Below are 52,417 nucleotides of genomic sequence, written 5' to 3'. Positions count from 1 at the left end.
AATACAGCTCAGCTAAGGTAAGGCTAATACAGCTAAGGACTCCACTGAACCCCACCGATTAAATCGCACCTTCCTTAGTGCGTTGACTGGGCCAGCGGCGGGTTTCATCTGTTTGGCCGTGTCGATGCAAAATTTTATGCTGAGATATTTTTCTGGCGCATCAAATTGCGCCGAAAAAATGCATGAATTACTGAGCAGGGAGTAATTCGAATGACGAATTGTCATCGTCTTTGCTTATTACAGACAATTTCACCAATTCCCGCCTGTTAACCTCATTTTTCCTCTTTTGGGGTGAGATGAGGTGAATCGTTTGCTAATTGCCTGCCAGATTTTCAGCGGTTATGGTAACTGCCATTCATAATCAGAATGCAGGGACTTCCTGTACTGAACAGAGCGACAAGACGGAAATGCGTTCCGTCGTCAGTCGCCAAACCCAAGCCTGGAGGCAAACCATGGAGATGTTGTCTGGAGCCGAGATGGTCGTCCGATCGCTTATCGATCAGGGCGTGAAGCAAGTATTCGGTTATCCTGGGGGCGCGGTCCTCGATATTTACGATGCGCTACATACAGTAGGTGGAATCGATCATGTCCTGGTGCGCCACGAACAGGCAGCGGTGCATATGGCTGATGGGCTGGCAAGAGCGACCGGGGAAGTCGGTGTTGTACTCGTCACCTCCGGGCCTGGGGCCACGAATGCCATTACCGGGATTGCGACGGCGTATATGGACTCGATTCCGCTGGTTGTCCTTTCCGGTCAGGTGGCGACGTCACTCATCGGTTATGACGCCTTCCAGGAGTGCGACATGGTGGGGATCTCCCGCCCGGTGGTCAAACACAGCTTCCTGGTCAAACAAACCGAAGACATCCCAGGGGTGCTGAAAAAAGCATTCTGGCTGGCTTCCAGCGGTCGTCCTGGACCGGTGGTTGTCGATTTGCCGAAAGACATTCTCAATCCTGCGAATAAACTGCCTTATGTCTGGCCGGATTCGGTGAGCATGCGTTCCTATAATCCGACAACGCATGGACATAAAGGACAAATCAAACGCGCGCTGCAAACGCTGGTGGCGGCGAAACATCCGGTTGTGTATGTGGGTGGCGGTGCGATCACCTCTGCCTGTGAACCGCAATTGAAAACGCTGGCAGAGAAACTGAATCTCCCGGTGGTCTCGTCGCTGATGGGGCTGGGGGCGTTTCCGGCATCGCATCGTCAGGCGCTGGGCATGCTCGGTATGCACGGCACCTATGAAGCCAACATGACGATGCATCATTCGGATGTGATCTTTGCCGTTGGGGTGCGCTTTGATGATCGCACAACCAACAATCTGGCAAAGTACTGCCCGAATGCTACCGTCCTGCATATTGATATTGACCCGACATCGATTTCGAAGACGGTGCAGGCCGATGTGCCGATCGTTGGGGATGCCCGTCTGGTGCTCGAGCAGATGCTGGAGCTGCTGGGACAAGAAGAGTTCCAGCAGCCGCTGGACGACATTCGCGACTGGTGGTTGCAGATCGATCAGTGGCGCGCTCGTGAATGCCTGAAATACGATACGCAAAGCGAGAAGATCAAACCGCAGGCGGTGATCGAAACGATCTGGCGCTTGACGAAAGGGGACGCGTACGTCACCTCTGACGTGGGTCAGCACCAGATGTTCGCCGCGCTCTATTATCCTTTTGATAAACCGCGTCGTTGGATCAACTCTGGTGGCTTGGGCACGATGGGCTTTGGCCTGCCAGCCGCGCTGGGCGTGAAAATGGCGCTCCCGGATGAAACGGTTATTTGTGTCACGGGTGATGGCAGTATCCAGATGAACATTCAGGAACTGTCTACCGCGATGCAGTATGAGCTACCGGTGCTGGTGTTGAACCTGAACAACCGCTATCTGGGCATGGTGAAGCAGTGGCAGGATATGATCTACTCTGGTCGCCATTCACAATCCTATATGCAGTCATTACCTGACTTTGCACGCGTTGCCGAAGCTTATGGCCATGTAGGGATCCAGATCACCTGTCCGGACGAGCTGGAAGCGAAGCTGAATGAAGCGCTCGCGCAGGTGAAGAATAACCGCCTGGTCTTTGTCGATGTGACCGTCGACGGTAGTGAACATGTTTATCCGATGCAGATCCGTGGCGGCGGCATGGATGAAATGTGGTTGAGCAAAACGGAGAGAACCTGATTATGCGCCGGATATTATCTGTTTTACTGGAAAATGAATCGGGCGCGTTATCGCGCGTGATCGGTCTTTTTGCCCAGCGTGGCTACAACATTGAAAGTCTGACGGTGGCACCGACGGATGATCCTACGCTTTCGCGTATGACGATTCAGACGGTTGGTGATGCCAAAGTGCTGGAGCAAATTGAAAAACAACTGCATAAGCTGGTGGACGTTTTGCGCGTCAACGAGCTTGGGCAAGGCGCGTATGTTGAGCGTGAGATCATGCTGGTGAAGGTCCAGGCCAGCGGGTATGGACGTGAAGAGGTCAAACGCAACGCGGAGATCTTCCGTGGGCAGATCATTGATGTCACGCCTTCTATTTATACGGTTCAGCTTGCAGGCACCAGCGATAAGCTCGACGCTTTCCTGGCGACCATTCGCGATGTCGCTAAAATCGTTGAGGTGGCGCGCTCGGGTGTTGTCGGTTTATCACGCGGCGACAAAATCATGCGTTAAGTGTTATGCGTACGTCATTTTCCTGGCCTGGCGTTATCTGCTGGGCTTTTTTTTTGCGAAATCCGCTGGAAGCGAACACAAAAGCTGTTGCCGCAGTGTCTATTCTGCGCTTAGATGTTATGGAATTTAACCTATATCCCTAAAAAGGTTATGGAGTATCTTTTATTTTTTGAGGGGCAATTGTGAAACTGGATGAAATCGCCCGGCTAGCCGGCGTCTCACGTACCACGGCAAGCTATGTCATTAATGGAAAGGCAAAGCAGTATCGTGTCAGCGACAAAACCGTCGAGAAAGTGATGGCGGTCGTACGTGAGCATAATTACCACCCGAATGCGGTGGCGGCTGGGTTGCGAGCGGGACGTACTCGCTCCATTGGGCTGGTTATTCCGGATTTGGAGAATACCAGTTATACGCGTATCGCGAATTATCTGGAACGGCAGGCGCGTCAACGCGGCTACCAGCTGCTGATCGCCTGTTCAGAAGATCAACCTGATAACGAAATGCGCTGTATTGAGCATCTGCTTCAGCGCCAGGTTGACGCCATTATCGTTTCAACATCATTGCCACCGGAGCATCCCTTCTATCAACGTTGGGCTAATGACGCGTTCCCGATTGTCGCACTTGACCGTGCGCTGGATCGTGAACACTTCACCAGTGTTGTCGGTGCCGATCAGGACGACTCGGAAATGCTGGCAGCGGAATTACGCACATTCCCGGCGGAAAAAGTGCTGTATCTGGGGGCTCTGCCCGAGCTTTCCGTGAGTTTTCTGCGTGAGCAAGGTTTCCGTACGGCCTGGAAAGACGATCCACGCGAAGTGGAATACCTTTATGCAAACAGCTATGAGCGCGAAGCTGCTGCACAGTTGTTTGAGAAATGGCTGGAAACACACACCATGCCGCAGGCGCTGTTCACCACCTCTTTTGCGCTGCTGCAAGGCGTGCTGGATGTTACGCTGCGTCGCGATGGTAAGCTGCCGTCTGACCTGGCCATTGCAACTTTCGGCGATCATGAGCTGTTGGATTTCTTACAGTGTCCGGTGCTGGCGGTGGCGCAGCGCCATCGTGATGTCGCCGAACGGGTGCTGGAAATCGTGCTGGCAAGCCTCGACGAACCACGTAAGCCCAAAGCCGGTTTGAGCCGTATTCGTCGCAATCTCTATCGTCGTGGTGTATTAAGCCGCGTTTAACTGTTCAATAAAAGGCAGTCATCACTGCCTTTTTGTTGCGAATGAAAGGCGTTAATTAATTTTATTGCCAATTCAGATAAATCCTTATTTTTAAGGCCGTTAATTTATTTAATTTGCCTTATTTCTCCAAAGACACAATTTAAGGTAATTAAGACGTAACCGAACGTGTCTTCCGTATTACTTTGTTACATCTCCCGAAGTAATCGTTGAAATAACAACCATTTTTCTATTATGGGATTAATGCTTGGGGTTTTTCTGATAGCGCCTGTGGCGCGCAGGCGCTATCTGGCACTGTTATCTGAGTGCAATATGTCTTAAAATGCCGCCCGCGTCGCAAACTGACACTTTATATTTGGTACGCAAAAAAATAAGTGGTTTTTAACGCCCCAATGCATATTCAGTTTTTTTCTTACAAATATTCATGACGTTAATTTGCCTCATTAGTTGAGCGGTATTTCACCAAAGTGGAATGTTACCGCGAATAAGGGATCTTTTGTCCTGGTTAGTCTTTGCACTAGCTTGACAAGCTTTTCCTCCGCTCCGTAAACTCCTTTGGTGGGGATTTGTGGGGTAAAGTGGTGAAATAGGTCACTCAGGGGTGGGGCTGGTATGTTCCGTGGGGCTACATTAGTCAATCTCGACAGCAAAGGCCGGTTAGCCGTGCCGACCCGTTATCGGGATTTGCTGCAGGAGAAAGCTTCCGGTCAGATGGTTTGTACCATCGACATCCGTCACACCTGCCTGCTGCTTTACCCCTTACCCGAATGGGAAATTATTGAGCAAAAATTGTCGCGTCTGTCGAGCATGGATCCGCAGGAGCGCCGAGTACAGCGCCTCTTGTTGGGGCATGCCAGCGAATGTCAGATGGATAACGCAGGGCGCTTATTAATTGCGCCAGTATTGCGGCAACACGCCGGGCTGACCAAAGAAGTGATGCTGGTCGGACAGTTCAATAAATTTGAGCTGTGGGACGAAACGACCTGGTATCAACAGGTCAAGGAAGATATCGACGCTGAGCAAACGGGTACTGAGATCCTTTCAGACCGGTTGCAGGATTTGTCTCTGTAATGATGATGGAAAATTTTAAACACACAACGGTGCTACTGGATGAGGCCGTTAATGGCTTGAACATTCGTCCGGATGGCATATACATTGATGGCACTTTTGGCCGCGGTGGTCACTCACGCCTGATCCTCTCCCACCTGGGAGCGGAAGGACGTCTGCTGGCTATTGACCGTGACCCGGAAGCGATTGCCGTCGCAAAAACCATTGATGATCCCCGCATTTCCATCGTACATGGTCCTTTTTCCGCGTTGGCTGAATACGTTAGCGAGCGCGGCCTTACCGGCAAGATCGACGGGATTCTGCTCGATCTTGGGGTCTCCTCTCCGCAACTTGATGATGCTGAACGCGGTTTTTCCTTTATGCGTGACGGCCCGCTCGACATGCGTATGGATCCGACACGCGGTCAATCTGCTGCGCAGTGGCTACAAACTGCCGATGAAGCTGATATCGCATGGGTCATCAAAACCTTTGGCGAAGAGCGCTTTGGTAAACGTATTGCTCGGGCCATCGTTGAGCGTAACCGCGAAGAACCGATGACCCGCACCAAAGAGCTGGCGTCGGTGGTGGCGGCAGCGATGCCGGTGAAAGACAAATTCAAACATCCCGCGACCCGTACATTCCAGGCGGTGCGCATCTGGGTGAACAGTGAACTGGAGGAGATAGAGCAGGCGCTAAAAAGCTCGATCGACGTGTTGGCCCCGGGAGGGCGGCTGTCGGTAATCAGTTTCCACTCGCTGGAAGACCGCATTGTAAAACGCTTTATGCGTGAGCAAAGTCGTGGTCCGCAGGTTCCGGCAGGGTTACCGATGACCGAAGAGCAACTCAGGAAACTGGGTGGCCGTCAGTTACGAGCACTAGGCAAGTTAATGCCGGGTGAACAAGAAGTGGCTGAGAATCCACGTGCCCGTAGTTCAGTTCTGCGCATTGCAGAGAGGACGAACGCATGATCGGCAGAGTGTCAGAGACCCTAAGCAAAGTTAAAGAGTCGTTAGGAAGCAACGAGCGCCATGCCTTGCCTGGCGTGATCGGCGACGACATCTTGCGATTTGGGAAACTGCCACTCTGTCTGTTCATTTGCATCATCATGACGGCGGTGACGGTTGTCACCACCTCGCATCACACCCGTCTTTTGACGGCCCAGCGTGAACAGCTTGTGCTGGAACGTGATGCACTGGATATCGAATGGCGCAACTTGATCCTTGAAGAAAACGCGCTCGGCGATCATAGCCGGGTTGAGCGGATCGCGACCGAGAAGCTGCAAATGCAGCATGTCGATCCGTCCCAGGAAAACATTGTTGTACAGAAATAAGGAACCACGCGACGCATGAAAGCCGCTGCGGTGAAGACGCCAAAACCGAAACGCCAGGAAGAACAGGCCAGCTTTGTGAGCTGGCGTTTTGCCTTGCTTTGCGGCTGCATTTTGCTGGCGCTGGGCTTTTTGCTGGGTCGCGTTGCGTACTTGCAAATCGTTAACCCCGACATGCTGGTGCGTGAAGGGGATATGCGTTCGCTGCGCGTTCAGGAAGTTGCGACCTCGCGCGGCATGATTACCGATCGTTCTGGTCGTCCACTGGCGGTGAGCGTGCCGGTTAAAGCCATCTGGGCCGATCCCAAAGAGGTGCAGGATGCCGGTGGCGTAACGCTGGACAATCGCTGGAAAGCGTTATCTGACGCGCTAACTATTCCGCTCGATCAGCTTTCATCGCGCATTAATGCCAACCCGAAAGGGCGTTTTATCTATCTGGCGCGCCAGGTAAACCCTGATCTTGGCGAGTACATTAAAAAGCTGAAGCTTCCAGGCATACACCTTCGTGAGGAGTCCCGCCGTTATTATCCTTCCGGCGAAGTAACTGCTCACCTCATCGGTTTTACTAACGTCGACAGCGAAGGTATTGAAGGCGTCGAAAAAAGCTTTGATAAGTGGCTCACCGGCCAGCCAGGTGAACGTGTAGTGCGTAAAGACCGCTATGGCCGTGTGATCGAGGATATCTCCTCCACTGACAGCCAGGCGGCGCATAACCTTGCGCTGAGCATCGACGAGCGTCTGCAGGCGCTGGTCTATCGCGAGCTGAACAATGCGGTGGCGTTCAACAAAGCCGAATCCGGCAGCGCCGTGCTGGTGGATGTGAGCACCGGCGAAGTGCTGGCGATGGCGAACAGCCCCTCATACAACCCGAACAACTTCACCGGTACAGCGAAAGACGCCATGCGTAACCGTGCGATTACCGACGTCTTCGAACCGGGTTCGACGGTGAAACCGATGGTGGTGATGACAGCGCTCCAGCGTGGGGTCGTGACGCCGAACACCGTATTGAACACAATCCCTTACCGAATCAACGGCCACGAGATTAAAGACGTGGCGCGCTACAGCGAATTGACCCTGACCGGGGTACTACAGAAGTCGAGTAACGTTGGTGTTTCTAAACTGGCGTTAGCGATGCCGTCCTCAGCGTTAGTAGATACTTACTCACGTTTTGGGCTAGGAAAGGCGACCAATTTGGGGTTGGTCGGAGAACGCAGTGGCTTATTTCCTCAAAAACAACGGTGGTCTGACATAGAGAGGGCCACCTTCTCTTTCGGCTACGGGCTAATGGTAACGCCGTTACAGTTAGCGCGAGTCTATGCAACCATCGGCAGCTACGGTGTTTACCGTCCGCTGTCGATAACCAAAGTTGATCCACCTGTTCCGGGCGAACGCATCTTCAATGAATCTATCGTACGCAACGTCGTACACATGATGGAGAGCGTGGCGCTGCCGGGCGGCGGCGGTGTGAAAGCGGCGATTAAAGGCTATCGCATCGCGATTAAGACGGGTACGGCGAAAAAGGTGGGGCCGGATGGCCACTACATCAACAAATACATTGCTTATACCGCGGGTGTTGCGCCCGCCAGTAATCCACGCTTTGCGCTGGTGGTCGTGATTAACGATCCACAAGCAGGTAAATACTACGGTGGCGCCGTTTCCGCGCCGGTCTTTGGTGCCATCATGGGCGGCGTTTTACGCACCATGAACATCGAACCGGATGCGCTGACAACGGGCGATAAGAATGAATTCGTAATTAATCAAGGCGAGGGGACAGGTGGCAGATCGTAATTTGCGCGACCTTCTCGCTCCGTGGGTGCCAGGTGCGCCGGAGCGAGCACTGCGAGAAATGACACTCGACAGCCGGGTAGCGGCGTCGGGCGATCTTTTTGTGGCAGTCGTAGGTCATCAGGCGGACGGGCGTCGATATATCCCGCAGGCGATTGCGCAAGGTGTGGCTGCTATTGTTGCCGAGGCGAAAGATGAAGCTTCCGACAGCGAAATTCGCGAGATGCACGGCGTGCCGGTTATCTATCTGAGCCAGTTAAATGAGCGTCTGTCTGCGCTGGCGGGGCGTTTTTATAACGAACCCTCTGAGCAATTGCGCCTGATCAGCGTGACCGGTACGAACGGTAAAACCACCACCACGCAGCTACTGGCGCAATGGAGCCAACTGCTCGGCGAAACCAGCGCGGTGATGGGTACGGTAGGAAATGGCCTGCTGGGTAAAGTTATCCCGTCAGAAAACACCACCGGTTCTGCCGTTGACGTACAGCATGTGATTGCCAGCCTGGCGCAGCAAGGGGCAACCTTCGCCGCGATGGAAGTGTCCTCTCATGGGCTGGTTCAGCACCGCGTGGCGGCGTTGAAATTCGCCGCGTCTGTCTTTACCAACCTGAGCCGCGATCATCTGGATTATCACGGTGACATGGCCAATTATGAAGCGGCCAAATGGCTGCTGTTCTCTGCTCACCATTTCGGTCAGGCCATCGTCAATGCGGACGATGAAGTTGGACGTCGCTGGTTAGCAAAACTTCCGGACGCGGTTGCCGTGTCGATAGAAGACCATATCAATCCGAATTGCCATGGCCGCTGGTTGAAAGCGACCGAGGTGGTGTACCACGACAGCGGTGCCACTGTTCGCTTCACCTCCTCCTGGGGCGAAGGCGAAATTGAAAGCCGCCTGATGGGCGCCTTTAATGTCAGCAACCTGCTGCTGGCGCTGGCGACGCTGCTGGCGCTGGGTTATCCGCTGGCCGATTTGCTCAATACTGCCGCACGTCTGCAGCCGGTTTGTGGGCGTATGGAAGTGTTCAGCGCGCCGGGCAAGCCGACCGTTGTGGTGGATTATGCTCACACCCCGGATGCGCTGGAAAAAGCGCTGCAGGCGGCGCGCCTGCACTGCACCGGCAAACTGTGGTGTGTGTTTGGCTGCGGCGGCGATCGCGACAAAGGCAAACGTCCGCTGATGGGGGCCATTGCCGAGCAGTTTGCGGATATTCCGGTCGTGACTGACGACAACCCGCGTACCGAAGAGCCTCGCGCCATTATCGACGATATTCTGGCGGGGATGCTTGATGCGGGCCGTGCGCATGTGGTTGAAGGCCGCGCAGAAGCGGTGACTAACACCATCATGCAGGCGAGAGAAAATGACGTTGTCCTGTTGGCAGGCAAAGGTCACGAGGACTACCAGATTGTCGGTAGCCACCGCCTGGATTATTCCGACCGCGTCACCGCGGCGCGTCTGCTGGGGGGGATCGCATGATTAGCGTAACGCTTAGCCAGCTCAGCGGCATTTTACAGGGTGAACTGCATGGCGCAGAAGCGACCATTGATGCAGTCACTTCCGACACGCGCAAACTGACTTCAGGTTGCCTGTTTGTGGCGCTGAAAGGTGAACGTTTCGATGCCCACGATTTTGCCGACAAAGCGAAAGAGGGCGGCGCCGGTGCGCTGCTGGTCAGCCGTAAACTGGATATCGATCTGCCGCAACTGGTGGTGAAGGATACCCGTCTCGCGTTTGGTGAACTGGCAGCCTGGGTTCGCCAGCAGGTTACTGCTCGCGTCGTGGCGTTGACTGGATCTTCCGGCAAAACTTCGGTGAAAGAGATGACCGCCGCCATTCTCAGTGAATGTGGCAATACGCTTTATACCGCCGGGAACCTAAATAATGACATCGGCGTGCCGATGACTCTGCTGCGCCTGACGAATGAACATCAGTTTGCGGTGATTGAGCTCGGTGCTAACCATCAGGGCGAAATCGCCTGGACCGTAGGGCTGACCCGTCCGGAAGCGGCGCTGGTTAACAACCTTGCAGCTGCGCACCTTGAAGGTTTTGGTTCTCTTGCCGGAGTCGCGAAGGCCAAAGGCGAGATCTATACCGGTCTGCCGGTTAATGGCATTGCCATCATGAATGCCGATAACAATGACTGGCTGAACTGGCAGAGCACGATTGGTAACCGCAAAGTCTGGCGCTTCTCACCGAATGCCGCTAACAGCGATTTTACCGCGACCAATATTCATGTGACCTCTCATGGCACTGAATTTAGGCTGCAAACGCCGACGGGCGGTATCGATGTCACGCTGCCGCTGCCGGGGCGTCACAATATTGCCAATGCGCTGGCTGCGACCGCGCTGGCAATGGCGGTGGGCGCGACGCATGACGCGGTGAAAAAAGGGCTGGCAAACCTGAAAGCGGTACCGGGGCGTCTGTTCCCGGTGCAACTGGGGGAGAACCAGTTGCTGCTGGATGACAGCTATAACGCGAACGTCGGTTCGATGACGGCGGCGGCGTATGTGTTATCGGAAATGCCGGGCTATCGGGTAATGGTTGTTGGCGACATGGCGGAACTGGGGGATGAGAGCGAGGCGTGCCACATTCAGGTGGGGGAGACGGCGAAAGCCGCGGGTATCGACCGTGTGTTAAGCGTCGGCAAACTCAGTAAAGCCATCAGCGATGCCAGTGGCGTCGGCGAGCATTTTGATGATAAGGCGGCAATGGTTGCGCGTTTAGAGGCGCTGATTGCCGAGAAGCAAATTATTACCATTTTGGTGAAAGGTTCACGTAGTGCCGCCATGGAAGAGGTTGCACGCGCATTACAGGAGAAAAGGGCATGTTAGTTTGGCTGGCCGAACATTTGGTCAAATATTATTCCGGCTTTAACGTCTTCTCCTATTTGACGTTTCGCGCCATCGTCAGCCTGCTGACTGCGCTCTTCATCTCGTTATGGATGGGGCCGCGCATGATTGCCCGTCTGCAAAAACTCTCTTTTGGCCAGGTCGTGCGTAACGACGGTCCGGAGTCGCATTTCAGTAAACGCGGTACGCCGACGATGGGCGGCATCATGATTCTGACGGCGATCGTGGTTTCCGTGCTGCTGTGGGCATATCCGTCCAACCCGTACGTCTGGTGTGTTCTTACCGTACTGGTCGGCTACGGCATCATCGGCTTCGTCGATGACTATCGCAAAGTGGTGCGTAAAGACACGAAAGGCCTGATCGCACGCTGGAAATATTTCTGGATGTCGGTTATCGCGCTGGGCGTCGCCTTTGCGCTGTACCTTGCGGGTAACGATACGCCAGCCACGCAGCTGGTTGTGCCGTTCTTTAAAGATGTCATGCCGCAACTGGGCATTTTCTACATCTTGCTGGCTTACTTCGTGATTGTGGGCACGGGCAATGCGGTCAACCTGACTGATGGCCTTGATGGCTTGGCGATTATGCCAACTGTGTTCGTGGCGGGGGGCTTTGCGCTGGTGGCGTGGGCGACCGGTAACATGAACTTTGCCAGTTACCTGCATATTCCTTATCTGCGCCACGCGGGTGAGCTGGTTATCGTCTGTACGGCGATTGTCGGCGCAGGGCTGGGCTTCCTGTGGTTCAACACCTATCCGGCGCAGGTCTTTATGGGCGACGTCGGTTCGCTGGCGCTCGGCGGCGCGTTAGGCATTATCGCCGTGCTGCTGCGTCAGGAGTTCCTGCTGGTCATTATGGGCGGCGTTTTCGTCGTCGAAACCCTGTCGGTCATTTTGCAGGTTGGGTCGTTTAAATTGCGTGGTCAGCGCATTTTCCGTATGGCGCCGATTCACCATCACTATGAACTGAAAGGCTGGCCGGAACCGCGCGTCATCGTGCGCTTCTGGATTATTTCGCTGATGCTGGTCCTGATTGGCCTGGCAACGCTCAAGGTACGTTAATCATGGCAGATTACCAGGGTAAAACAGTCGTCATTATTGGTCTTGGTCTGACGGGACTCTCGTGCGTGGAGTTTTTCCGCGCGCGCGGCGTTACGCCAAAAGTGATGGATACCCGCGTTTCACCACCGGGGCTGGATAAGCTGCCGGAAGAGGTGGAGCGCTATCTTGGTGGTCTGAATGATGACTGGCTGCTGGCGGCCGATCTGATCGTCGCAAGCCCAGGGATCGCGCTGGCGCACCCTTCACTGAGCGCGGCTGCAGATGCGGGCGTGGAGATCGTCGGCGATATTGAGCTGTTCTGCCGCGAAGCGCAGGCACCGATCGTGGCGATCACCGGATCAAACGGCAAAAGTACGGTCACCACACTGGTGGGCGAAATGGCGAAATCCGCCGGTAAGAGCGTTGGCGTTGGCGGCAATATCGGCCTGCCCGCGCTGATGCTGCTGGAGTCCGCCTGCGATCTCTATGTACTGGAGCTTTCCAGCTTCCAGCTCGAAACCACATCCAGTCTGCAGGCTGCCGCGGCGACGATCCTGAACGTCACCGAAGATCATATGGACCGCTATCCGTTTGGTCTCCAGCAGTACCGCGCAGCGAAACTGCGTGTTTATGAAAACGCGAAAGTGTGTGTGGTGAATGCGGATGATGCCTTGACCATGCCGGTACGCGGTGCGGATGAGCGCTGCGTCAGCTTTGGCGTGGATGTCGGTGATTACCACCTGAATCGCCAGCAGGGCGAAACCTGGCTGCGTGTGCAAGGTGAAAAGGTGCTGAACGTTAAAGAGATGAAGCTTAGCGGTCAGCACAACTATACCAACGCCCTGGCGGCACTGGCCCTGGCAGATGCCGTAGGCTTACCGCGCGCCAGCAGTCTGAAAGCGCTGACCACCTTTACTGGCCTGGCACACCGCTTCCAGCTGGCGCTGGAGCACAACGGCGTGCTCTGGATTAACGATTCCAAAGCCACCAACGTCGGCAGTACCGAAGCGGCGCTGAATGGTCTGCATGTAGACGGCACGCTGCACCTGCTGCTCGGCGGTGACGGCAAATCGGCGGACTTCGCGCCGCTGAAACGCTATCTGGAAGGCAGCAATGTTCGTCTCTATTGCTTTGGCCGTGACGGCGCTGAACTGGCAGCGCTGCGCCCGGAGATTGCCGATCAAACACAGGATATGGAACAGGCGATGCGCCTGATCGCGACGCGCGTGCGGTCGGGCGACATGGTGTTGTTATCGCCTGCTTGCGCCAGTCTCGATCAGTTTAAGAACTTTGAACAGCGTGGTGATGTCTTTACCCGCCTGGCGCAGGAGTTAGGTTGATGCGTTTAAGTCTCCCCCGCCCGAGAATGCCGCGCCTGCCAGGATCTGGGATCCTGAACTGGCTGTTTGGCGCATTAAAAGGCTGGGTGATGGGCTCACGTCAGAAAGACAACGACAGCCTGGTCATGTACGACCGTACGCTGTTCTGGCTGACACTGGGTCTGGCAGCGATCGGTTTCATCATGGTGACATCAGCGTCCATGCCGGTGGGCCAGCGTCTGACCAACGATCCGTTTTTCTTTGCCAAGCGTCATGCGCTCTATCTGTTCCTGGCGTTCTGTTTTGCGATGGTCACGCTCCGTTTGCCGATGGAGTTCTGGCAGCGCTGGAGCTCGGCAATGCTGGTTGCTGCGATTGTCATGCTGTTGGTTGTACTGGTGGTGGGGAGCTCAATCAACGGGGCATCGCGCTGGATTGATCTCGGGGTGATGCGTTTCCAGCCTGCGGAATTTACCAAGCTGTCGCTGTTCTGTTATCTGGCGAACTACCTGGTACGTAAGGTTGATGAGGTGCGCAATAACCTGCGTGGGTTCCTTAAGCCGATGGGCGTCATCATGGTGCTCGCCGTGCTGCTGCTGGCGCAGCCTGACCTTGGTACCGTGGTCGTGCTCTTTATTACGACGCTGGCGATGCTGTTCCTGGCCGGGGCAAAACTGTGGCAGTTCATCGCCATTATCGGTTCCGGTATCGCGGCGGTGATTTTGCTGATTCTGGCCGAGCCATACCGTATTCGTCGTGTGACATCGTTCTGGAATCCCTGGGATGATCCGTTCGGTAGCGGATACCAGTTAACACAGTCGCTGATGGCGTTTGGCCGCGGTGAGCTGTGGGGGCAAGGACTTGGGAACTCGGTGCAAAAGCTGGAATATCTGCCCGAAGCACATACCGACTTCATCTTCGCCATCATCGGCGAAGAACTGGGTTATATCGGTGTGGTACTGGCACTTTTAATGGTATTCTTCGTCGCTTTCCGCGCCATGTCCATCGGACGCAAAGCGCTGGAAATCGATCAGCGGTTCTCTGGTTTCCTGGCCTGCTCTATCGGCATCTGGTTCAGCTTCCAGGCATTGGTTAACGTTGGCGCTGCCGCAGGTATGCTGCCGACCAAAGGGCTGACGCTGCCACTCATCAGTTATGGCGGCTCCAGCTTATTGATTATGTCGACGGCCATCATGCTGTTGTTACGTATTGATTATGAAACGCGTCTGGAAAAAGCCCAGGCGTTTACACGAGGTTCACGATGAGCGGTCAACCGAAGCGGTTAATGGTGATGGCAGGCGGTACCGGCGGGCATGTTTTCCCCGGGCTGGCGGTTGCGCACCATTTAATGGATGAGGGCTGGCAAGTGCGCTGGCTCGGAACCGCCGATCGCATGGAAGCCGACCTGGTACCGAAACACGGTATCGAGATCGATTTCATCCGTATTTCCGGCCTGCGCGGTAAAGGGGTCAAAGCCCTGCTGCTCGCGCCGTTGCGAATTTTTAACGCCTGGCGTCAGGCGCGCGCCATTATGCAGCGATTCAAGCCAGATGTGGTGCTGGGCATGGGCGGTTATGTCTCTGGTCCTGGCGGTTTAGCCGCGTGGTCGCTGGGCATTCCGGTGGTGCTGCATGAGCAAAACGGTATCGCAGGGTTGACCAACAAATGGCTGGCGAAGATCGCTACCAAAGTGATGCAGGCCTTCCCGGGCGCATTCCCGAAAGCGGAAGTGGTGGGAAACCCGGTGCGTGTGGATGTGCTGGCACTGCCGTTACCGCAAGAACGTCTGCCAGGCCGTGAAGGGCCGGTACGGGTTCTGGTGGTTGGCGGTTCGCAGGGCGCGCGCGTACTGAACCAGACCATGCCGCAGGTCGCAGCAAAACTGGGTAGCGCGGTGACCATCTGGCATCAGAGTGGAAAGGGCGCTCAGCAAACGGTTGAGCAGGCCTACGCCGATGCAGGTCAGTCTCAGCATAAAGTGACCGAGTTTATTGATGACATGGCGCAGGCTTATGCCTGGGCGGATGTTGTGGTTTGCCGTTCCGGCGCACTGACGGTGAGCGAAATTGCCGCCGCAGGCCTGCCGGCTCTGTTCGTGCCGTTCCAGCATAAGGATCGGCAGCAGTACTGGAATGCGTTGCCGCTGGAGAAAGCGGGGGCCGCGAAGATTCTGGAACAGCCGCAATTTACGGTCGATGCCGTGGTGGAAACGCTGGCGGGCTGGGATCGTGAAGCATTACTGGAGATGGCCGAGCGCGCACGCGGCGCTGCCATTCCCGATGCCACTGAACGAGTGGCGAACAAAGTGAGTCTTGCAGCACAGGCTTAATACTGGCGACGCCTTTTGCGTCGCGCGAATTTGAAGTGGTAGATGGCGTTTAGAAAATGAATACACAACAACTGGCGAAACTGCGTTCAATCGTGCCCGAGATGCGTCGCGTCCGGCACATTCACTTTGTCGGCATTGGCGGTGCTGGCATGGGGGGTATTGCCGAAGTATTGGCTAACGAAGGCTATCAGATCAGCGGTTCTGATTTGGCCCCGAACCCGGTAACGCAGCAGTTGACGTCGCTTGGCGCGACAATCTATTTCAACCATCGCCCGGAAAACGTCAGCGATGCGAGTGTGGTCGTGGTATCCAGCGCCATTGCCGCGGATAACCCTGAGATCGTCGCTGCTAACGAAGCGCGTATCCCGGTTATTCGCCGTGCTGAAATGCTGGCAGAACTGATGCGCTTTCGTCACGGTATCGCTATCGCCGGTACGCACGGCAAAACGACCACCACAGCAATGGTTGCCAGCATTTATGCCGAAGGCGGGCTGGATCCTACGTTTGTGAATGGCGGTCTGGTGAAAGCGGCCGGTGTGCACGCGCGCCTGGGTAACAGCCGTTATCTGATTGCGGAAGCAGACGAGAGTGATGCGTCATTCCTCCATCTGCAGCCGATGGTGGCAATTGTCACCAATATCGAAGCTGACCATATGGATACCTACCAGGGCGACTTCGAGAATTTAAAAACGACGTTTATCAATTTCCTGCACAACCTGCCGTTCTATGGACGTGCGGTGATGTGCGTGGACGATCCGGTGATTCGTGAGCTGCTGCCGCGCGTTGGCCGTCAGATCACCACCTACGGGTTCAGTCAGGACGCGGATATGCGCATTGAGAACTACCAGCAGAAAGGCGCTCAGGGCCATTTCACCCTGATTCGCCAGGATAAGCCGGAGCTGCAGGTCACGCTGAATGCGCCAGGCCGTCACAATGCGCTCAATGCAGCGGCCGCGGTTGCGGTGGCGACTGAGGAAGGCATTGATGACGAAGATATCCTGAGCGCGCTGGAAAGCTTCCAGGGCACCGGGCGTCGTTTTGACTTCCTGGGCGAGTTCCCGCTGGAGTCCGTTAACGGCAAGACGGGCACCGCCATGCTGGTGGATGATTACGGTCACCACCCGACGGAAGTGGATGCCACCATTAAAGCAGCACGCGCAGGCTGGCCGGATAAAAATCTGGTGATGGTGTTCCAGCCGCACCGCTTTACCCGTACGCGTGACCTGTATGACGATTTCGCCAATGTGCTGACTCAGGTCGATTCGCTGCTGATGCTGGATGTTTACTCCGCAGGCGAAACGCCGATTCCAGGGGCGGACAGCCGTTCCCTGTGCCGCACCATTCGCGGCCGTGGCAAAATCGACCCGATTCTGGTGTCCGATCCGACTCAAACGGCAGCGATGTTGGCACCGGTTCTGACCGGTAATGATTTGATTCTGATCCAGGGTGCAGGCAACGTCGGCAAAATTGCGCGCCAGCTGGCGGAAGTTAAACTCAAGCCGCAAACGCAGGAGGACGAGCGCAATGGCTGAGAAAGTCGCGGTCCTGCTGGGTGGGGTTTCTGCTGAGCGCGAGGTGTCGCTGAATTCCGGCGCTGCGGTGCTCGCGGGTTTACGTGAGGGTGGCATTGATGCGCACCCGGTTGACCCGCGCGATGTGGATGTCACTCGCCTTAAAGAGATGGGCTTCGACAAAGCATTCATTGCGCTTCACGGGCGTGGTGGTGAAGACGGTACGTTGCAGGGATTGCTGGAGCTGACGGGCGTGCCGTATACCGGCAGCGGCGTGATGGCGTCGGCAATCTCGATGGATAAATTGCGCAGTAAGTTGCTCTGGCAAGGTGCAGGGTTGCCTGTTGCCCCGTGGGTTGCTTTAACGCGTGGCGAATTTGAATCCGGGCTTAATAACGACGTTGTTGCGCGCATTGCTGAGTTAGGTTTACCGGTTATCGTCAAACCGAGTCGCGAAGGTTCAAGCGTCGGTATGTCGAAAGTGGACGCATCTGGTGCATTGACGGCTGCGTTAGCGCTTGCCTTTCAACATGATGATGAAGTTCTTATCGAAAAATGGCTAAGTGGGCCTGAATTCACAGTTGGCATGCTCGGAGAAGAAATTTTACCGTCAATTCGCATTCAGCCCGCTGGAACCTTCTATGATTATGAGGCGAAGTATCTGTCTGATGAGACAAAATATTTCTGCCCGTCAGGTCTGGAAGTGGAAAATGAGGCCAATTTGCAAAACCTAGTACTGAAAGCCTGGCGTGCGCTGGGATGTCGGGGCTGGGGACGCATTGACGCCATGCTGGACAGTGATGGCCAGTTTTATTTGCTGGAAGCCAATACCGCGCCAGGTATGACGAGTCATAGCCTAGTACCGATGGCAGCGCGGCAGGCGGGGTTAACGTTCTCGCAGTTGGTCGTGCAAATTCTGGAATTGGCGGAGTGATATGTCTCAGGCTGCGCTGAACACGAGAAATCGCGATGTCGAGCAGGTCCCTTCCTCCCGTCGCAATAATGGAACGCGTCTTGCAGGAATCGTGTTCCTGCTGGCGGTGCTGTGTACCGTGTTGGCAAGCAGCTGGGTAGTCCTGGGCTGGATGGAAGATGCGCAACGTTTACCGTTGTCGAAGCTGGTGCTGACAGGCGATCGTCATTACACCCGCAACGATGATATTCGCCAGTCAATTCTGGCGCTCGGCGCACCCGGCACGTTTATGACGCAGGACGTCAATATTATCCAGAGCCAGATTGAACGGTTGCCCTGGATAAAGCAGGCCAGTGTCAGAAAGCAATGGCCTGATGAATTGAAGATTCATCTGGTTGAATATGTGCCCATAGCACGTTGGAATGATCAGCATATGATGGACATGGACGGTAATTCGTTCAGCGTTCCGGCAGATCGTACCAGCAAGCAGGTTTTACCCATGCTGTATGGCCCGGAAGGAAGTGAGAGCGAAGTTTTACAGGGCTTCCATGACATGGGACAGGTGCTGGCGAAGGATAAATTCACGTTGAAAGAGGCAGCGATGACTGCCCGGCGGTCGTGGCAGGTGACGCTGAGCAACGATATTAAGCTCAATCTCGGCCGTGGCGATACGATGAAACGTCTGGCGCGCTTTGTTGAACTGTACCCGGTTCTGCAACAGCAGGCGCTGGCCGATCACAAAGACATTAGCTACGTGGATTTACGCTATGACTCTGGCGCGGCGGTTGGTTGGAAACCAGCCCCAGTTCAGGACCCTAATCAGCAACAGAATCAGGCACAGGCAGAACAATAATGATCAAGGCGACGGACAGAAAACTGGTAGTAGGACTGGAGATTGGCACCGCGAAGGTAGCCGCTTTGGTAGGGGAAGTTCTGCCCGACGGTATGGTCAATATCATCGGCGTCGGTAGTTGCCCGTCCCGTGGTATGGATAAAGGCGGCGTTAACGACCTGGAATCCGTGGTGAAATGCGTTCAGCGCTCCATTGATCAGGCCGAACTGATGGCCGATTGCCAGATCTCTTCTGTTTATCTGGCACTGTCGGGTAAACACATTAGCTGCCAGAATGAAATTGGTATGGTGCCGATTTCAGAAGAAGAAGTGACGCAGGAAGATGTGGAGAATGTGGTGCACACGGCGAAATCGGTGCGTGTGCGTGATGAACACCGCGTTCTGCATGTTATTCCTCAGGAATATGCTATTGATTACCAGGAAGGCATTAAAAACCCGGTGGGGCTTTCTGGTGTGCGTATGCAGGCGAAAGTGCATCTGATCACCTGTCATAACGACATGGCGAAAAACATTGTTAAAGCGGTGGAACGTTGCGGTCTGAAAGTTGACCAACTTATTTTCGCCGGGCTGGCGTCCAGTTATTCCGTATTGACGGAAGATGAACGTGAGCTGGGTGTCTGCGTTGTCGACATCGGCGGTGGTACAATGGATATGGCCGTCTATACAGGCGGAGCGCTGCGCCACACGAAAGTGATCCCGTATGCAGGGAATGTGGTAACCAGCGATATCGCGTATGCGTTCGGTACGCCGCCAAGCGATGCAGAAGCCATTAAAGTGCGCCATGGTTGTGCGCTCGGCTCCATCGTCGGTAAAGATGAGAGCGTTGAAGTGCCGAGCGTGGGCGGACGTCCGCCGCGCAGCCTGCAGCGTCAGACGCTGGCAGACGTGATTGAGCCGCGTTATACCGAGTTGCTCAATCTGGTGAATGATGAGATTTTGCAGTTACAAGAGCAGCTTCGCCAGCAAGGGGTGAAACATCATCTGGCGGCGGGGATTGTATTAACGGGCGGGGCAGCGCAAATTGAAGGTTTGGCAGCCTGCGCCCAGCGCGTGTTCCATACGCAAGTGCGTATTGGCGCGCCGCTCAATATTACCGGTTTAACGGATTACGCCCAGGAGCCGTACTATTCAACGGCAGTGGGATTGCTGCACTACGGGAAAGAAACCCATTTAAGTGGTGAAGCAGAAGTGGAAAAACGCGTATCAGTCGGCTCGTGGTTTAAGCGAATCAACAGCTGGCTACGTAAAGAATTTTAATTTTTCAGAGACCGGGGCACATTAACGGTCTCAGGCGACAGGCACAAAACGGAGAGAAATTATGTTTGAACCTATGGAACTGACCAACGACGCGGTGATTAAAGTCATCGGCGTCGGTGGCGGCGGCGGTAATGCCGTTGAACACATGGTGCGCGAGCGCATTGAGGGTGTTGAATTCTTCGCAGTGAATACCGACGCGCAGGCGTTGCGTAAGACTGCGGTGGGTCAGACCATTCAGATCGGCGGTGGTATCACCAAAGGTCTGGGCGCTGGGGCTAACCCGGAAGTCGGTCGTAATGCGGCTGAAGAAGACCGTGAAGCACTGCGCGCTGCGCTGGATGGTGCGGATATGGTCTTTATCGCAGCGGGTATGGGTGGCGGCACCGGCACGGGTGCGGCACCGGTCGTTGCGGAAGTGGCTAAAGATTTGGGTATCCTGACGGTTGCTGTTGTGACTAAGCCTTTCAATTTTGAAGGCAAGAAGCGCATGGCATTCGCTGAGCAGGGTATCGCCGAGCTGTCCAAACATGTGGACTCTCTGATTACTATCCCGAACGACAAACTGCTGAAAGTTCTCGGCCGCGGTATTTCTCTGCTGGATGCATTCGGTGCGGCGAACGACGTACTGAAAGGCGCGGTGCAGGGTATTGCCGAACTGATTACCCGTCCGGGCCTGATGAACGTCGACTTTGCTGACGTGCGTACCGTGATGTCCGAAATGGGTTATGCCATGATGGGCTCGGGTGTTGCGAAAGGCGAAGACCGCGCAGAAGAAGCCGCAGAAATGGCGATCTCTTCTCCGCTGCTGGAAGATATCGATCTGTCCGGTGCGCGTGGCGTGTTGGTTAACATCACCGCGGGCTTCGACCTGCGCCTGGATGAGTTCGAAACCGTGGGTAACACCATTCGTGCATTCGCATCTGATAACGCTACAGTTGTTATCGGTACCTCGCTGGATCCGGACATGAATGATGAGCTGCGCGTAACTGTTGTGGCAACCGGTATTGGTATGGACAAACGTCCTGAAATCACGCTGGTGACCAACAAACAGCAGCAACAACCAGTGATGGATCGCTACCAGCAGCACGGTTTGCCGACAATGCAACAGGAGCAGAAACCGCAGTCCAAAGTGGTCAACGACAATACGCCGCAGACTACCAAGGAACCGGATTATCTGGATATTCCAGCGTTTTTGCGTAAGCAAGCTGATTAAGAATCCGCTGGAATTTGGGCATCTTCGCTCTTTGTGCTAAACTGCCCCACCGATTGTGTAGTACACTTCGGTTGGATGGGTAATTAGGCGAGATTATACGATGATCAAACAAAGGACACTTAAACGTATCGTTCAGGCGACTGGCGTCGGTTTACATACCGGCAAGAAAGTCACACTGACGTTGCGCCCTGCGCCGGCCAATACCGGGGTCATCTATCGTCGCACTGACTTGAATCCACCGGTAGATTTCCCGGCTGATGCCAAATCTGTGCGTGATACAATGCTCTGTACGTGTCTGGTGAACGAGCATGACGTGCGGATTTCAACCGTAGAGCATCTAAACGCTGCTCTGGCTGGTTTGGGGATCGACAACATTATTGTTGAAGTCGATGCGCCGGAAATCCCGATTATGGACGGCAGTGCTGCACCGTTCGTTTATCTTCTGCTGGATGCAGGCATCGAAGAACTGCGCAGTGCGAAGAAATTCGTGCGAATCAAAGAGACGGTCCGTGTTGAAGACGGCGATAAGTGGGCAGAGTTCAAACCGTTCAACGGTTTCTCGCTCGACTTTACCATCGACTTTAACCACCCGGCGATTGATGCCAGCACCCAGCGTTACGCGATGAACTTCTCTGCCGACGCATTTATGCGCCAGATTAGCCGCGCGCGTACCTTCGGTTTCATGCGTGATATCGAATATCTGCAGTCCCGTGGTTTGTGCTTGGGCGGCAGCTTCGATTGTGCCATCGTTGTTGACGATTATCGCGTACTGAACGAAGACGGTCTGCGTTTTGAGGATGAATTCGTTCGTCACAAAATGCTCGACGCGATTGGTGACTTGTTCATGTGTGGTCACAATATCATCGGTGCGTTTACCGCGTTTAAATCCGGTCATGCACTGAACAACAAACTGTTGCAGGCAGTCCTGGCAAAACAGGAAGCTTGGGAATATGTGACCTTCGAAGACGATGCTGAACTGCCGCTGGCGTTCAAAGCACCGTCGATGGTTCTGGCGTAATACCAGACAACAAGTAAGACGCAAATTCGACTGGTTCACCTGGCACACTCTCTCCTGCCAGGGGTGCCAGTCGATTTTTATTTAAAAATCTGTCCTTTTGCCCCGCTTCGGTTCATGAAGATCTTTTTTATCATTCAATGAGTGCGATTGCTGCTTTCCTGGCCGTTTTTATTCCCCTGAGCGCCTGATAATCGCTGCCCTCCTGCTGCATTAATGGTAATATCTTTGCGCAAAATAACGCATACCGAAGTAAAAAACGGGCAATAGTGATTTTTTGGTGGACTGAGTGAGCGGAATTCTGACGCGCTGGCGACAACTTGGCAGACGTTATTTCTGGCCGCATCTCTTATTAGGGATGGTCGCGGCAAGCTTCGGCATGCCTGCGCTCAGCAGCAGTAATCACACTGAACCTGCTAAAGAAACGACTCGCAAGCTTGAAGGCGCGGGTAGCGTCAACTTCACCAACCTCGCGCTGCTCGAAGGGACTCGTCGTCCAAACTTCACCGTTGATTACTGGCACCAGCATGCCATTCGTACCGTTATTCGACATCTCTCTTTCGCGATGGCGCCGCAGGCGTTACCCGTCGTGGAAGAACCGATGCCTCTGCAGGCACATCATCTCGCTCTGCTGGATACGCTCAGCGCGCTGCTGACCCAGGAACAGAGGCCGTCGGCGCTTGTTAGCCAGACATTCGATACTGATTTCCCCACCCACTCCGCATTTAGCGTCCGGGCCTGGATTAGCCAGGTTCATGGCATTCGCGCCGGACCTCAACGCCTTAGCTGAAAAATTTATCCTTCAACTAATTTTGTGACTCCGCAGAGCGGGGCGTTTGAGATTTTATTATGCTTATCAAATTATTAACAAAAGTATTCGGTAGTCGTAACGATCGTACACTGCGTCGTATGCGCAAAGCGGTTGGCCTCATCAATACGATGGAGCCAGAAATGGAAAAGCTGTCAGACGACGAGTTGAAAGCAAAAACGGCTGAGTTCCGTGGTCGTCTTGAAAAAGGCGAAACGGTTGAAAGCCTGATCCCGGAAGCATTTGCCGTGGTGCGCGAAGCCAGTAAACGTGTCTTCGGTATGCGCCACTTCGACGTCCAGTTGCTTGGCGGCATGGTGTTGAACGAACGTTGCATCGCAGAAATGCGTACCGGTGAAGGTAAAACCCTGACCGCAACACTGCCTGCGTATCTGAACGCACTGAGCGGCAAAGGTGTTCACGTAGTTACCGTGAACGACTATCTGGCGCAGCGTGACGCCGAAAACAACCGCCCACTGTTCGAATTCCTGGGCATGACCGTCGGGATCAACCTGCCGGGGATGCCGTCTGTGGCGAAGCGCGAAGCTTACGCTGCAGATATCACCTACGGAACTAACAATGAATACGGTTTTGACTACCTGCGTGACAACATGGCGTTTAGCCCGGAGGAACGCGTACAGCGCAAACTGCACTATGCGCTGGTGGATGAGGTGGACTCCATCCTCATCGATGAAGCTCGTACACCGCTGATCATCTCCGGTCCGGCTGAAGACAGTTCTGAAATGTACAAAAAGGTGAACAAAATCATCCCGCACCTGGTTCGCCAGGAGAAAGAAGACTCTGATACCTTCCAGGGTGAAGGGCACTTCTCAGTGGATGAAAAAGCGCGCCAGGTTAACCTGACCGAACGTGGTCTGGTGCTGATTGAAGAGCTGCTGGTTAACGAAGGCATTATGGACGAAGGCGAGTCCCTGTATTCTCCGGCCAACATCATGCTGATGCACCACGTTACCGCTGCACTGCGTGCGCACGCGTTGTTTACCCGTGACGTGGATTACATCGTTAAAGACGGTGAAGTTATCATTGTTGATGAGCACACCGGTCGTACCATGCAGGGTCGTCGCTGGTCTGATGGTCTGCACCAGGCTGTGGAAGCCAAAGAAGGTGTGGAAATTCAGAATGAAAACCAGACGCTGGCTTCTATCACCTTCCAGAACTACTTCCGTCTGTACGAGAAACTGGCGGGGATGACCGGTACTGCGGATACCGAAGCATTCGAATTTAGCTCGATCTACAAGCTCGATACCGTAGTGGTACCGACTAACCGCCCGATGATCCGTAAAGATATGCCGGATCTGGTCTACATGACCGAAGCGGAAAAAATTCAGGCCATTATCGAAGATATTCGTGAGCGTACCGCCGCAGGCCAGCCGGTTCTGGTGGGTACGATCTCCATTGAGAAATCCGAAGTGGTTTCGAATGAGCTGACGAAAGCAGGTATCAAACACAACGTACTGAACGCGAAGTTCCATGCCAAAGAAGCCGACATCGTTGCCCAGGCGGGTTATACCGCGGCGGTCACCATCGCGACCAACATGGCTGGTCGTGGTACCGATATCGTGTTAGGTGGTAGCTGGCAGTCAGAAGTCGCTGAGCTGACCGACCCAACGCCGGAACAGATTGCTCAGATCAAAGCCGACTGGCAGGTACGTCACGATGCGGTACTGGCTGCGGGTGGCCTGCACATCATTGGTACCGAGCGTCACGAATCTCGCCGTATCGATAACCAACTGCGTGGCCGTTCTGGTCGCCAGGGTGACCCGGGTTCTTCCCGTTTCTACCTGTCTATGGAAGATGCGCTGATGCGTATTTTCGCCTCGGATCGTGTTTCGAATATGATGCGTAAGCTGGGTATGAAACCGGGCGAAGCGATTGAGCACCCGTGGGTGACCAAGGCGATTGCCAACGCGCAGCGTAAAGTGGAAAGCCGTAACTTCGATATTCGTAAACAGCTGCTGGAATACGATGACGTAGCGAACGATCAGCGTCGCGCAATCTACACTCAGCGTAACGAACTGCTGGATGTGTCCGATGTGAGCGAGACCATCAACAGCATTCGTGAAGACGTGTTCAAGGCGACCATCGATGCCCATATTCCGCCGCAGTCGCTGGAAGAAATGTGGGATGTTCCTGGCCTGCAGGAACGCCTGAAAAATGATTTCGACCTTGAGCTGCCGATTGCTGACTGGCTGGATAAAGAGCCGGAACTGCACGAAGAAACTCTGCGTGAACGTATCCTGACTCAGGCTGTTGAAGTCTATGGCCGTAAGGAAGAAGTTGTTGGCGCGGAAATGATGCGTCACTTCGAAAAAGGCGTCATGCTGCAAACGCTGGATTCACTGTGGAAAGAACACCTGGCGGCGATGGACTATCTGCGTCAGGGGATCCATCTGCGTGGCTATGCGCAAAAAGATCCGAAGCAAGAGTACAAACGTGAATCTTTCTCTATGTTTGCGGCGATGCTGGAATCACTGAAATATGAGGTGATCAGCACCCTGAGCAAAGTTCAGGTGCGCATGCCGGAAGAAGTTGAAGCGATGGAACAGCAGCGTCGCGAAGAAGCAGAACGTCTGGCGCAGATGCAGCAGCTTAGCCACCGCGATGACGAATCTGAGGCGGCGGCAGCGCTGGCAGCACAGACTGGCGATCGTAAAGTGGGTCGTAATGCCCCTTGCCCGTGTGGGTCAGGTAAAAAATACAAACAGTGCCATGGCCGTCTGAGCTAAGCTAAGGTACGAATAAATAAAGAAAGGCGCAGATATCTGCGCCTTTTTTATGGAGTAACGACAATGAAAATACTGCAAATCGCCGTCGGGATCATTCGCAACCCACAGGGAGAAATCTTTATTACCCAGCGCGCAGCCGATGCGCATATGGCGAATAAGTGGGAGTTTCCTGGCGGTAAAATTGAAGAAGGCGAAACGCCGGAACAGGCCGTCGCTCGTGAGCTACATGAAGAGGTCGGCATTAACGCCGGTTCGACCACGCTGTTCGACAAACTGGAATATCACTTCCCGGATCGTCACATCACGCTCTGGTTTTATCTTGTTGAGCAGTGGGAAGGGGAGCCCTGGGGGAAAGAGGGACAACCTGGGCGCTGGATCCACCAGACTCAGCTGGTGGCAGATGAATTCCCGCCGGCCAATGAGCCGGTCATCTCAAAACTGGCGAACGCCTGATTAAGTCACGAGTGGCGGGTTTCCCCGCCACCGTACTATTTACTGCTGCTCTTCACTCCAGTCGTCACTGTCGGAAAGGTCTCCCGCGCTCGGGATGCGTTTTTCCTCTGCGGCCCATTCACCCAGGTCTATAAGCTGGCAGCGTTTTGAACAGAACGGACGAAACGGGCTGGTTTCGTTCCATATCACGCTTTTGCCGCAGGTCGGGCAATTAACACGGGTTGCGTCTGACATCATCTCTCCTTAACAACACGCCAGTTCGAAATCCAGACGTTCCGGAACGATGCCATTCTCGCTGTCGAGTGGCAGGAAGCGGATCGCAAAACGACTTTTATGCCCCGAAATTTGTGGGAATAACTGGCTGTCTAAATCCAGGTGCAGGCGAAGCAGGTCGGCATCTTCGCCGTTACCCTGGTAAAAACCATTCAGGCTGGTTTGCTTACGGAACGGGGCTGAATTACGGATCAAATCCAGAATCAGCGACAACGTATGGTTGAGCGGCGTCAGGCTGGACAGCCAGATATCTACCTGCTCGTCGCGTTGAGCCTGCGGCAAATGCAGCCAGACATGCAGAGTGGGTAAATCAAAGCTGCAGCAACCGCTAGGTATGCTCAGGCGCTGGCGTACCAGGCCAATTAAGCGGTCTTCGCGCAGAAGCTGGCCAATGCGAGGTGCCGCCATCAGCATGCTGCTGGTCTCTTTTAACTGCTGGCGAATAGCGTCGAAACGTCCCTGATCAACGCCAGGCACTTCGGCCCAGGCTTTCAATTTACGCTGCTGGCGTTCCAGCTCTTTAAGCAATTCGGTGCGCGTATCGCCGCGCTCGAAAATATCCAGCAGCTCACCGGCATTGCGGAAGAAATGCAGAGCATCTGCATGATCGCCAAGGGGAAGTCGGGCGGTCAGCTGCTGGAGCAGGAATTCAATACGCAGCCAGGTGCGCATCTTTTCATTGAGCGGGTGTTCAAATAGGACGTGGGTCTGCATTAAGGATTTTCCTGTGATACTGCCTGCGATGCGTAGCTCAGATAAACGGCATGCAGGCGGGCAACATCCGATGCAATTGCATCTGGTGCGCCATTATTGTCAATAACATCATCCGCAACGGCCAGGCGTGCTTCGCGTGTCGCTTGCGCCGCCAGAATATGCTCAGCATTTTCGCGGCTTACGCCGTCACGCTGCATCGTTCGCAAAATCTGTGTCTCCGGAGAGACGTCAATAACCAATACCCGATCGGCTTTACTCTGCAATTGGTTTTCAACCAATAAAGGAACAACCCACAACACATAGGGTGAGGTAGCCCCGGCGATTTGCCGCTGGGTTTGCTGATGTATTAATGGATGCAGCAAACCATTGAGCCAGATTTTCTCGGCTGGAGATGCAAAAATACGTTCGCGTAATAAGCGACGATTCAGTGCCCCCTCAGGTGTGAGGATGTCTGAACCAAAATGTTCCGCGATGGTATGCAATGCAGGAGATCCCGGCTCCACAACCTGACGGGCAATAATATCCGCATCGACAATATCAACACCAAAACGGGCGAATGCATCTGCGACCGTGCTTTTGCCGCTACCAATACCTCCGGTTAAAGCGACCGTATACCCCATAGCGCCTGATCTCAAAAAGTCGGTAAGAAAAAATCATAACCCACACGTTTTCAATTTTGCCCGTTTGCTTTTGCTAACGTCTTCAGTAAGCGAAACGCGTAAAAATGAGTATGCATTTATAAGTTGAATCAATAGGTTGTAATTTGAGCAAGAATAACTTACGTAAATGCGGCTAATCTTGCCCTTTCACCAAGTAAATTTATAGGATTGTAGCGTAAAAAAAGAGAATTTCGCAGTCTTGCGGAGTCCTGATTAGTGCGTATGATAGCTTCACTGGAGTTGTGTGTTTGCAAGTCTGCGTTGTTCGCCATTAACCCCAGGAATCCGCACATGCGTATTGAAGAAGATCTGAAATTAGGCTTTAAAGACGTTCTTATCCGCCCTAAACGCTCTACCCTCAAAAGCCGTTCCGATGTTGAGCTGGAACGCGAGTTTACCTTTAAGCATTCAGGACAGGCCTGGTCTGGCGTACCGGTAATTGCTGCCAATATGGACACCGTTGGTACTTTTGCCATGGCGAAAGCGCTGGCTTCGTTTGATATTCTGACTGCGGTACATAAACATTATTCCGTTGAAGACTGGAAAGCATTTGTTCAGCGCGAATCTGACGATGTATTGCGCCACGTAATGGTCTCAACAGGCACCTCAGATGCCGACTTCGAAAAGACCAGACAAATTCTGGCGCTGCATTCCCAACTGAATTTCGTATGCATTGACGTTGCGAATGGTTATTCCGAGCACTTCGTGCAGTTCGTGTCGAAAGCACGCGAAGCCTGGCCGAACAAAACGATCTGCGCAGGCAACGTCGTGACCGGCGAAATGTGTGAAGAGCTGATTCTCTCCGGCGCGGATATCGTGAAAGTCGGTATCGGTCCTGGGTCAGTATGCACCACCCGTGTTAAAACCGGTGTTGGTTATCCACAGCTGTCTGCCGTTATTGAATGTGCCGACGCGGCGCATGGTCTGGGTGGACAAATCGTCAGCGATGGTGGCTGCACTGTGCCTGGCGACGTGGCGAAAGCCTTCGGCGGTGGCGCAGACTTCGTTATGCTTGGCGGTATGTTGGCAGGGCACGAAGAGAGCGGCGGTACTGTCGTTGAAGAGAATGGCGAAAAATTCATGCTGTTCTACGGGATGAGTTCTGAGTCGGCAATGACCCGTCACGTTGGTGGCGTGGCGCAGTACCGTGCTGCAGAAGGCAAAACCGTTAAGCTGACGCTTCGCGGGCCGGTCGAAAACACCGCGCGTGACATTCTCGGTGGCTTGCGTTCAGCCTGTACTTATGTCGGTGCATCTCGCCTGAAAGAGTTGACCAAACGCACGACCTTTATCCGCGTGCAGGAACAAGAAAACCGCGTGTTCAATAGCCTCTAATCGGTTTGCAGGCGCAGTTCGCTGCGCCTATTTTATCCCACGCCACTCATGGCATCCCCCAGATGGAAAATCGGCAGGTACATAGCAACGATCAGCGTGCCGACAATAATGCCCGTTACGACTAGCAGTAAAGGTTCAAGCATCGACGCCAGTCCGTCGGCCTGATGCTGCGTGCGTTCGCTGTGATGGTTCGCCAGGTTGAGTAACATGTTGTCCAGCGCACCCGACGCTTCCCCCGTACTGACCAGCTGAATACATAACGGCGTAAAAATCCCTCTGGCGCTGAGTGCGGCTGAAATCGGCTGGCCCTGCGTAATGTCCTGATGTATCGCCTCAACAATGTCCCGCCACCACGGGCACGTCAGCGTTTCTTTCACACTTTCCAGCCCTTGTAAGAAGGTGATCCCCGCGCGCTGCGTCAGCGATAATACGGTAAAAATTTGGCTGAGTTTCTGCCCAAGCACAAGCGGCCCCATCAATGGACACGCGAGCAGGATACGCTGCTGATAACGCAGCCAGCCCGGATGTTTCTGCAAGCGGCCAAGCAGAAGAGCAAGACCCAGACAACCGATGATTAACGGGATGCTGCCCTGTTGCAGGATATCCGCACACGCAAGCACCCCACGCGTGAGCGCAGGCAATGGCGTATTAAATGTCTGGTAAATGGTGGCGAATTCCGGGAGCACGAAGTAGATCATTGCCAGCACCAAGATGAATGCCAGCATCAGGACGATAAGCGGATAGCGCAGCGCTTTTTTCACTTTCCGCGCCAGGGCAAGCTGCGTTTTTTGCTGACTGGCGAGCTTAAAGCAGCACTCATCGAGTTTCCCCGTGAGCTCGCCGGTCCGTATCATCGCCAGGTAAAGTGGCGGGAAGACTTCGGGCCAGCGCGATAGCGCACCAGAGAATGTCTCACCCTGCGCCAGATTTTCCGCCAGTGTGTGTAATAGCGCCTGCCATTGAGCTGAAGGCAGCTGTTTTGCCAGTAGTTGCAGGCCATCAGGCAGCGTCAGCCCTGCCTGCAGCAATGTGGCAAGCTGGTGAATGATTTCGCTACTGTGTTCGCCGCGCCACTGAGCCTGACGTACCGGACGACGTCGAAGCGAGAGTGGGTGAATGCACCGTTGTTGCAAAGTGAACAGCACCTCGCTGCGCCGTTCTGCCCAGTGAATGCCCTCGTGCTGTTCACCGTTATCGTCCAGTCCGGACCATTGCCAGAGGTGCTTAGTCGCCATCAGGCATACCCAAAACGCGGACCAGTTCTTCGAAGGTGGTAAGCCCTTTTTCTACCGCCAGGCAGCCGTTTTGAAACAGTGTCGTCATACCCGCTGCCCGAGATTGCCTTTCAATGTCACTGGCCGGGAGCCCACTGGCAATCGTCTGGCGGAGTTCACTGTCTATTTCCAGGACTTCAAACAGCGCCATCCGTCCGTAAAAACCGTGATAACAGCGTTCACAGCCGTCCGATATCCAGCGCGGTAGCGGTCGCGGCCAGAGCGCAGCCGGAAGGTTAACGTCCTCTTGCTCCCGACGGTGACAATAGGGGCACAGTTTGCGTACCAGTCGCTGTGCAACCACCAAAGAGAGCGCAGAGGAGATCATCCAGCGGGCGACGCCCATTTGCTGGATACGCACCAGAGTTTCGGTTGTCGAGTTCGTATGAAGCGTCGACAGGACAAGATGCCCGGTTTGCGCGGCTTTGATTGCGATTTCCGCCGTTTCACCGTCGCGTATCTCGCCGACCATAATGACATCCGGATCCTGGCGTAAAAAAGCCCGCAACACGTTCTGGAACGTCAGTCCGGCGCGCGGGTTAATTTGTGTCTGATTGAGACCGTTGAGCGGGATCTCCACCGGATCTTCCACGCTGCAAATATTGACCTCCGGCTTATTGCGAGCCTGCAACGCGCTGTACAGGGTAACGGTTTTCCCGCTACCCGTCGGTCCGGTGACCAGCAGCAGCCCCTGGGGCTTGTTCAGCGCCTCCTGGAATTGCGCCAGTTGGGGTTGAGTCATCCCAAGCTGGTGGAGATCGAGCGCCTGGTTGACCTGATGCAGCAACCTCAGCACCACTTTCTCACCATGCCGGCAGGGCAACGTGGCGATGCGAAAAGAGACCTCTTGTCCGTTAAGCGTGATACTAAACTGCCCGTCTTGCGGCAACCTGCGCTCCGCAATATCCAGATTTCCCAATACTTTCAGGCGCGCGGTCAGCGTGTTGGCGAGCGTGCCGGAAACCAGAGGCAGGGCATGCAGCACACCGTCAACGCGTAACCGGATACGGTAGGCATGTTCGGAGGGTTCAAAATGGATGTCGGATGCCCTCTGGTTCAGGGCCTGCTGTAGCGTCTGGTCAAGCAATTCGACCGCTGAACCTGGATCCTCCGCAGGAACAATGGGATGTACTTCGGCGGATTGCTGGTGATGGCTGTCCATCTGTTCCTGCGTCCAGCACTCGATATCGAGCCGTTTTTGCGTGGCGAAGCGTAAGGCTTCCAGCAACTCTGCTGAAGGATTGCCCACAACGGCAATGGTGAGCATCTTTTCGTCGCTGTTAAGCAGGCATGCATGGTGGCGTTTGCACAGCGTAGTGAGTTTATCCTGGCGCATGGGCTGTCCTTAGTTGTTGTTTCCACGGAAGACATCTTCACACGCCTGTTTCAACGTGCCGCTATCGGCCACGGTGCAGTTACGCGTCCAGCCTGACATTCCGCTGCTGGTATTCCATTGCGGCGTCATGACCACGCTCAGGCCATTTAAACTTTCCTGCCCGGTTAATGTAATAACCCCTTTGCTGATGGTCATCGCCGAAACATAGCGGGTGGTGGCAGGGGAAGGGATGCCGTTAGTACCGCCGTCGCAACCGGTGACACCGCCATGATCCAGCGCGCACAGTTCAACGGCTGTGCGGTAAGGGACAAAGGTTTGCAGCATGTCGGTGAGTGCGGCTTTGCGCAGGTAGTTTTGATACGCCGGAATACCGATCGCGCTCAAAATGGCAATAATGCCAATGACCACCATCAGCTCGATAAGGGTAAAGCCTCGTTGCTTGTTCATAGTTCGCTCCTTGAGTTAGCTGGCGCTACTCTGGCAAAGATAAGGAGTGGTCTACGAGAGGCGAAAAACGAAACGGGAATCAGACTCCAGAGGATATTGAGCTGATTGCAGTATTGAACAACAGGTTTGCGAGGATTTACGAAGAACGTTGCAAAAGGTGGCGTAACGACTTTACCTGACTGACAAAAGAGAGGAAGAATGTAGCCCGACAGGCAAATACCATCGGGCTATGGGGTATCAGCGAAAACGCATCGACAGGTCCAGCGCGCGGATATGCTTGGTCAACGCACCGACGGAGATGAAATCGACGCCCGTTTCGGCGAATTCACGGATAGTCTCGAAGGTGACGTTGCCGGAGACTTCAAGACGCGCCTGGCCATTGGTGCGTTTTACCGCTTCGCGCATCATCGGCGTATCGAAGTTGTCCAGCATGATGATATCGGCACCGGCTTTCAGCGCATCATCCAGCTCTTCCAGCGTTTCCACTTCGACTTCAACTGGAACGTCAGGATGCAGCCAGAAAGCTTTTTCTACGGCCTGGCGTACGGAACCGGCGGCAATGATATGGTTTTCTTTAATCAGGAACGCGTCGGACAGTCCCAGACGGTGGTTCGCGCCGCCACCGCACAGTACTGCATATTTCAGTGCGGTTCGCAGGCCCGGCAGAGTTTTACGCGTATCGAGCAACTGCGTTTTGGTTCCGTCCAGCAAGGCGACATAGCGACGAACTTCACTGGCAACACCGGACAGCGTTTGCACGAAGTTAAGCGCCGTACGTTCCCCGGTCAGCAGCACGCGGGAAGGGCCCTCCAATTCAAACAACGGCTGGTTTGGCGTGACCATATCGCCATCGGCAACATGCCAGATGACGTGCACATCGTCACCAGCCAGCTGAATAAAGACCTCTTCGACCCAGCGTTTGCCGCAGAATACGCCGTCTTCGCGGGTGATGATCACCGCGTGGGAACGGTTATCCGGCGGCAACAATTGCGCGGTAATATCGTTATTTGCATCCACTTCGCCACCCAGATCTTCGCGCAGGGCCTGCGCGACGGCAGCGGGGATGTCCAGTTCAATGCGTTGCAAAAGCGCGTCACGTCGAAGATCGGGGTTGTAACGGCGAGGCGGCATGATAAAACTCCAAAAAGGGTAACGAATCAGAAAGTTAGACAGTGTCCTGTCATTGCACGTTTCGTCAACATACAATGACCGGACAGCGTCTGAACATGCTACTCTAGAGCGTGTTTGAGCACCATAATTAAGGAGATCCTGCATGCAGTTAAATGAGGGCTGGCTGGCGGATGCGCGGCGCGTACCTTCTCCGCATTTCGATTGCCGCCCGGATGATGAAACGCCTTCGTTGCTTGTGGTCCACAATATCAGCCTGCCACCCGGCGAATTTGGCGGACCGTGGATCGATGCGCTGTTTACTGGCACGCTGGATCCTGATGCCCATCCTTTTTTTGCTGAGATCGTCCATCTGCGCGTCTCAGCTCATTGTCTGATACGTCGCGACGGCGAAGTCGTTCAGTATGTTCCGTTTGATAAGCGTGCCTGGCATGCTGGGGTGTCGCGTTATCAGGGGCGGGAACGTTGCAATGATTTTTCCATCGGTATTGAGCTGGAAGGCACCGACAATCAGCCCTACACCGATGCCCAGTACCAACAACTGGCGAACGTTACCCACACGCTGATCGCGTTATATCCCACGATTGCCAACAACATGACCGGACACAGCGATATTGCCCCTGAGCGCAAAACCGATCCCGGCCCGGCGTTTGACTGGGCAAGATTTCGCGGGCTGGTGGCGGGAGAGTCAGATAAGGAGATGCCATGACACTGTTTACCATGCTGCTGGTGCTAATTGCCGAGCGGCTCTTTAAACTCGGAGAACACTGGCAACTGGATCATCGCCTGGAAGTGCTGTTCCGCCGGGTCAAACACTACTCTATGCTGCGAACGCTCCTGATGGCGTTGCTCACCATGCTGGTGACCTTCCTGATTCTGCGGGCGTTGAGCGGGGTATTTTTCAATGTGCCGCTGCTGGTGGTGTGGATCTTGCTCGGGCTTTTGTGTATCGGCGCAGGCAAAGTGCGTCTGCATTACCATGCCTACCTCAAAGCGGCGGCGCGCAATGACAGCCATGCCCACAGTGCGATGGCGAATGAGCTGACGTTGATCCATGGCGTGCCACCGGGTTGTAACGAATGTGAGTATCTGCGTGAACTGCAAAATGCGCTTTTGTGGATCAATTTTCGCTATTATCTGGCACCGTTGTTCTGGTTTATCGTCGGCGGGATATGGGGGCCAGTAACGCTGGCAGGCTACGGCTTTTTACGCGCATGGCAGTCGTGGCTGGCGCGCTATCAGACCCCGAATGAGCGTCAGCAGTCAGGCATTGATGCCATTTTGCACGTGCTCGACTGGATTCCGGCGCGTCTGGCGGGCGTAGTCTATGCGTTAATCGGCCATGGCGAGAAAGCGCTGCCGGCCTGGTTTGCCTCGCTGAGTGACAGACACTCATCGCAATATCATGTGCTGACGCGTCTCGCTCAGTTCTCGCTGGCCCGGGAGCCGCATATGGATAAAGTTGAGACGCCGAAAGCCGCCGTCTCAATGGCTAAAAAGACCTCGTTCGTGATGGTGGTGGTGGTCGCGCTGTTAACGATTTACGGCACGCTGATGTAACCGCGTGCCGTTATACTTACAGCGTATCTGCAGGCGGGATGCCGAAGTCTGGCATCCCATTTTCTTGCCAGCGAACAAGCTTGAGGCGAGTGTGGCGGTTTGGATCGTAAAGCGGATCGCCTTCAATCTCCGTATAGTTTCGCGCATGGTAGACCAGCACATCTTCGCCGTCTGTGGTTTGGGTAAAACTATTATGACCGGGGCCATATTGCCGGTTCTCGTAGCTGGTTCGGAACACCGGCTGCGGTGATTTATGCCAGTTGGCGGCAGTGAGTGGGTCGGCATCGATATCTATCCACAGCAGACCCATGCAGTAGTTCTCGTCCGTGGCGCTGGCTGAATAGCTGATAAACAGCCTGTTGCCGTGAAACAGCACCGCCGGGCCTTCGTTGACCAGAAAGCCCCGACACTCCCAGTCAAATTCGGGTTTACTCAACATGACGGGCTCGCCCTTGAGCGTCCAGGGATTCTCCATCTCCGCCAGGTAGAGGTTTGAGTTGCCTGCAATATACGGGGATTTCTGTGCCCACAGATACCAGCGTTTTCCCTGATGAACGAAGGTGGTGGCGTCGAGTGCGAAGGTGTCGAAAGGCGTTTTGACCTGGCCTTTTTCGACCCACTTCCCGCTGAGGGGATCGGCATCGGCACACTCCAGCACGAACATCCGATGCTGGAACATGTTTAGCGCATCCAGCGCCTTCGTCCAGGTCGCGGCAAAGTAGAGATACCATTTCCCGTCAATATGGTGCAGCTCCGGCGCCCAGATAAGCTCACTCATCGGCCCGGTTTCGGGCTTACGCCAGACGGTGACGCCTTTCGCATCGCGCAGACCCGCAAGGGAATTAGCACGGCGGAGTTCCAGCCGGTCATACTCAGGTACCGAGGCGACGAAATAGTAGATTCCCTGGTGATGGAGAATGTACGGGTCGGCGCGCTGTTCAATAAACGGATTCGGCCAGTCCATTATGCTTTCCTTACGTGTTCACCCGCAGGTACGGCCTGGGTGTCACTCAATTCATGGTAATTGACACGACGTTTTTCCAGATCTGCCTGAATGGTTTTCATCAGCTCGCGATCCACTTTCAGCAGGCGAACGACGCCAGCCGTAATCAGATATCCCACGCCCGGAATAATCGTGAACAACAGCATAATGCCGTTGATAGCGCTGGCGCTCTGCGCTTTAGCACCGGCGTCATAACCGTACCAGGAGAGGAGGAAGCCTACCATTGCACCCGCGACCGCCAGCCCCACTTTCAGGAAGAACAGGTTACCGGAGAAACTGATGCCGGTGATGCGCTTGCCGGTTTTCCACTCGCCGTAGTCGTCCACGTCCGCCATCAGCGACCAGTGCAGCGGGGAAGGGATCTGGTGCAGGATATTGAGCAGGAAGTAGAGCACCACAATCGTCATGGTGGCTTTCGGATCGAAGAAGTAGAAGGCGCAGGAGAAAATCGCCAGCGCGATATTGGTCCAGAAGAAGACTTTTAGTTTGCACCAGCGGTCGGTCAGGACTTTTGCCAGCATACTGCCGATCATCATGCCAACGACGCCGAGGCTAATAAAGATGGTAGCGAAATGGGTACTTTCCCCCATCACCCAGGTTACGTAATACATGGTGGCCGCCATGCGGATAAAGCCCGGGCAGACGTTACACAGTGTTATACCCAAGTAACTTCAATATGCAGGATGGTAGTGCTTAAACAACCTATCCCTACGATTGACTTGGGTTCACTGGCTCCTGCAACTCGAAGTATTCTGGGTATAGCAGTAAAATGCGCACCCACTGGTCGTTCTTCCAGACATCCTTCATGTCTTTCTTCATGTCATCATTGGTTGGCACCGCCGGGCGAATACGCTCGCGAACCGTGGCAAAGCAGAACAGGAACATGCACATGCCGATAAACGCCAGTACCGTCATCGCCATCTGATAGCCTTTGGCTTTGTCTTCACCGCCGAACCACTCGGCCATTGGCAGTAACGTCAGCGACAGCAGAAGAGTGGCAATCCCGACCATCACGAAACGGTAGGACTGACAGGCGACACGTTCTTTTGGATCGTTAGTAATAACGCCACCCAGCGAGCAGTAGGGAATGTTGATGGCTGTGTAGGTCAGCGAGAGCAGGAAGTAGGTAATGAAGGCATAGATAACTTTGCTATTGTAGGTCCAGTCCGGCGTGGTGAACATCAGCACGCTGAATACGGCATAGGGTAAGGCTATCCACAACAGCCATGGACGAAAGCGCCCGTACTTGCTTTGAGTGCGGTCGGCAATCGCGCCCATGATCGGGTCGGTGACGGCGTCTATCACGCGAATCGAAAGCAATAGCACGCCCACCAGAGCAGGCGCCAGACCAAAAATATCCGTATAAAAGTAGTTAACAAACAGCATGATGGCGCCAAAGATGATGTTGCATCCGGCGTCGCCCATGCCATAGCCGATTTTCTCTTTAACAGACAGTTTACTGTTGTCCATTGGCGATACTCCCAGTGAGTTGTGGGAATAATTATTCGCCTGCTACACATAATTTGCGTTACAGGATGTGGGCAGAGACATGGACAAATTGGCTATGTAAAGGAAAGTGTGAGGAAGTTAACATCAGAGTAACAACCCTCTCCCGGGCGGGAGAGGGAGGGAGAGGCAACTCAGGCTTTCACCGGTTTCGCGCTTTTCTGTTTGAACATGTAGCCGACACCCAGGATGACCAGCCATACCGGGATCAGGTACACGGAGATCGCCATACCGTCAGTCATCAGCATAATGACCAGCACAGCGGCCATGAAGACCAGGCAGATCCAGTTACCCAGCGGATAGAACAGTGCCGGGAAACGCGGTGTTACGCCTTGCTGTTGTTTTGCCTTGCGGAACTTCATATGCGCCAGGCTAATCATCGCCCAGTTGATGACCAGTGCGGAGACCACCAGTGCCATCAGCAGACCAAACGCAGACGCCGGTGCGAAATAGTTAATGACGACACACAGTGCGGTAACCAGCGCCGAAACCAGAATGGTGTTAACCGGCACACCGCGTTTGTCCACCGAGAGCAGCGCTTTTGGTGCGTTGCCCTGCTGAGCCAGACCGAACAGCATACGGCTGTTGCAGTATACGCAGCTGTTGTACACCGACAGTGCGGCAGTCAGTACCACGACGTTCAGTGCATTCGCTACGAACGTATCGCCGAGTTCATGGAAAATCAGGACGAACGGGCTGGTATCAGCGGTAACGCGTGTCCACGGCAGCAGTGACAGCAGCACGGCCAGTGAACCCACATAGAAAATCAGGATGCGGTAAATAACCTGGTTAGTGGCTTTCGGAATGCTCAGCTCCGGGTTATCCGCTTCTGCTGCCGTAATCCCTACCAGCTCAAGGCCACCGAAGGAGAACATGATGATAGCCATCATCATTACCAGGCCCGAGATACCGTGTGGCAAGAACCCGCCTTGTTCCCACAGGTTACGCACGGTCGCCTGCGGGCCTGCACTGCCACTGAACAGCAGCCAGCCGCCGAACAGGATCATCGCCACAACGGCAACCACTTTGATAATGGCGAACCAGAACTCCATTTCCCCAAACACTTTTACGTTGGTCAGGTTAATGGCGTTGATAGCAATAAAGAAGACGGCTGCGGATACCCAGGTTGGGATTTCTGGCCACCAGAACTGGATATATTTACCGACGGCGGTCAGTTCCGCCATCGCAACCAGCACGTACAGCACCCAGTAGTTCCAGCCGGAGGCGAAGCCTGCGAAGTTACCCCAGTATTTGTACGCAAAGTGGCTGAATGAGCCTGCGACAGGCTCTTCAACGACCATTTCGCCCAGCTGACGCATAATCAGAAAGGCAATGAAACCTGCAATGGCATAACCCAGAATAATGCCTGGCCCTGCGGAATTGATGACTGAAGCGCTGCCCAGAAACAGGCCAGTCCCGATAGCGCCGCCCAGCGCGATAAGCTGAATATGGCGGTTCTTAAGGCCGCGCTTAAGCTGATCGCCGTGCTGTTGACCTTCCATCATGAAACCTCGTGTGTGGTTATTATGTCTACGCTGTTGTCTGCGTGTAAGCGAGAAATTCCATTTATTGTATTTTTTTTATTTACGAAATGCTGACGTGAATTTGCACCCATCCCTTTCGTGAAGCTCAGAATAGTGGTAAGCGCAGGCGTTTGCACCTGCTTTGTTAAAGGCAGATGACGACTTGCATAAAAAGAAACCATTTGTAAATCGCCTCATTTCTGGTTTCTTTTTGCTTTATTGTGTTTTTATTCATTAATTTGGCGTAAGTATGCAGTTTTATTCATACTGAATCGCTTCAAATGCCTGCGATGTCGTTTCAATAACGTTAAAATTGCCTCTTTAGTAGTAAAGGATAAATTTGTGCAAGGTTACATGTTTGAAACGTTATTTCTGTAACGTTGTTAAAATGCGCATGGTTTCCTGATTTCAATCAAAACCTGTATGGACATAAGGTGAATACTTTGTTACTTTAGCGTCACGAATATGAAATTGGTAAGACCAATTTACTCCGGGCGAATGGTAGAGACAGGGAACAATGGCCTACAGCAAAATCCGCCAGCCAAAACTATCCGATGTGATTGAGCAGCAACTGGAGTTTTTGATTCTTGAGGGGACTCTGCGCCCCGGTGAAAAATTGCCTCCAGAACGCGAACTGGCCAAACAGTTCGACGTTTCACGTCCTTCACTGCGTGAGGCCATTCAGCGCCTCGAAGCGAAAGGGCTCCTGCTGCGTCGCCAGGGTGGCGGTACGTTTGTTCAAAGCAGCCTCTGGCAGAGCTTCAGCGATCCGCTGGTTGAATTGCTCTCCGATCATCCCGAATCCCAGTTTGACTTGCTCGAGACGCGTCACGCGCTGGAAGGCATTGCCGCTTATTACGCCGCATTGCGCAGCACGGACGAAGACAAGGTTCGTATTGGCGAGCTGCATCAGGCCATTGAGCTGGCGCAGCAATCCGGCGACCTCGACGCGGAATCTAATGCCGTCGTGCAATATCAAATCGCTGTAACCGAAGCGGCGCATAATGTGGTGTTACTGCATTTGCTACGCTGCATGGAACCCATGTTGGCACAGAATGTTCGTGAAAACTTCGAATTGCTCTACGCGCGCCGCGAGATGCTGCCGCTGGTGAGTAAGCATCGCAGCAGTATCTTCGCAGCCATTATGGCGGGCGAGCCGGAAGAGGCGCGTGAAGCCTCGCATCGCCACCTGGCCTTTATCGAAGAGATCTTGCTGGACCGCAGCCGTGAGCAGAGCCGTCGTGAACGCTCGCTCCGTCGGCTGGAACAGAGAAAGAATTAGCATTTTCTGGCGGAGTTTGTGCCGGAAGAGTTGTAACCCAGAGCGCCAAATATTTAGAGCGCGGCAACTAAACGCAGAACCTGTCTTATTGTGCTTTTAGTTTTTCGAGATAGTTCAGATTGTATCGCGGCGGCAAGCGCGCGAATCTCCAGGAGCATAGTGAACTATGTAACTGGAATGAGGAAGCGAAGCCAACAAAGAGACAACCTGAACCAGGAAGAAAAAAGAGTGCAATGGGACAGGTTCCAGCTAAATCAACGTATTATAGAGATAGATAAGGAATACCCCCCATGTCAGAACGTTTCCAAAATGACGTGGATCCGATTGAAACTCGCGACTGGCTACAGGCGATCGAATCGGTAATCCGTGAAGAAGGTGTTGAGCGTGCTCAGTATCTGATTGACCAGCTCCTTTCAGAAGCCCGCAAAGGCGGCGTGAAAGTTGCGGCTGGTACCGGAGCTAGCAACTATGTCAACACTATTGCCGTTGAAGATGAACCGGAATACCCGGGTAATCTGGAGCTGGAACGTCGTATTCGCTCGGCAATTCGCTGGAACGCCATCATGACGGTCCTGCGTGCTTCCAAGAAAGATCTGGAACTGGGTGGCCACATGGCTTCCTTCCAGTCTTCTGCAACTGTCTACGAAGTGTGCTTCAACCACTTCTTCCGTGCAGCCAACGAGAAAGACGGCGGCGATCTGGTGTACTTCCAGGGCCACATCTCTCCGGGCATCTATGCACGTGCATTCCTGGAAGGTCGTCTGACTGAAGAGCAGATGAACAACTTCCGTCAGGAAGTTCATGGCAAAGGCCTGTCTTCCTACCCGCACCCGAAACTGATGCCGGAATTCTGGCAGTTCCCGACCGTATCCATGGGTCTGGGCCCAATCGGTGCAATCTACCAGGCTAAATTCCTGAAATATCTGGAACACCGCGGCCTGAAAGATACCTCTGAGCAGACCGTTTACGCCTTCCTGGGCGACGGTGAAATGGATGAGCCGGAATCTAAAGGTGCGATCACTATCGCGACCCGTGAGAAACTGGACAACCTGTGCTTCATCATCAACTGTAACCTGCAGCGTCTGGATGGTCCGGTAACCGGTAACGGCAAGATCATCAACGAACTGGAAGGCATCTTTAGCGGTGCTGGCTGGAACGTGATTAAAGTCATGTGGGGCGGTCGTTGGGATGAGCTGCTGCGTAAAGACACCAGCGGCAAACTGATCCAGCTGATGAACGAAACCGTTGACGGCGACTATCAGACCTTCAAATCCAAAGACGGCAAATACGTGCGCGATCACTTCTTCGGTAAATACCCTGAGACCGCTGCACTGGTTGCTGACTGGACTGACGAGCAGATCTGGGCCCTGAACCGTGGTGGTCACGATCCGAAGAAAGTCTACGCTGCACTGAAAAAAGCGCAGGAAACCAAAGGCAAAGCAACTGTAATTCTTGCTCAAACCATTAAAGGTTATGGCATGGGTGACACCGCCGAAGGTAAAAACATCGCTCACCAGGTTAAGAAAATGAACATGGACGGCGTGCGTTATATCCGTGACCGCTTCAATGTTCCGGTAACCGACGAGCAAGTTGAAAAACTGTCTTACCTGACCTTCCCGGAAGGCACCGAAGAGCACAAGTACCTGCACGAACGTCGTCAGGCGCTGAAAGGCTACCTGCCAGCTCGTCAGCCGAAATTCTCCGAGAAACTGGAACTGCCTACGCTGGAAGATTTCTCTCAGCTGCTGGAAGAGCAGAACAAAGAGATCTCTACCACTATCGCTTTCGTTCGTGCCCTGAACGTGATGCTGAAAAACCCGTCGATCAAAGATCGTCTGGTGCCGATCATCGCTGACGAAGCGCGTACCTTCGGTATGGAAGGTCTGTTCCGTCAGATCGGTATCTACAGCCCGAACGGCCAGCAGTACACCCCGCAGGACCGTGAGCAGGTTGCTTACTATAAAGAAGACGAAAAAGGTCAGATCCTGCAGGAAGGTATCAACGAACTGGGTGCCGGCGCATCCTGGCTGGCTGCTGCGACCTCCTACAGCACCAACAACCTGCCGATGATCCCGTTCTACATCTACTACTCCATGTTCGGGTTCCAGCGTATCGGTGACCTGTGCTGGCAGGCAGGCGACCAACAGGCTCGCGGCTTCCTGGTAGGTGGTACTTCCGGTCGTACGACCCTGAACGGTGAAGGTCTGCAGCACGAAGATGGTCACAGCCACATTCAGTCTCTGACTATCCCGAACTGTATCTCTTACGACCCGTCTTACGCGTACGAAGTGGCGGTCATCATGCATGACGGTCTGACCCGTATGTACGGCGAAGCGCAAGAGAACATTTACTACTACATCACCACCCTGAACGAAAACTACCACATGCCGGCAATGCCAGCAGGTGCCGAGGAAGGTATCCGTAAAGGTATCTACAAACTCGAGACCGTTGAAGGTAGCAAAGGTAAAGTTCAGCTGCTGGGCTCCGGTTCTATCCTGCGTCACGTTCGTGAAGCAGCGCAGATCCTGGCGAAAGACTACGGTGTGGGCTCCGATGTGTATAGCGTGACTTCCTTCACTGAGCTGGCGCGTGATGGCCAGGATTGTGAACGCTGGAACATGTTGCACCCGATGGAAACTCCGCGCGTTCCGTACATCGCTCAGGTGATGAACGACGCACCGGCAGTGGCATCTACTGACTATATGAAACTGTTCGCAGAGCAGGTTCGTACTTACGTACCGGCTGATGATTATCGCGTACTGGGTACTGACGGCTTCGGCCGCTCTGACAGCCGTGAAAACCTGCGTCACCACTTCGAAGTTGATGCTTCTTATGTGGTTGTAGCAGCACTGGGCGAACTGGCTAAACGTGGCGAAATCGACAAGAAAGTGGTGGCGGAAGCAATCACCAAATTCAACATCGATGCAGAAAAAGTTAACCCGCGTCTGGCGTAAGAGGTAAAGAGATAATGGCTATCGAAATCAATGTACCGGACATCGGGGCTGATGAAGTTGAAATCACCGAGATCCTGGTCAAACCAGGCGACAAAGTTGAAGCTGAACAGTCGCTGATCACCGTAGAAGGCGACAAAGCCTCTATGGAAGTCCCGTCTCCGCAGGCTGGCGTTGTTAAAGAGATCAAAGTATATGTTGGCGACAAAACCGAGACTGGCAAACTGATCATGATTTTCGATTCCGCCGACGGTGCAGCAGCTGCACCTGCCAAGGCAGAAGAGAAGAAAGAAGCGGCTCCGGCAGCAGCACCTGCTGCGGCAGCGGCAAAAGACGTTAACGTACCTGACATCGGTGGCGACGAAGTAGAAGTCACTGAAATCATGGTTAAAGTGGGCGACACCGTTGCCGCTGAGCAATCTCTGATCACCGTAGAAGGCGACAAAGCCTCTATGGAAGTTCCGGCTCCGTTCGCGGGCGTCGTGAAAGAGATCAAAATCAGCACCGGTGACAAAGTGTCTACTGGCTCCCTGATCATGGTCTTCGAAGTGGCGGGTGCTGCACCTGCTGCTGCGCCAGCACAGGCGGCGGCTCCGGCAACTGCTGCTCCGGCTGCGGCCGCTGGTCCGAAAGACGTTAACGTACCGGATATCGGCGGTGACGAAGTTGAAGTGACCGAAGTGATGGTGAAAGTGGGCGATAAAGTTGCCGCTGAACAGTCACTGATCACCGTAGAAGGCGACAAAGCTTCCATGGAAGTTCCGGCGCCGTTCGCAGGTACCGTTAAAGAGATCAAAATCAGCACCGGTGACAAAGTGTCCACTGGCTCCCTGATCATGGTCTTCGAAGTAGAAGGCGCTGCGCCTGCTGCGGCTCCGGCTGCTGCACCTGCCGCCGCTGCTCCGGCTCCGGCCGCTCAGGCTGCTAAACCGGCTGCTGCTAAAGCTGAAGGCAAATCTGAGTTTGCTGAAAACGACGCTTACGTCCACGCCACCCCGCTGATTCGCCGTCTGTCTCGCGAATTCGGTGTAAACCTGGCGAAAGTGAAAGGGACTGGCCGTAAAGGTCGTATCCTGCGCGAAGACGTTCAGGCTTACGTGAAAGACGCTATCAAACGCGCTGAATCTGCACCTGCTGCAGGCGCTGCAACCGGTGGCGGTATCCCGGGCATGCTGCCTTGGCCGAAAGTCGACTTCAGCAAGTTTGGTGAAATCGAAGAAGTGGAACTGGGCCGTATCCAGAAAATCTCTGGTGCTAACCTGAGCCGTAACTGGGTGATGATCCCGCACGTTACCCACTTCGACAAAACCGATATCACCGATCTGGAAGCGTTCCGTAAACAGCAGAACGCCGAAGCTGAGAAACGTAAACTGGACGTGAAATTCACCCCAGTGGTCTTCATCATGAAAGCCGTTGCTGCCGCTCTGGAACAGATGCCGCGCTTCAACAGCTCTCTTTCCGAAGATGCTCAGCGTCTGACCCTGAAAAAATACATCAACATCGGTGTTGCAGTTGATACCCCGAACGGTCTGGTTGTTCCGGTCTTTAAAGACGTGAACAAGAAAAGCATCACTGAGCTGTCTCGTGAGCTGACCGTGATCTCCAAGAAAGCGCGCGATGGCAAGCTGACTGCTGGCGAAATGCAGGGCGGTTGCTTCACCATCTCCAGCATCGGTGGCCTGGGTACTACCCACTTCGCCCCGATTGTTAACGCGCCGGAAGTGGCTATCCTGGGTGTCTCCAAGTCTGCGATGGAACCGGTCTGGAATGGCAAAGAGTTCACTCCGCGTCTGATGATGCCGATCTCTCTGTCCTTCGACCACCGCGTGATTGACGGTGCTGATGGTGCGCGCTTCATTACCATCATCAACAACATGCTGTCTGACATCCGCCGCCTGGTGATGTAATCGAAAAGCCGGCCTGACGGCCGGCTTTTTTCTGATAATCTCATTCATGTATTTGAGGTTATTAGATGTTAAGGATAATTCGTTTGCCGTTTGTTGTTTCAAAATTGTTAACAGTTTTGTAAAATGCGAGCGGATAGAACGTCCCGGTTGAGGATGGGCGACAAGTACCCTGGATCGCCGGAAATTATTTAAGAGGTCATGATGAGTACTGAAATCAAAACTCAGGTCGTGGTACTTGGGGCAGGCCCCGCAGGTTACTCTGCTGCATTCCGTTGCGCTGATTTAGGTCTGGAAACCGTCATCGTAGAACGTTACAACACCCTTGGTGGTGTTTGTCTGAACGTCGGCTGTATCCCTTCTAAAGCGCTGCTGCACGTAGCAAAAGTGATTGAAGAAGCGAAAGCGCTGGCGACTCACGGTATCGTATTTGGTGAGCCGCAGACTGATATCGATAAAATCCGTACCTGGAAAGAAAAAGTTATCACTCAGCTGACCGGTGGTCTGGCGGGTATGGCCAAAGGCCGTAAAGTGAAAGTGGTTAACGGTCTGGGTAAATTTACCGGTGCGAACACTCTGGAAGTAGAAGGCGAAAACGGCAAAACCGTGATCAACTTCGACAACGCAATCATCGCGGCGGGTTCCCGTCCGATCGAACTGCCGTTCATTCCGCATGAAGATCCGCGTGTGTGGGACTCCACCGACGCACTGGAACTGAAAACCGTTCCTAAACGCCTGCTGGTTATGGGTGGCGGTATCATCGGTCTGGAAATGGGTACCGTTTACCATGCGCTGGGTTCAGAGATTGACGTGGTTGAAATGTTCGACCAGGTTATCCCGGCTGCCGATAAAGACATCGTTAAAGTCTTCACCAAACGCATCAGCCAGAAATTCAACCTGATGCTGGAAACCAAAGTGACTGCCGTTGAAGCGAAAGAAGACGGTATTTACGTTTCCATGGAAGGCAAAAAAGCGCCTGCCGAAGCACAGCGTTATGATGCGGTCCTGGTCGCTATCGGTCGTGTACCGAACGGCAAACTGTTGGACGCAGGTCAGGCGGGCGTTGAGGTTGACGAACGTGGCTTTATCCGCGTTGACAAACAGCTGCGCACCAACGTACCGCACATCTATGCTATCGGCGATATCGTCGGTCAGCCGATGCTGGCGCACAAAGGTGTTCACGAAGGCCACGTTGCTGCCGAAGTTATCGCCGGCAAAAAACACTACTTCGATCCGAAAGTTATCCCGTCCATCGCGTATACCGAGCCAGAAGTTGCATGGGTTGGTCTGACTGAGAAAGAAGCGAAAGAGAAAGGTATCAGCTACGAAACCGCCACCTTCCCGTGGGCTGCTTCTGGCCGTGCTATCGCTTCTGACTGCGCAGACGGCATGACCAAACTGATTTTCGACAAAGAAACTCACCGCGTTATCGGTGGTGCGATTGTCGGTACCAACGGCGGCGAGCTGTTGGGTGAAATCGGTCTGGCGATCGAAATGGGTTGTGACGCAGAAGACATCGCGCTGACCATCCACGCTCACCCGACTCTGCATGAGTCTGTTGGCCTGGCAGCCGAAGTGTTCGAAGGTAGCATTACCGACCTGCCGAACCCGAAAGCGAAGAAAAAATAAGTTCGCTGACTGCTAAACGCCTCCCCGGAGGCGTTTTTTTTGCCCCCTTTTTTGTGAAAAATTCACAATCTCTCCATTTTTGGTATAAATTTCGCCAGCGATCTGCCGATGTATATACTCCAAACCTTATCGATGAGAGAGGGAGTTTCATCGTCATGATTACTGGGATCAACCACAAGACGTTCCTGACCACATTGTCAAACCTGACGTCTTCTGTCGGCAACTCCTCACCGACAGTAAAATCTAACAGCACGGCATTGCCTGCCGCAGCATCTGCATCCGCGAAAGTGATGTTCGGCAGCCAGACGGCAGAAATTGCCGCCGTGTACTCCATGTCACCCACTAAGATTAGCGATGCAGCAAAAGCGTCAACGCAGGCGGACAGTGCGCTGTCGGGGTTGATGCAGCTGGGACAGAGCAGTGAAGGTGTATCCTCGCTGAGTGGGCTGGGAGGTTTACTCCTCAGCAACTACGCCGATAACCAGGGCGATGTTAGCCAGGCGCTGACCAGTCTTGGACTGGATATCAACTCGAGTTTCGCGACCAAATCCGCCGAAAATGGACGTTTCCGGCCTGACCCAGTTTGATAGCTCCCAGATCAAATCCGTCGACCTGAAAACCGATCTGCGCATGGGCGATCTGTCTCAGCAATCTCTCAACTTCCATGCAGATGGCAGTGAGCGTTGGATTGCGTATCAGGATAATGACTTCTCGCTGAAAATGACCAGCGATACGTCTAATCCTTCCCTAGTGGGAAATGCGGCCGAGCAGCAGGCGGCGCTAAACGCCTGGGATAGCAAATTTGATAAAGCGCGTCGCGACGGTCACGGCGACAGCGATCAGATGGCGATGCTTAAATCCGCTTTCCATGCGTTGAACAAGACGCAGACGAAAGAGAACAGCAAGGCGAGTTCTTCGGGCGTTATCCAGATGGGTGGCGACGGTAAGGTACAGATCCGTGGTCTGAGCGATTTCTCTTTGTCACTGACGGAAACCGAGAAAGCCATCAACCCGTATCGTACGGACGAGAAAGAGAGCTTCGCCTACCAGGCCTCGCAATCCACGCAGGAGAGCACCGCACAAGATGGCTCCCTGAGCGTGAAGCAGACGGTGCATACGCACCTGACCGCATCCTGGTACCAGGCGCTGGATGCCGCCACGCCGCTGGCACTTAACTCGAGCAAGAATTCACACAATTATCAGTATCATACTGTGGATAATGAAGAAACCAACACCACCACCTTTAACTACAATGCGAAAGGCTACCTTGGCAGTATCGGTAATCATATGCAGGTGAATAACGTTGAGACAGTACGCAAGTACGTTCTGGGCGAACTGGTGGACAAGACCATCACGCCGGAAAGATATGAGCGTGACAACACGCTAAACATGTTAAGCGATAAGTAACATTTCTTCTGATACGGCCCTGCGGGGCCGTATTCCATGGTTTCTACCGTTTTTTCTGTGCTTTAAAATCACGATTTCCTCTGCTTTATTCTGCCCTTAACGATTCAGCTAATTTTTAATGTTGCTTTTTTGTAAACAGATTAACACCCCCTAAAAATCCTGTTATCCTGCCCGTTGCGGTATTGCGGATTTACCCTACAAACTGCTGTCTCACAGGAGCGTGAAGAGAATCGCCTGCCGCACTATGACAATGAGAGCGAGGAGAACCGTCGTGCTAGTAGAATACCGTAAGCACGTAGCCGAACGTGCCGCTGAGGGAATTGCGCCAAAACCGCTAGATGCAACCCAGATGGCAGCACTTGTTGAGCTGCTGAAAAACCCGCCTGCTGGCGAAGAAGATTTCCTGTTAGACCTCCTGACCAACCGTGTACCGCCAGGCGTTGATGAAGCGGCCTATGTTAAAGCGGGCTTCCTTGCTGCGATTGCCAAAGGTGAAGCGACTTCTCCGCTGGTTACCCCAGAAAAAGCAATTGAATTGCTCGGTACCATGCAGGGTGGTTACAACATTCATCCGCTGATCGATGCGCTGGATAATGACAAGCTGGCTCCGATTGCCGCTAAAGCGCTTTCCCACACCTTGCTGATGTTCGATAACTTCTACGACGTAGAAGAAAAAGCAAAAGCGAGCAACGCGTACGCGCAGCAGGTCATGAGATCCTGGGCGGAAGCCGAGTGGTTCCTGAGCCGTCCTCAGCTTGCTGATAAAATTACCGTTACCGTCTTCAAAGTCACCGGTGAAACCAACACCGATGACCTGTCTCCGGCACCGGATGCCTGGTCGCGTCCAGATATCCCGCTGCACGCCCTTGCGATGTTGAAAAACGCCCGTGAAGGGATTGAGCCGGATCAACCGGGTGCCGTTGGCCCAATCAAACAGATCGAAGCCCTGCAACAGAAAGGTTTCCCTCTGGCCTACGTTGGCGACGTTGTGGGTACCGGTTCTTCACGTAAATCCGCAACCAACTCCGTGCTGTGGTTCATGGGTGATGATATCCCTCATGTGCCGAACAAGCGCGGTGGCGGCCTGTGCCTCGGTGGCAAAATTGCACCTATCTTCTTCAACACCATGGAAGATGCGGGCGCACTGCCGATCGAAGTGGACGTCAATGACCTGAATATGGGTGACGTGATTGACGTTTACCCGTTCAAAGGTGAAGTGCGTAACCACGAAACCAACGAATTGTTGGCGAGCTTCGAGCTGAAAACCGATGTGCTGATCGACGAAGTCCGTGCCGGTGGCCGTATTCCGCTGATTATCGGCCGTGGCCTGACCACCAAAGCGCGTGAAGCGCTGGGTCTGCCGCACAGCGATGTGTTCCGTCAGGCGAAAGACGTGGCGGAAAGCAGCCGCGGCTACTCGCTGGCACAGAAAATGGTCGGTCGCGCCTGTGGCGTGAAAGGTATCCGTCCGGGTGCCTATTGCGAACCGAAAATGGCGTCAGTTGGCTCCCAGGACACCACCGGTCCGATGACCCGTGATGAGCTGAAAGACCTGGCGTGTCTGGGCTTCTCTGCTGACCTGGTGATGCAGTCTTTCTGCCACACTGCGGCGTATCCGAAGCCGGTTGATGTGACCACTCACCACACGCTGCCTGACTTCATCATGAACCGTGGCGGTGTTTCCCTGCGTCCGGGTGACGGTGTTATCCACTCCTGGCTGAACCGTATGCTGCTGCCGGATACCGTGGGTACCGGTGGTGACTCCCACACCCGTTTCCCGATCGGGATCTCCTTCCCGGCAGGTTCCGGCCTCGTGGCGTTTGCTGCGGCGACCGGCGTGATGCCGCTGGATATGCCTGAATCTGTACTGGTGCGCTTTAAAGGCGAAATGCAGCCGGGTATCACCTTGCGTGACCTCGTACATGCGATTCCGTTGTATGCCATCAAACAAGGTCTGCTGACCGTTGAGAAGAAAGGTAAGAAAAACATCTTCTCTGGCCGCATCCTGGAAATCGAAGGTCTGCCGGACCTGAAAGTTGAACAGGCATTCGAGCTGACCGATGCGTCTGCCGAGCGTTCTGCTGCCGGCTGTACCATCAAGCTGAACAAAGATCCGATTATCGAGTACCTGAACTCCAACATTGTCCTGTTGAAATGGATGATTGCGGAAGGTTACGGCGATCGTCGCACCCTGGAACGTCGCGTTCAGGGCATGGAAAATTGGCTGGCAGATCCGCAGCTGTTGGAAGCTGACGCAGATGCAGAATACGCCGCGGTGATCAACATCGATCTGGCGGAAATTAAAGAGCCTATCCTGTGTGCGCCGAACGATCCGGATGATGCTCGTCTGCTGTCTGATGTTCAGGGCGCGCAGATCGATGAAGTCTTCATCGGTTCCTGCATGACCAACATCGGCCACTTCCGTGCCGCCGGTAAACTGCTGGATGCCCACAAAGGCCAGCTGCCGACCCGCCTGTGGGTTGCGCCGCCGACCCGTATGGATGCCGCGCAGTTGACCGAAGAAGGCTACTACAGCGTGTTTGGTAAGAGCGGTGCGCGTATCGAGATCCCGGGCTGCTCCCTGTGTATGGGTAACCAAGCGCGTGTTGCCGACGGTGCGACGGTGGTGTCCACCTCAACCCGTAACTTCCCGAACCGTTTAGGCACCGGCGCAAACGTCTATCTGGCGTCTGCAGAGCTGGCGGCAGTGGCTTCTCTGCTCGGCAAACTGCCGACGCCGGAAGAGTACCAGACCTTTATTGCTCAGGTTGATAAGACGGCGGTGGATACCTATCGTTATCTGAACTTCGATCAGCTGAATCAGTATACGGATAAAGCTGACGGCGTGATTTTCCAGACGGCAGTATAAATGCCACACCCTCTCCCTGTGGGAGAGGGGCTGGGGGTGAGGGCATCAGACCGCACCCCGCTAAAAGGGAGAGCTTCGGCTCTCCCTTTTATTTTTTAAGCGCACCAAATGTCTATTACTGACATTTCCAAAACTCATAGCATCGAATGTATTCACTCAGTCAATCTTTGACGCTCCATCCTTATGGCGCGCGGGTTTGCTTACGCCGAAAAACCGATCGGGAGAACATGCTATGCCGGGAAATGACCATGCACTGGTGACATTGCGTCCACAACTTACGCTGTATGCTGCACGCCAGCTCATCAACAACGCCATGGCGCAGGCCCGACGCAAACAGCGTGCGGTGAGCGTCGCGGTTGTGGATACCCACGGCGCGTTAATTGCCTTCGAGCGCGACGATAATGCCTCGGGCGTGACGGTGCAAACCGCCATTGAAAAAGCCCGTACCGCCGCGCTATTACGTGATCCCTCGAAAGTGTTCGAAGATTGCATTAATTCGGGGGCCCCCAGCTTCCTGGCGACGCCGGGTATTACCGCGTTGCAGGGCGGTGTGCCGGTGGTTGTCGATAATGCGGTTGCAGGTGCTATTGGTGTGAGTGGCGCAAGCGGTGACGAAGACAATGAGATTTCGACACTGGCTTCTCGTCTGGAACAGGCATAAGGGGAAGGGCATATGTCAGAGTTAACGGATCGTAAGGTCGCGATTATTGGCGGCAGCTCCGGTATCGGTTTTCGCGTGGCGGAAAGAGCAGCGGCAGAAGGCGCACAGCTGATCCTTCTGGGTCGTAGCCCACAGCGCCTGGATGAGGCAACGTTGCGCTTGCAGGCACAGGGTGCCCGCGTCGACACGGTTATCGTCGATGCTCATGATCATGCGGCGCTTGAGCGGACATTTGCCGCACTCCCGGCGCTGGATCATGTGGTCTCGATGATTGGCGATGTAATGGGTGGCGGGTTTTTAAGTGCCTCGATGGAGGTGATCCGCCACGTCATCGAGTCAAAATTCTTCACCAACGTAAAAATCGGCCAGCTGGCAGCCACAAAGCTGAACCCTGGCGGCAGCCTGATTTACACCTCCGGCACCGGAGGACGAGCTCAGGATGCCTACGCCAGCTACGTGGGGAATTTGGGCATTAATGCGCTGGTGGAAGGGTTTGGCCGTCGAGATGGCATCGGTGCGCCGCGTCAATGCGGTATCACCCACCTGGACAGTCACCCCGTTGACCCTGTACACGATTCTGTGTAAATGCCTTTTCTCAGAAGTGACCGTCCAGGCGGTCACCGAACTCGATAATAAAA

The 52,417-nt window shown here is 54.1% G+C and carries 43 protein-coding genes and 1 pseudogene; 34 read left to right on the top strand and 10 right to left on the bottom strand.

The annotated features are described in order from the left end of the window. The first annotated feature begins 452 nt into the window (after window positions 1-452). From ilvI to mutT, 22 genes are all read left to right on the top strand, one after another. The gene (gene ilvI, locus ACSZPU_RS02160; RefSeq protein ID WP_498994995.1) at window positions 453-2,177 is read left to right on the top strand and encodes an acetolactate synthase 3 large subunit; all 1,725 of its coding nucleotides are present in this window, start codon (window positions 453-455) and stop codon (window positions 2,175-2,177) included. A gap of 2 nt (window positions 2,178-2,179) precedes the next feature. Further along, window positions 2,180-2,671 carry an acetolactate synthase small subunit gene (gene ilvN, locus ACSZPU_RS02155; protein ID WP_047371832.1) on the top strand — a complete coding sequence of 164 codons (492 nt, stop codon included), beginning with the start codon at window positions 2,180-2,182 and terminating at the stop codon, window positions 2,669-2,671. 182 nt (window positions 2,672-2,853) lie between these two features. After that, window positions 2,854-3,858 carry a catabolite repressor/activator gene (gene cra, locus ACSZPU_RS02150; protein WP_498994993.1) on the top strand — a complete coding sequence of 335 codons (1,005 nt, stop codon included), beginning with the start codon at window positions 2,854-2,856 and terminating at the stop codon, window positions 3,856-3,858. A 609-nt stretch (window positions 3,859-4,467) separates the two neighbouring features. After that, entirely contained in the window at window positions 4,468-4,926 is a 459-nt protein-coding gene (gene mraZ / locus ACSZPU_RS02145) for a division/cell wall cluster transcriptional repressor MraZ (protein WP_498994991.1), read from the top strand. A gap of 2 nt (window positions 4,927-4,928) precedes the next feature. Further along, window positions 4,929-5,870, top strand: coding sequence for a 16S rRNA (cytosine(1402)-N(4))-methyltransferase RsmH (rsmH, locus tag ACSZPU_RS02140; protein ID WP_498995001.1), 942 nt, complete (start codon window positions 4,929-4,931; stop codon window positions 5,868-5,870). After that, window positions 5,867-6,232 carry a cell division protein FtsL gene (ftsL, locus tag ACSZPU_RS02135; protein WP_498994988.1) on the top strand — a complete coding sequence of 122 codons (366 nt, stop codon included), beginning with the start codon at window positions 5,867-5,869 and terminating at the stop codon, window positions 6,230-6,232. The genes rsmH and ftsL overlap by 4 nt, the downstream gene beginning before the upstream one ends. A 15-nt stretch (window positions 6,233-6,247) precedes the next feature. Then, entirely contained in the window at window positions 6,248-8,017 is a 1,770-nt protein-coding gene (locus ACSZPU_RS02130) for a peptidoglycan glycosyltransferase FtsI (protein ID WP_498994986.1), read from the top strand. Then, window positions 8,004-9,491 carry a UDP-N-acetylmuramoyl-L-alanyl-D-glutamate--2,6-diaminopimelate ligase gene (gene murE / locus ACSZPU_RS02125; protein ID WP_498994985.1) on the top strand — a complete coding sequence of 496 codons (1,488 nt, stop codon included), beginning with the start codon at window positions 8,004-8,006 and terminating at the stop codon, window positions 9,489-9,491. The genes ACSZPU_RS02130 and murE overlap by 14 nt, the downstream gene beginning before the upstream one ends. Further along, window positions 9,488-10,846 carry a UDP-N-acetylmuramoyl-tripeptide--D-alanyl-D-alanine ligase gene (murF, locus tag ACSZPU_RS02120; protein ID WP_498994983.1) on the top strand — a complete coding sequence of 453 codons (1,359 nt, stop codon included), beginning with the start codon at window positions 9,488-9,490 and terminating at the stop codon, window positions 10,844-10,846. Before murE ends, murF begins: the two co-directional genes overlap by 4 nt. Continuing rightward, window positions 10,840-11,922, top strand: a complete 1,083-nt coding sequence (gene mraY, locus ACSZPU_RS02115; RefSeq protein WP_498994981.1) for a phospho-N-acetylmuramoyl-pentapeptide-transferase — start codon at window positions 10,840-10,842, stop codon at window positions 11,920-11,922. Before murF ends, mraY begins: the two co-directional genes overlap by 7 nt. Window positions 11,923-11,924: 2 nt before the next feature. Further along, window positions 11,925-13,241, top strand: coding sequence for a UDP-N-acetylmuramoyl-L-alanine--D-glutamate ligase (gene murD / locus ACSZPU_RS02110; RefSeq protein WP_498994979.1), 1,317 nt, complete (start codon window positions 11,925-11,927; stop codon window positions 13,239-13,241). Then, the gene (gene ftsW, locus ACSZPU_RS02105; RefSeq protein ID WP_498994976.1) at window positions 13,241-14,485 is read left to right on the top strand and encodes a cell division protein FtsW; all 1,245 of its coding nucleotides are present in this window, start codon (window positions 13,241-13,243) and stop codon (window positions 14,483-14,485) included. The genes murD and ftsW overlap by 1 nt, the downstream gene beginning before the upstream one ends. Further along, the gene (murG, locus tag ACSZPU_RS02100) at window positions 14,482-15,549 is read left to right on the top strand and encodes an undecaprenyldiphospho-muramoylpentapeptide beta-N-acetylglucosaminyltransferase (protein ID WP_498994975.1); all 1,068 of its coding nucleotides are present in this window, start codon (window positions 14,482-14,484) and stop codon (window positions 15,547-15,549) included. The genes ftsW and murG overlap by 4 nt, the downstream gene beginning before the upstream one ends. Window positions 15,550-15,605: 56 nt before the next feature. Next, window positions 15,606-17,081 (top strand): UDP-N-acetylmuramate--L-alanine ligase, encoded by a 1,476-nt coding sequence (murC, locus tag ACSZPU_RS02095; RefSeq protein ID WP_498994973.1) that lies wholly within the window; start codon window positions 15,606-15,608, stop codon window positions 17,079-17,081. Continuing rightward, complete coding sequence (locus ACSZPU_RS02090) at window positions 17,074-17,994, top strand: D-alanine--D-alanine ligase (RefSeq protein WP_498994971.1); 921 nt, start codon at window positions 17,074-17,076, stop codon at window positions 17,992-17,994. Before murC ends, ACSZPU_RS02090 begins: the two co-directional genes overlap by 8 nt. 1 nt (window position 17,995) lies before the next feature. Beyond that, window positions 17,996-18,826, top strand: a complete 831-nt coding sequence (gene ftsQ / locus ACSZPU_RS02085; RefSeq protein WP_498994969.1) for a cell division protein FtsQ — start codon at window positions 17,996-17,998, stop codon at window positions 18,824-18,826. Beyond that, on the top strand, window positions 18,826-20,082 hold the full coding sequence (gene ftsA / locus ACSZPU_RS02080) for a cell division protein FtsA (RefSeq protein WP_498994967.1): 1,257 nt from the start codon (window positions 18,826-18,828) through the stop codon (window positions 20,080-20,082). The genes ftsQ and ftsA overlap by 1 nt, the downstream gene beginning before the upstream one ends. Before the next feature lie 61 nt (window positions 20,083-20,143). Continuing rightward, a complete protein-coding gene (gene ftsZ, locus ACSZPU_RS02075) occupies window positions 20,144-21,295 on the top strand; it encodes a cell division protein FtsZ (protein ID WP_498994966.1) in 1,152 nt (383 codons plus the stop codon). 100 nt (window positions 21,296-21,395) lie between these two features. Beyond that, window positions 21,396-22,313 (top strand): UDP-3-O-acyl-N-acetylglucosamine deacetylase, encoded by a 918-nt coding sequence (gene lpxC, locus ACSZPU_RS02070; RefSeq protein WP_498994963.1) that lies wholly within the window; start codon window positions 21,396-21,398, stop codon window positions 22,311-22,313. Between the two features lie 286 nt (window positions 22,314-22,599). Continuing rightward, a complete protein-coding gene (gene secM, locus ACSZPU_RS02065; protein WP_498994960.1) occupies window positions 22,600-23,100 on the top strand; it encodes a secA translation cis-regulator SecM in 501 nt (166 codons plus the stop codon). A 59-nt stretch (window positions 23,101-23,159) separates the two neighbouring features. Continuing rightward, entirely contained in the window at window positions 23,160-25,865 is a 2,706-nt protein-coding gene (secA, locus tag ACSZPU_RS02060; RefSeq protein WP_498994958.1) for a preprotein translocase subunit SecA, read from the top strand. Window positions 25,866-25,928: 63 nt separating this feature from the next. Then, window positions 25,929-26,318, top strand: coding sequence for an 8-oxo-dGTP diphosphatase MutT (gene mutT, locus ACSZPU_RS02055; protein WP_498994956.1), 390 nt, complete (start codon window positions 25,929-25,931; stop codon window positions 26,316-26,318). Window positions 26,319-26,357: 39 nt separating this feature from the next. On the opposite strand, the gene yacG is transcribed toward mutT, so the two are convergent. The 3 genes from yacG to coaE are packed head-to-tail and all read right to left on the bottom strand — an operon-like array spanning window position 26,358 to window position 27,925. After that, window positions 26,358-26,552 (bottom strand): DNA gyrase inhibitor YacG, encoded by a 195-nt coding sequence (gene yacG / locus ACSZPU_RS02050; protein WP_498994999.1) that lies wholly within the window; start codon window positions 26,550-26,552, stop codon window positions 26,358-26,360. Window positions 26,553-26,561: 9 nt separating this feature from the next. Then, window positions 26,562-27,305, bottom strand: coding sequence for a cell division protein ZapD (zapD, locus tag ACSZPU_RS02045; RefSeq protein WP_498994954.1), 744 nt, complete (start codon window positions 27,303-27,305; stop codon window positions 26,562-26,564). Then, window positions 27,305-27,925, bottom strand: coding sequence for a dephospho-CoA kinase (gene coaE, locus ACSZPU_RS02040; RefSeq protein ID WP_498994951.1), 621 nt, complete (start codon window positions 27,923-27,925; stop codon window positions 27,305-27,307). The genes zapD and coaE overlap by 1 nt, the downstream gene beginning before the upstream one ends. A gap of 330 nt (window positions 27,926-28,255) precedes the next feature. Between coaE and ACSZPU_RS02035 the strand changes: the two genes are divergently transcribed. After that, window positions 28,256-29,299 (top strand): GMP reductase, encoded by a 1,044-nt coding sequence (locus ACSZPU_RS02035; RefSeq protein ID WP_498994950.1) that lies wholly within the window; start codon window positions 28,256-28,258, stop codon window positions 29,297-29,299. A 32-nt stretch (window positions 29,300-29,331) separates the two neighbouring features. On the opposite strand, the gene hofC is transcribed toward ACSZPU_RS02035, so the two are convergent. The 4 genes from hofC to nadC form a co-directional block, all read right to left on the bottom strand. Continuing rightward, window positions 29,332-30,534, bottom strand: a complete 1,203-nt coding sequence (hofC, locus tag ACSZPU_RS02030) for a protein transport protein HofC (RefSeq protein WP_498994948.1) — start codon at window positions 30,532-30,534, stop codon at window positions 29,332-29,334. After that, window positions 30,524-31,909, bottom strand: coding sequence for a type II secretion system protein GspE (gspE, locus tag ACSZPU_RS02025; RefSeq protein WP_498994946.1), 1,386 nt, complete (start codon window positions 31,907-31,909; stop codon window positions 30,524-30,526). The genes hofC and gspE overlap by 11 nt, the downstream gene beginning before the upstream one ends. A gap of 9 nt (window positions 31,910-31,918) precedes the next feature. After that, window positions 31,919-32,356 (bottom strand): prepilin peptidase-dependent pilin, encoded by a 438-nt coding sequence (gene ppdD, locus ACSZPU_RS02020; protein ID WP_498994944.1) that lies wholly within the window; start codon window positions 32,354-32,356, stop codon window positions 31,919-31,921. 237 nt (window positions 32,357-32,593) lie between these two features. Further along, window positions 32,594-33,487 (bottom strand): carboxylating nicotinate-nucleotide diphosphorylase, encoded by an 894-nt coding sequence (gene nadC, locus ACSZPU_RS02015; protein ID WP_498994941.1) that lies wholly within the window; start codon window positions 33,485-33,487, stop codon window positions 32,594-32,596. 142 nt (window positions 33,488-33,629) lie between these two features. Between nadC and ampD the strand changes: the two genes are divergently transcribed. Both ampD and ampE read left to right on the top strand, forming a co-directional pair. Beyond that, window positions 33,630-34,193: a 1,6-anhydro-N-acetylmuramyl-L-alanine amidase AmpD gene (gene ampD / locus ACSZPU_RS02010; RefSeq protein ID WP_498994939.1), complete on the top strand. Its 564-nt coding sequence runs from the start codon at window positions 33,630-33,632 to the stop codon at window positions 34,191-34,193. Beyond that, a complete protein-coding gene (gene ampE / locus ACSZPU_RS02005) occupies window positions 34,190-35,044 on the top strand; it encodes a beta-lactamase regulator AmpE (RefSeq protein WP_498994937.1) in 855 nt (284 codons plus the stop codon). The genes ampD and ampE overlap by 4 nt, the downstream gene beginning before the upstream one ends. Window positions 35,045-35,060: 16 nt before the next feature. Here ampE and ACSZPU_RS02000 read toward each other — a convergent pair whose 3' ends face one another. From ACSZPU_RS02000 to aroP, 3 genes and pseudogenes are all read right to left on the bottom strand, one after another. Next, window positions 35,061-36,011, bottom strand: coding sequence for a glycoside hydrolase family 43 protein (locus ACSZPU_RS02000; RefSeq protein ID WP_498994997.1), 951 nt, complete (start codon window positions 36,009-36,011; stop codon window positions 35,061-35,063). Further along, window positions 36,008-37,517 (bottom strand): annotated as a pseudogene (locus ACSZPU_RS01995) (glycoside-pentoside-hexuronide (GPH):cation symporter). The gene ACSZPU_RS02000 and the pseudogene ACSZPU_RS01995 overlap by 4 nt, the downstream one beginning before the upstream one ends. A 170-nt stretch (window positions 37,518-37,687) precedes the next feature. Beyond that, entirely contained in the window at window positions 37,688-39,058 is a 1,371-nt protein-coding gene (gene aroP / locus ACSZPU_RS01990; protein WP_498994935.1) for an aromatic amino acid transporter AroP, read from the bottom strand. A 535-nt stretch (window positions 39,059-39,593) separates the two neighbouring features. Between aroP and pdhR the strand changes: the two genes are divergently transcribed. The 9 genes from pdhR (at window position 39,594) to ACSZPU_RS01945 (ending at window position 52,364) form a co-directional block, all read left to right on the top strand. Beyond that, a complete protein-coding gene (gene pdhR, locus ACSZPU_RS01985) occupies window positions 39,594-40,358 on the top strand; it encodes a pyruvate dehydrogenase complex transcriptional repressor PdhR (protein WP_039078390.1) in 765 nt (254 codons plus the stop codon). 290 nt (window positions 40,359-40,648) lie between these two features. Further along, entirely contained in the window at window positions 40,649-43,312 is a 2,664-nt protein-coding gene (gene aceE / locus ACSZPU_RS01980; RefSeq protein ID WP_498994933.1) for a pyruvate dehydrogenase (acetyl-transferring), homodimeric type, read from the top strand. 14 nt (window positions 43,313-43,326) lie between these two features. Continuing rightward, window positions 43,327-45,216, top strand: coding sequence for a pyruvate dehydrogenase complex dihydrolipoyllysine-residue acetyltransferase (aceF, locus tag ACSZPU_RS01975; protein ID WP_498994931.1), 1,890 nt, complete (start codon window positions 43,327-43,329; stop codon window positions 45,214-45,216). 201 nt (window positions 45,217-45,417) lie between these two features. Further along, window positions 45,418-46,842 (top strand): dihydrolipoyl dehydrogenase, encoded by a 1,425-nt coding sequence (gene lpdA, locus ACSZPU_RS01970; RefSeq protein WP_047373395.1) that lies wholly within the window; start codon window positions 45,418-45,420, stop codon window positions 46,840-46,842. A 155-nt stretch (window positions 46,843-46,997) separates the two neighbouring features. After that, on the top strand, window positions 46,998-47,429 hold the full coding sequence (locus tag ACSZPU_RS01965) for a hypothetical protein (RefSeq protein ID WP_498994928.1): 432 nt from the start codon (window positions 46,998-47,000) through the stop codon (window positions 47,427-47,429). Continuing rightward, entirely contained in the window at window positions 47,401-48,249 is an 849-nt protein-coding gene (locus ACSZPU_RS01960; RefSeq protein WP_498994926.1) for a hypothetical protein, read from the top strand. The genes ACSZPU_RS01965 and ACSZPU_RS01960 overlap by 29 nt, the downstream gene beginning before the upstream one ends. Before the next feature lie 271 nt (window positions 48,250-48,520). Further along, window positions 48,521-51,118 carry a bifunctional aconitate hydratase 2/2-methylisocitrate dehydratase gene (gene acnB, locus ACSZPU_RS01955; protein WP_498994924.1) on the top strand — a complete coding sequence of 866 codons (2,598 nt, stop codon included), beginning with the start codon at window positions 48,521-48,523 and terminating at the stop codon, window positions 51,116-51,118. A gap of 232 nt (window positions 51,119-51,350) precedes the next feature. Beyond that, entirely contained in the window at window positions 51,351-51,779 is a 429-nt protein-coding gene (locus ACSZPU_RS01950) for a GlcG/HbpS family heme-binding protein (RefSeq protein ID WP_498994923.1), read from the top strand. Between the two features lie 12 nt (window positions 51,780-51,791). Then, on the top strand, window positions 51,792-52,364 hold the full coding sequence (locus ACSZPU_RS01945; RefSeq protein WP_498994922.1) for an SDR family NAD(P)-dependent oxidoreductase: 573 nt from the start codon (window positions 51,792-51,794) through the stop codon (window positions 52,362-52,364). Window positions 52,365-52,417: the final 53 nt, after the last annotated feature.

The organism is Phytobacter sp. V69, from assembly GCF_965644215.1.
GTDB lineage: Bacteria > Pseudomonadota > Gammaproteobacteria > Enterobacterales > Enterobacteriaceae > Phytobacter.
The sequence above is the reverse complement of the archived record's forward strand: the minus strand, read 5'-3'. Positions and strand labels throughout refer to the sequence as shown.

Coding starts and splice junctions, on each gene's coding strand:
- ftsA (WP_498994967.1), top strand. CDS start 18,826: ATGATCAAGGCGACGGACAGAAAACTGGTAGTAGGACTGGAGATTGGC.
- ftsQ (WP_498994969.1), top strand. CDS start 17,996: ATGTCTCAGGCTGCGCTGAACACGAGAAATCGCGATGTCGAGCAGGTC.
- ftsZ (WP_498994966.1), top strand. CDS start 20,144: ATGTTTGAACCTATGGAACTGACCAACGACGCGGTGATTAAAGTCATC.
- ilvI (WP_498994995.1), top strand. CDS start 453: ATGGAGATGTTGTCTGGAGCCGAGATGGTCGTCCGATCGCTTATCGAT.
- ampD (WP_498994939.1), top strand. CDS start 33,630: ATGCAGTTAAATGAGGGCTGGCTGGCGGATGCGCGGCGCGTACCTTCT.
- mutT (WP_498994956.1), top strand. CDS start 25,929: ATGAAAATACTGCAAATCGCCGTCGGGATCATTCGCAACCCACAGGGA.
- nadC (WP_498994941.1), bottom strand. CDS start 33,487: ATGCCGCCTCGCCGTTACAACCCCGATCTTCGACGTGACGCGCTTTTG.
- ACSZPU_RS01950 (WP_498994923.1), top strand. CDS start 51,351: ATGCCGGGAAATGACCATGCACTGGTGACATTGCGTCCACAACTTACG.
- gspE (WP_498994946.1), bottom strand. CDS start 31,909: ATGCGCCAGGATAAACTCACTACGCTGTGCAAACGCCACCATGCATGC.
- murC (WP_498994973.1), top strand. CDS start 15,606: ATGAATACACAACAACTGGCGAAACTGCGTTCAATCGTGCCCGAGATG.
- mraZ (WP_498994991.1), top strand. CDS start 4,468: ATGTTCCGTGGGGCTACATTAGTCAATCTCGACAGCAAAGGCCGGTTA.
- pdhR (WP_039078390.1), top strand. CDS start 39,594: ATGGCCTACAGCAAAATCCGCCAGCCAAAACTATCCGATGTGATTGAG.
- aceE (WP_498994933.1), top strand. CDS start 40,649: ATGTCAGAACGTTTCCAAAATGACGTGGATCCGATTGAAACTCGCGAC.
- ppdD (WP_498994944.1), bottom strand. CDS start 32,356: ATGAACAAGCAACGAGGCTTTACCCTTATCGAGCTGATGGTGGTCATT.
- ftsL (WP_498994988.1), top strand. CDS start 5,867: ATGATCGGCAGAGTGTCAGAGACCCTAAGCAAAGTTAAAGAGTCGTTA.
- mraY (WP_498994981.1), top strand. CDS start 10,840: ATGTTAGTTTGGCTGGCCGAACATTTGGTCAAATATTATTCCGGCTTT.
- ilvN (WP_047371832.1), top strand. CDS start 2,180: ATGCGCCGGATATTATCTGTTTTACTGGAAAATGAATCGGGCGCGTTA.
- ACSZPU_RS01945 (WP_498994922.1), top strand. CDS start 51,792: ATGTCAGAGTTAACGGATCGTAAGGTCGCGATTATTGGCGGCAGCTCC.
- ampE (WP_498994937.1), top strand. CDS start 34,190: ATGACACTGTTTACCATGCTGCTGGTGCTAATTGCCGAGCGGCTCTTT.
- aroP (WP_498994935.1), bottom strand. CDS start 39,058: ATGATGGAAGGTCAACAGCACGGCGATCAGCTTAAGCGCGGCCTTAAG.
- lpxC (WP_498994963.1), top strand. CDS start 21,396: ATGATCAAACAAAGGACACTTAAACGTATCGTTCAGGCGACTGGCGTC.
- ACSZPU_RS02035 (WP_498994950.1), top strand. CDS start 28,256: ATGCGTATTGAAGAAGATCTGAAATTAGGCTTTAAAGACGTTCTTATC.
- yacG (WP_498994999.1), bottom strand. CDS start 26,552: ATGTCAGACGCAACCCGTGTTAATTGCCCGACCTGCGGCAAAAGCGTG.
- ACSZPU_RS01965 (WP_498994928.1), top strand. CDS start 46,998: ATGATTACTGGGATCAACCACAAGACGTTCCTGACCACATTGTCAAAC.
- aceF (WP_498994931.1), top strand. CDS start 43,327: ATGGCTATCGAAATCAATGTACCGGACATCGGGGCTGATGAAGTTGAA.
- ftsW (WP_498994976.1), top strand. CDS start 13,241: ATGCGTTTAAGTCTCCCCCGCCCGAGAATGCCGCGCCTGCCAGGATCT.
- zapD (WP_498994954.1), bottom strand. CDS start 27,305: ATGCAGACCCACGTCCTATTTGAACACCCGCTCAATGAAAAGATGCGC.
- ACSZPU_RS02090 (WP_498994971.1), top strand. CDS start 17,074: ATGGCTGAGAAAGTCGCGGTCCTGCTGGGTGGGGTTTCTGCTGAGCGC.
- ACSZPU_RS02130 (WP_498994986.1), top strand. CDS start 6,248: ATGAAAGCCGCTGCGGTGAAGACGCCAAAACCGAAACGCCAGGAAGAA.
- lpdA (WP_047373395.1), top strand. CDS start 45,418: ATGAGTACTGAAATCAAAACTCAGGTCGTGGTACTTGGGGCAGGCCCC.
- secA (WP_498994958.1), top strand. CDS start 23,160: ATGCTTATCAAATTATTAACAAAAGTATTCGGTAGTCGTAACGATCGT.
- murF (WP_498994983.1), top strand. CDS start 9,488: ATGATTAGCGTAACGCTTAGCCAGCTCAGCGGCATTTTACAGGGTGAA.
- coaE (WP_498994951.1), bottom strand. CDS start 27,925: ATGGGGTATACGGTCGCTTTAACCGGAGGTATTGGTAGCGGCAAAAGC.
- murD (WP_498994979.1), top strand. CDS start 11,925: ATGGCAGATTACCAGGGTAAAACAGTCGTCATTATTGGTCTTGGTCTG.
- rsmH (WP_498995001.1), top strand. CDS start 4,929: ATGATGGAAAATTTTAAACACACAACGGTGCTACTGGATGAGGCCGTT.
- ACSZPU_RS01960 (WP_498994926.1), top strand. CDS start 47,401: ATGGACGTTTCCGGCCTGACCCAGTTTGATAGCTCCCAGATCAAATCC.
- murG (WP_498994975.1), top strand. CDS start 14,482: ATGAGCGGTCAACCGAAGCGGTTAATGGTGATGGCAGGCGGTACCGGC.
- hofC (WP_498994948.1), bottom strand. CDS start 30,534: ATGGCGACTAAGCACCTCTGGCAATGGTCCGGACTGGACGATAACGGT.